Annotated in this window: 50 protein-coding genes and 1 other RNA gene (2 of these 51 cut by a window edge); 14 read left to right on the top strand and 37 right to left on the bottom strand. The window is 43.6% G+C overall.

From position 1 onward, the window contains the following. Nucleotides 1-2,436 carry the 5' portion of a preprotein translocase subunit SecA gene (secA, locus tag L4D20_RS19425; RefSeq protein WP_428803241.1) on the bottom strand. It extends 297 nt beyond the left edge of the window, so the window shows 2,436 of its 2,733 coding nt (coding positions 1-2,436); the start codon lies at nt 2,434-2,436; the stop codon falls past the left edge of the window. A gap of 316 nt (nt 2,437-2,752) precedes the next feature. Between secA and L4D20_RS19420 the strand changes: the two genes are divergently transcribed. Further along, nucleotides 2,753-3,214, top strand: a complete 462-nt coding sequence (locus tag L4D20_RS19420; protein ID WP_428803240.1) for a DUF721 domain-containing protein — start codon at nt 2,753-2,755, stop codon at nt 3,212-3,214. Nucleotides 3,215-3,364: 150 nt separating this feature from the next. Here the strand turns inward: L4D20_RS19420 and lpxC are convergent, their stop codons facing one another. The 16 genes from lpxC to rsmI all read right to left on the bottom strand — a co-directional run bounded on the left by lpxC (nt 3,365) and on the right by rsmI (nt 21,572). Further along, complete coding sequence (lpxC, locus tag L4D20_RS19415) at nt 3,365-4,282, bottom strand: UDP-3-O-acyl-N-acetylglucosamine deacetylase (RefSeq protein WP_428803239.1); 918 nt, start codon at nt 4,280-4,282, stop codon at nt 3,365-3,367. Between the two features lie 98 nt (nt 4,283-4,380). Next, nucleotides 4,381-5,607, bottom strand: a complete 1,227-nt coding sequence (gene ftsZ / locus L4D20_RS19410) for a cell division protein FtsZ (protein WP_428803238.1) — start codon at nt 5,605-5,607, stop codon at nt 4,381-4,383. Between the two features lie 30 nt (nt 5,608-5,637). Beyond that, nucleotides 5,638-6,900: a cell division protein FtsA gene (gene ftsA, locus L4D20_RS19405; RefSeq protein WP_428803237.1), complete on the bottom strand. Its 1,263-nt coding sequence runs from the start codon at nt 6,898-6,900 to the stop codon at nt 5,638-5,640. Further along, nucleotides 6,893-7,675 (bottom strand): cell division protein FtsQ/DivIB, encoded by a 783-nt coding sequence (locus L4D20_RS19400; RefSeq protein WP_428803236.1) that lies wholly within the window; start codon nt 7,673-7,675, stop codon nt 6,893-6,895. Before L4D20_RS19400 ends, ftsA begins: the two co-directional genes overlap by 8 nt. A 235-nt stretch (nt 7,676-7,910) precedes the next feature. Next, nucleotides 7,911-9,365 (bottom strand): UDP-N-acetylmuramate--L-alanine ligase, encoded by a 1,455-nt coding sequence (gene murC, locus L4D20_RS19395; protein WP_428803235.1) that lies wholly within the window; start codon nt 9,363-9,365, stop codon nt 7,911-7,913. A 65-nt stretch (nt 9,366-9,430) separates the two neighbouring features. After that, nucleotides 9,431-10,492: an undecaprenyldiphospho-muramoylpentapeptide beta-N-acetylglucosaminyltransferase gene (murG, locus tag L4D20_RS19390; RefSeq protein ID WP_428803234.1), complete on the bottom strand. Its 1,062-nt coding sequence runs from the start codon at nt 10,490-10,492 to the stop codon at nt 9,431-9,433. Further along, nucleotides 10,479-11,678 carry a cell division protein FtsW gene (ftsW, locus tag L4D20_RS19385; protein ID WP_428803233.1) on the bottom strand — a complete coding sequence of 400 codons (1,200 nt, stop codon included), beginning with the start codon at nt 11,676-11,678 and terminating at the stop codon, nt 10,479-10,481. The genes murG and ftsW overlap by 14 nt, the downstream gene beginning before the upstream one ends. An 18-nt stretch (nt 11,679-11,696) precedes the next feature. Further along, nucleotides 11,697-13,016, bottom strand: a complete 1,320-nt coding sequence (gene murD / locus L4D20_RS19380; RefSeq protein WP_428803232.1) for a UDP-N-acetylmuramoyl-L-alanine--D-glutamate ligase — start codon at nt 13,014-13,016, stop codon at nt 11,697-11,699. A gap of 28 nt (nt 13,017-13,044) precedes the next feature. Continuing rightward, a complete protein-coding gene (gene mraY / locus L4D20_RS19375; RefSeq protein WP_428803231.1) occupies nt 13,045-14,127 on the bottom strand; it encodes a phospho-N-acetylmuramoyl-pentapeptide-transferase in 1,083 nt (360 codons plus the stop codon). Further along, complete coding sequence (gene murF / locus L4D20_RS19370) at nt 14,124-15,491, bottom strand: UDP-N-acetylmuramoyl-tripeptide--D-alanyl-D-alanine ligase (protein ID WP_428803230.1); 1,368 nt, start codon at nt 15,489-15,491, stop codon at nt 14,124-14,126. Before murF ends, mraY begins: the two co-directional genes overlap by 4 nt. Next, entirely contained in the window at nt 15,488-16,975 is a 1,488-nt protein-coding gene (gene murE, locus L4D20_RS19365) for a UDP-N-acetylmuramoyl-L-alanyl-D-glutamate--2,6-diaminopimelate ligase (protein ID WP_428803229.1), read from the bottom strand. Before murE ends, murF begins: the two co-directional genes overlap by 4 nt. A 12-nt stretch (nt 16,976-16,987) precedes the next feature. Next, nucleotides 16,988-18,736: a penicillin-binding transpeptidase domain-containing protein gene (locus L4D20_RS19360; RefSeq protein WP_428803228.1), complete on the bottom strand. Its 1,749-nt coding sequence runs from the start codon at nt 18,734-18,736 to the stop codon at nt 16,988-16,990. Further along, nucleotides 18,733-19,050 (bottom strand): cell division protein FtsL, encoded by a 318-nt coding sequence (ftsL, locus tag L4D20_RS19355; protein ID WP_428803227.1) that lies wholly within the window; start codon nt 19,048-19,050, stop codon nt 18,733-18,735. The genes L4D20_RS19360 and ftsL overlap by 4 nt, the downstream gene beginning before the upstream one ends. Before the next feature lie 5 nt (nt 19,051-19,055). Next, on the bottom strand, nt 19,056-20,006 hold the full coding sequence (gene rsmH, locus L4D20_RS19350; protein WP_428803226.1) for a 16S rRNA (cytosine(1402)-N(4))-methyltransferase RsmH: 951 nt from the start codon (nt 20,004-20,006) through the stop codon (nt 19,056-19,058). Between the two features lie 197 nt (nt 20,007-20,203). Next, nucleotides 20,204-20,596, bottom strand: an RNA gene (rnpB, locus tag L4D20_RS19345) — RNase P RNA component class A. 112 nt (nt 20,597-20,708) lie between these two features. After that, entirely contained in the window at nt 20,709-21,572 is an 864-nt protein-coding gene (rsmI, locus tag L4D20_RS19340; RefSeq protein ID WP_428803225.1) for a 16S rRNA (cytidine(1402)-2'-O)-methyltransferase, read from the bottom strand. 69 nt (nt 21,573-21,641) lie between these two features. Between rsmI and L4D20_RS19335 the strand changes: the two genes are divergently transcribed. From L4D20_RS19335 to L4D20_RS19320, 4 genes are read left to right on the top strand one after another with little or no spacing between them, the layout of a single operon-like run. Then, nucleotides 21,642-23,447: a penicillin-binding protein activator gene (locus tag L4D20_RS19335; protein ID WP_428803224.1), complete on the top strand. Its 1,806-nt coding sequence runs from the start codon at nt 21,642-21,644 to the stop codon at nt 23,445-23,447. Next, the gene (locus L4D20_RS19330; RefSeq protein WP_428803313.1) at nt 23,434-23,802 is read left to right on the top strand and encodes a YraN family protein; all 369 of its coding nucleotides are present in this window, start codon (nt 23,434-23,436) and stop codon (nt 23,800-23,802) included. Before L4D20_RS19335 ends, L4D20_RS19330 begins: the two co-directional genes overlap by 14 nt. Before the next feature lie 3 nt (nt 23,803-23,805). Next, complete coding sequence (locus tag L4D20_RS19325; RefSeq protein WP_428803223.1) at nt 23,806-24,396, top strand: phosphoheptose isomerase; 591 nt, start codon at nt 23,806-23,808, stop codon at nt 24,394-24,396. Between the two features lie 2 nt (nt 24,397-24,398). Continuing rightward, complete coding sequence (locus L4D20_RS19320; RefSeq protein WP_428803222.1) at nt 24,399-24,965, top strand: BON domain-containing protein; 567 nt, start codon at nt 24,399-24,401, stop codon at nt 24,963-24,965. 63 nt (nt 24,966-25,028) lie between these two features. On the opposite strand, the gene sspB is transcribed toward L4D20_RS19320, so the two are convergent. The 8 genes from sspB to zapE form a co-directional block, all read right to left on the bottom strand. Continuing rightward, nucleotides 25,029-25,523, bottom strand: a complete 495-nt coding sequence (gene sspB, locus L4D20_RS19315) for a ClpXP protease specificity-enhancing factor (protein WP_428803221.1) — start codon at nt 25,521-25,523, stop codon at nt 25,029-25,031. A 6-nt stretch (nt 25,524-25,529) separates the two neighbouring features. Then, nucleotides 25,530-26,165, bottom strand: coding sequence for a stringent starvation protein SspA (gene sspA / locus L4D20_RS19310; RefSeq protein WP_248009882.1), 636 nt, complete (start codon nt 26,163-26,165; stop codon nt 25,530-25,532). Nucleotides 26,166-26,256: 91 nt separating this feature from the next. Further along, on the bottom strand, nt 26,257-26,994 hold the full coding sequence (locus L4D20_RS19305) for a cytochrome c1 (protein WP_428803220.1): 738 nt from the start codon (nt 26,992-26,994) through the stop codon (nt 26,257-26,259). Then, a complete protein-coding gene (locus L4D20_RS19300; RefSeq protein ID WP_428803219.1) occupies nt 26,991-28,256 on the bottom strand; it encodes a cytochrome b in 1,266 nt (421 codons plus the stop codon). Before L4D20_RS19300 ends, L4D20_RS19305 begins: the two co-directional genes overlap by 4 nt. Next, entirely contained in the window at nt 28,256-28,849 is a 594-nt protein-coding gene (gene petA, locus L4D20_RS19295; protein WP_428803218.1) for a ubiquinol-cytochrome c reductase iron-sulfur subunit, read from the bottom strand. The genes L4D20_RS19300 and petA overlap by 1 nt, the downstream gene beginning before the upstream one ends. A 333-nt stretch (nt 28,850-29,182) precedes the next feature. After that, nucleotides 29,183-29,575, bottom strand: a complete 393-nt coding sequence (gene rpsI / locus L4D20_RS19290; RefSeq protein WP_248009878.1) for a 30S ribosomal protein S9 — start codon at nt 29,573-29,575, stop codon at nt 29,183-29,185. A gap of 13 nt (nt 29,576-29,588) precedes the next feature. Then, complete coding sequence (rplM, locus tag L4D20_RS19285) at nt 29,589-30,017, bottom strand: 50S ribosomal protein L13 (protein WP_010434689.1); 429 nt, start codon at nt 30,015-30,017, stop codon at nt 29,589-29,591. Nucleotides 30,018-30,264: 247 nt separating this feature from the next. Further along, complete coding sequence (zapE, locus tag L4D20_RS19280; RefSeq protein ID WP_428803217.1) at nt 30,265-31,368, bottom strand: cell division protein ZapE; 1,104 nt, start codon at nt 31,366-31,368, stop codon at nt 30,265-30,267. 144 nt (nt 31,369-31,512) lie between these two features. On the opposite strand from zapE, the gene zapG reads away from it, so the two are divergent. From zapG to degS, 3 genes are all read left to right on the top strand, one after another. Continuing rightward, nucleotides 31,513-31,962, top strand: coding sequence for a Z-ring associated protein ZapG (zapG, locus tag L4D20_RS19275; RefSeq protein WP_428803216.1), 450 nt, complete (start codon nt 31,513-31,515; stop codon nt 31,960-31,962). Nucleotides 31,963-32,091: 129 nt separating this feature from the next. Continuing rightward, complete coding sequence (locus L4D20_RS19270) at nt 32,092-33,459, top strand: Do family serine endopeptidase (RefSeq protein WP_428803215.1); 1,368 nt, start codon at nt 32,092-32,094, stop codon at nt 33,457-33,459. Nucleotides 33,460-33,613: 154 nt separating this feature from the next. Beyond that, the gene (gene degS / locus L4D20_RS19265) at nt 33,614-34,678 is read left to right on the top strand and encodes an outer membrane-stress sensor serine endopeptidase DegS (protein WP_428803214.1); all 1,065 of its coding nucleotides are present in this window, start codon (nt 33,614-33,616) and stop codon (nt 34,676-34,678) included. Between the two features lie 188 nt (nt 34,679-34,866). Here the strand turns inward: degS and parC are convergent, their stop codons facing one another. From parC to nudF, 6 genes are all read right to left on the bottom strand, one after another. Beyond that, the gene (gene parC, locus L4D20_RS19260) at nt 34,867-37,131 is read right to left on the bottom strand and encodes a DNA topoisomerase IV subunit A (RefSeq protein WP_428803213.1); all 2,265 of its coding nucleotides are present in this window, start codon (nt 37,129-37,131) and stop codon (nt 34,867-34,869) included. Between the two features lie 3 nt (nt 37,132-37,134). Continuing rightward, nucleotides 37,135-39,015: a DNA topoisomerase IV subunit B gene (parE, locus tag L4D20_RS19255; protein WP_428803212.1), complete on the bottom strand. Its 1,881-nt coding sequence runs from the start codon at nt 39,013-39,015 to the stop codon at nt 37,135-37,137. A gap of 346 nt (nt 39,016-39,361) precedes the next feature. Then, nucleotides 39,362-39,952, bottom strand: a complete 591-nt coding sequence (yqiA, locus tag L4D20_RS19250) for an esterase YqiA (protein WP_428803211.1) — start codon at nt 39,950-39,952, stop codon at nt 39,362-39,364. A gap of 2 nt (nt 39,953-39,954) precedes the next feature. After that, nucleotides 39,955-40,776: a 3',5'-cyclic-AMP phosphodiesterase gene (gene cpdA / locus L4D20_RS19245; RefSeq protein ID WP_428803210.1), complete on the bottom strand. Its 822-nt coding sequence runs from the start codon at nt 40,774-40,776 to the stop codon at nt 39,955-39,957. A 25-nt stretch (nt 40,777-40,801) separates the two neighbouring features. Continuing rightward, on the bottom strand, nt 40,802-41,236 hold the full coding sequence (locus L4D20_RS19240; protein ID WP_428803209.1) for a DUF1249 family protein: 435 nt from the start codon (nt 41,234-41,236) through the stop codon (nt 40,802-40,804). Then, on the bottom strand, nt 41,236-41,865 hold the full coding sequence (nudF, locus tag L4D20_RS19235; RefSeq protein WP_428803208.1) for an ADP-ribose diphosphatase: 630 nt from the start codon (nt 41,863-41,865) through the stop codon (nt 41,236-41,238). The genes L4D20_RS19240 and nudF overlap by 1 nt, the downstream gene beginning before the upstream one ends. Before the next feature lie 234 nt (nt 41,866-42,099). On the opposite strand from nudF, the gene tolC reads away from it, so the two are divergent. Further along, nucleotides 42,100-43,410, top strand: a complete 1,311-nt coding sequence (gene tolC, locus L4D20_RS19230; protein WP_428803207.1) for an outer membrane channel protein TolC — start codon at nt 42,100-42,102, stop codon at nt 43,408-43,410. A gap of 97 nt (nt 43,411-43,507) precedes the next feature. On the opposite strand, the gene hldE is transcribed toward tolC, so the two are convergent. The 3 genes from hldE to L4D20_RS19215 form a co-directional block, all read right to left on the bottom strand. Next, a complete protein-coding gene (hldE, locus tag L4D20_RS19225; protein WP_428803206.1) occupies nt 43,508-44,938 on the bottom strand; it encodes a bifunctional D-glycero-beta-D-manno-heptose-7-phosphate kinase/D-glycero-beta-D-manno-heptose 1-phosphate adenylyltransferase HldE in 1,431 nt (476 codons plus the stop codon). Between the two features lie 101 nt (nt 44,939-45,039). Beyond that, a complete protein-coding gene (gene glnE / locus L4D20_RS19220; RefSeq protein ID WP_428803205.1) occupies nt 45,040-47,880 on the bottom strand; it encodes a bifunctional [glutamate--ammonia ligase]-adenylyl-L-tyrosine phosphorylase/[glutamate--ammonia-ligase] adenylyltransferase in 2,841 nt (946 codons plus the stop codon). A 140-nt stretch (nt 47,881-48,020) separates the two neighbouring features. Next, complete coding sequence (locus L4D20_RS19215; protein ID WP_428803204.1) at nt 48,021-49,277, bottom strand: methyl-accepting chemotaxis protein; 1,257 nt, start codon at nt 49,275-49,277, stop codon at nt 48,021-48,023. Nucleotides 49,278-49,421: 144 nt separating this feature from the next. Here L4D20_RS19215 and L4D20_RS19210 point away from each other — a divergent pair, with 144 nt between their 5' ends. Then, on the top strand, nt 49,422-50,198 hold the full coding sequence (locus L4D20_RS19210; protein ID WP_428803203.1) for a potassium channel family protein: 777 nt from the start codon (nt 49,422-49,424) through the stop codon (nt 50,196-50,198). A 68-nt stretch (nt 50,199-50,266) separates the two neighbouring features. Here the strand turns inward: L4D20_RS19210 and L4D20_RS19205 are convergent, their stop codons facing one another. Beyond that, nucleotides 50,267-51,784 (bottom strand): CYTH and CHAD domain-containing protein, encoded by a 1,518-nt coding sequence (locus L4D20_RS19205; RefSeq protein WP_428803202.1) that lies wholly within the window; start codon nt 51,782-51,784, stop codon nt 50,267-50,269. 205 nt (nt 51,785-51,989) lie between these two features. On the opposite strand from L4D20_RS19205, the gene L4D20_RS19200 reads away from it, so the two are divergent. From L4D20_RS19200 to L4D20_RS19190, 3 genes are all read left to right on the top strand, one after another. Then, nucleotides 51,990-52,670, top strand: a complete 681-nt coding sequence (locus tag L4D20_RS19200; protein WP_428803201.1) for a TIGR00153 family protein — start codon at nt 51,990-51,992, stop codon at nt 52,668-52,670. Nucleotides 52,671-52,799: 129 nt separating this feature from the next. Continuing rightward, nucleotides 52,800-54,059, top strand: coding sequence for an inorganic phosphate transporter (locus L4D20_RS19195; RefSeq protein WP_428803200.1), 1,260 nt, complete (start codon nt 52,800-52,802; stop codon nt 54,057-54,059). Nucleotides 54,060-54,216: 157 nt separating this feature from the next. Then, nucleotides 54,217-54,828 (top strand): TIGR04211 family SH3 domain-containing protein, encoded by a 612-nt coding sequence (locus tag L4D20_RS19190; protein WP_428803199.1) that lies wholly within the window; start codon nt 54,217-54,219, stop codon nt 54,826-54,828. 117 nt (nt 54,829-54,945) lie between these two features. On the opposite strand, the gene L4D20_RS19185 is transcribed toward L4D20_RS19190, so the two are convergent. Both L4D20_RS19185 and L4D20_RS19180 read right to left on the bottom strand, forming a co-directional pair. After that, nucleotides 54,946-55,812 (bottom strand): general secretion pathway protein GspB, encoded by an 867-nt coding sequence (locus L4D20_RS19185; protein WP_428803198.1) that lies wholly within the window; start codon nt 55,810-55,812, stop codon nt 54,946-54,948. Further along, on the bottom strand, nt 55,812-57,431 hold the full coding sequence (locus tag L4D20_RS19180) for an ExeA family protein (protein WP_428803197.1): 1,620 nt from the start codon (nt 57,429-57,431) through the stop codon (nt 55,812-55,814). Before L4D20_RS19180 ends, L4D20_RS19185 begins: the two co-directional genes overlap by 1 nt. Nucleotides 57,432-57,517: 86 nt before the next feature. On the opposite strand from L4D20_RS19180, the gene L4D20_RS19175 reads away from it, so the two are divergent. After that, nucleotides 57,518-57,671 carry the start of a multifunctional CCA addition/repair protein gene (locus L4D20_RS19175; protein WP_428803196.1) on the top strand. The gene runs 1,058 nt beyond the window's last position, so the window shows 154 of its 1,212 coding nt (coding positions 1-154); its start codon is at nt 57,518-57,520; its stop codon lies off the right edge, out of view.

Here is a 57,671-nt window from a genome sequence, read left to right as displayed (position 1 = left end):
TTCAAATAGCTCAAATGACTCACGTTTATATTCTTGTTTCGGGTTCTTCTGTGCATAGCCACGAAGATGAATACCTTGACGAAGGTGATCCATCGCCGCTAAGTGCTCTTTCCACAATGTATCAAGAGTCTGCAGCATGACTGATTTTTCGAAGTTACGTAGTACAGTTTCACCCACGGCTTCTTCTTTCGATTTGTAAACTTCTACTGCGTGGTTAAGCAATTTTTCGCGTAACGCTTCTTCGTATAACTTATCGTCTTCTTCAAGCCAAGTTTGAATCGACACTTCAATATCGAAGTCTTTCTTCAAACGGTCTTCAAGACCAGGAACATCCCACATATCTTCAAGTGACTGAGGCGCAATATACTCATCAATAACCGAAGTAAGTACATCTGCACGATTTTGCTCAAGCATCTCACTGATATTATCTGCGCTCATTAGCTCATCGCGAAGCTCATAAACCACTTTACGTTGATCGTTGGCAACATCATCATACTCAAGAAGTTGTTTACGAATATCAAAGTTACGGCCTTCAACTTTACGTTGCGCCTTTTCAATCGAACGAGAAAGCATACGACTCTCAATCGCTTCGCCTTCATCCATACCACTTTGAATCAAACCTGCCATACGATCTGAGGTAAAGATACGCAGTAGTGAGTCTTCCATTGATAGGTAGAAACGAGAAGAACCTGCATCACCTTGACGACCAGAACGACCACGTAGCTGGTTATCGATACGGCGAGATTCGTGACGTTCTGTACCAATAATATGCAGACCACCAGAAGCGAGAACTTCATCGTGGATGATTTTCCACTCAGCTTTAATTTGATCGATTTGTTCTTGAGTTGGGTTAGATAACTGCTCAACCTTCGCTTGCCAGCTGCCACCTAAAACAATATCGGTACCACGACCAGCCATGTTCGTTGCGATAGTTACAGCACTTGGTGTACCTGCACTTGCAACAATTTCAGCTTCTTTTTCGTGGAACTTAGCATTTAGAACATTGTGCTTAATTTTAGCTTTGGTTAATGCATTAGAAAGAAGTTCTGACTTCTCAATTGAAACCGTACCAACCAAAGATGGCTGGCCTTGAGCAACGCGTTCTTTAATATCTTCAATGATCGCGTTGAACTTGTCTTCCTCAGTTCGATAAACCACGTCCGGCATATCATTACGAACCATCGGTTTGTTGGTTGGGATAACAACCGTTTCTAAACCATAGATAGACTGGAATTCGAATGCTTCAGTATCAGCTGTACCCGTCATACCCGACAGTTTTTCATACAGACGGAAGAAGTTCTGGAATGTGATCGATGCTAATGTTTGGTTCTCGTTCTGAATCTTCACACCTTCTTTTGCTTCAACAGCTTGGTGTAAACCTTCAGACCAACGGCGACCTGGCATAGTACGGCCAGTGTGTTCATCAACGATAACGACTTCGCCGTCCTCATTCACGATATAGTCGACGTTCTTTTCAAACAGTACATGAGCTCGAAGTGCTGCATTAACGTGGTGAAGTAAACTAATGTTAGTTGGAGAGTAAAGTGTATCCCCTTCTTCCATTAATCCATTTTTCAGCATCAGTTCTTCAACGAATTCCTGACCTGTTTCCGTTAAGTGTACTTGTTTTGACTTTTCATCAAGTGTGTAGTGACCGTCACCGCGGTACTCTTCTGAATCTTCCTGCTCTTGACGTTCAAGGCTCGGAATCAGTGTGTTAATTTTTGCATAAAGCTCAGAGCTATCTTCAGCAGGGCCAGAGATGATCAACGGCGTACGAGCTTCATCAATTAAGATCGAATCCACTTCATCGACAATGGCGAAGAATCGTGAACGTTGCACACGGTCTTCGTTACGAAACGCCATATTATCGCGTAGGTAATCAAAACCAAATTCGTTATTTGTTCCGTAAAGGATATCCGCTAGATAGGCTTCTTTTTTCTCCGGAGGCGGCATATTCGCAACATTGACACCAACAGTCATACCTAGGAATTCAAACAGTGGGCGGTTTGTTTCGGCATCACGCTTTGCAAGGTAATCATTCACAGTGATGACATGGACACCGTTACCTGGAAGAGCATTTAAATACGCAGGAAGCGTTGCAGTTAGTGTTTTACCTTCACCGGTACGCATTTCTGCGATTTGACCATCATTGAGTACCATTCCGCCGATAAGCTGAACATCAAAATGACGCATGCCATAAACACGCTTAGAGGCTTCACGAACCGTTGCAAATGCTTCTGGAAGTAAATTATCTAAAGACTCACCTTTTTCTAGGCGGTCGCGAAACTCAACAGTTTTCGCTTTTAATTCTTCATCAGATAAAGCTTCAAAGCTTGGCTCGTAATTATTGATCTCTTTTACAATCTTTCTTAGGCGACGCAAGGTTCTGTCATTGCGACTACCAATAACCTTTGTCAGTAGCTTAGTTATCATTTGCTATGAATCTCTCTAAATTTAGATCGAATGCGATCTACTCTAAATGCCTTCAGTCTCGACCAGTTTTAAACTAAGGATACTGAGATAAATCATGTATCACTGATATTGTGATGAGACGTTGTAATTTCAAGGCGATAGTTATAATTAGTGCCGATAGTTTAAGGAATTTTATCACTAACGACCAATGGCTGCGTCATTTGTTTGAAGCGCACTTAATTTTTTTTAGAAATAGGTTATCTATTGTGCTCATTTAATCCTATTACCATTTGGCTGGATGCTCTAAAATGGAAATAACACAACGCTTGAGACTGCTATGAGAGATCACAGACCCACCTTAACGCAAGAGCTACTTTCTGAATCTAAATTAAATCAGATACAACAGCATGCAAAAGAGATCTTAACGATCAATCAAGAGCTTCATAAATTCCTTCCTGCCAGTGTGGTAAAACATTGCCGTGCAGCCAACGTGCGTGGCAGTCATTTACTACTTGAAGTTGCGAGTGCTTCAATAAAGATTAAGCTCGATTATGACCGTCTAACGATCTTGAATCGTTTACGTTCAGCCGGATTTGCTCGATTAATTTCTTTGGAAGTAAAAATTAACCCTAGCCTATATAAACAACAACGCAAACAGGACGAAAAGTCAGAAGCGATACAACGAGCGCCACTTTCAGAGAATGCCGCTCAGTCTTTACTTATTGTTGCTGAATCCGCACCACAAAAAATCCGTGAACGTTTAGAGCGTATAGCTCAGCTAGCTAAGAAAACGAATTAGCTTAAGAGGTTGGTCGAGTAACGATTAATTTAAGAATTGAATCGAGGCTATAGGCACAAGATAGGAAAAGAGAAAGCTTCTAGGGCAATGTAGAGAGCTAAAAAAACCAGACTCGATGTCTGGTTTCTTTCGTTTACGCTAAGAGCATTCTTACGCTAGGACCATATTAGGGTCAGCGAATGCAACCGGAGAGCCAGCTTGCTCTTCAAAGGTTGCCCACTCCCAAGCTTCTTGATCCGCTAATACAGCGCGAAGTAATTGGTTGTTCAACCCATGACCTGATTTATAAGCACGGAATTCACCAATAATGGCATGACCGCACATGTATAAGTCACCGATCGCATCCAACACTTTATGCGTTACGAATTCATTCGCAAAACGTAGACCTTCTTCATTAAGGATACGATATTCATCAAGTACGATAGCACAATCAAAGCTACCACCTAGACAAAGGTTCTGCGATTGTAGGTATTCGATATCTCTCATGAAACCGAATGTACGTGCGCGAGAGATCTCTTTAATGAAGCCTTGAGATGAAAAATCGAATTGCAGTCTCTGCTCATCAATTTCAATCGCAGGGTGATCAAACTCAATTTCAAAATCCATGCGAAAGCCGTTATAAGGAACAAATTCTGCCCACTTATCACCGTCTTCAAAACGCACAGGTTTTTTAATACGAATAAAACGCTTAGGAGAGTTTAACGTCTCGATACCAGCTTGTTGCAGTAAGAATACGAATGGGCTTGCGCTACCATCCATAATCGGAATTTCAGGAGCATCAACTTCAATAATAACGTTATCAATACCCATTCCAGCAAGAGCGGCATTTAAGTGCTCTACCGTTGAAATTCTTACGCCATCTTCATTAACCAAAGCGGTACAAAGCATGGTGTCTCTAACTGATTCAGGATCAGCTGGAAAATCAACAGGAGGATTAACGTCAGTGCGTCGATAAACAACACCGGTATTAGCAGCAGCAGGGCGAAGAGTAAGCGTGACTTTACGACCAGAGTGGAGACCCACACCAGTTGTTTTCACTATCTCTTTCAAAGTACGTTGTCTAATCATCTACTACCCTTAATAATCGCGCTACATATCACGGCCTGCTGTTATGCAGACCGTGCATGCTAACATAATTTTGAACGCTGTCAAATTACGTACAGTTATTAATCAGCCTGACGACGTAAAAATGCTGGGATATCTAAATACGCATTTTCTTTCTCTGTCTTAGGCGCTGTTGCTGCCTGACCAGAGCTTGACGTTGTCGGCGTCGCTGTTGGCTGCGTGGCAACCTGAGGTTTTTCCTGCAAAGGCTGTGCCGGCTTTTCCTCTGTTTTAGCAATTGGCTGCTGTGTTGGCGCTACTTGCTGCTGTGGCTGAGCTACAGGAGCTACTTTCGCTTTACCGCCCGCTACCAATGTAATATCTGGTTTTTTCTCAGTACCAATACCCGTCGCTACAACCGTTACTCGAATTTCATCGGTCATATCTGGATCTAGTGAAGTACCAATAACCACTGTTGCGTTATCTGATGCGAATGCTTTAACAGTATTACCTACTGTTTCAAATTCATCCAGTCGCATATCCAAACCAGCAGTAATATTAACAAGTACGCCACGAGCGCCAGCTAAATCAATATCTTCTAGTAGTGGACTAGAGATCGCTGTTTCAGCAGCTTCTTCAGCACGGTCTTCACCTTTAGAGATACCGCTGCCCATCATAGCGTGACCCATTTCCGACATCACCGTTCTTACATCGGCGAAATCGACGTTGATCATACCAGGGCGAGTAATTAGCTCTGCAATACCTTGAACAGCATTCTTAAGTACGTTATTCGCACTTCCAAATGCTTCTAGCAAAGTAACGCCACGGCCAAGTACTTTGAGTAGCTTTTCGTTAGGGATTGTAATTAGAGAGTCAACTGACTTCGATAATTCTTCAATACCCTGCTCAGCAAACGCTAAACGCTTTTTGCCTTCAAAGCTAAATGGCTTAGTCACAACTGCAACCGTCAAAATGCCCAGCTCTTTTGCAACTTCTGCAATAACAGGTGCTGCACCAGTACCAGTACCACCGCCCATACCTGCGGCTATAAATACCATATCGGCACCAGTGAGAACTTCTTTAATTCTTTCTCGATCTTCTAAAGCAGCATCACGGCCAACTTGAGGGTTTGCACCAGCACCAAGACCTTTAGTGATATCGCCGCCAATCTGAATAACGCTATTCACACTCGTTTTACGCAATGCTTGTGCATCGGTATTTACGCTGATGAATTCCACACCTTCGATGGATTCACGTACCATGTGCTCAACAGCATTACCACCACCGCCACCAACTCCAACGACTTTAATTACAGCATCGTCAGACATTTCCATCATCGGTTCAAACATTTGTTATCTCCGTTTTTCCTGTTATTCAGGTTAAAACTCTTTTTGTATCCAATTACGTAAACGACCAACTAAACTCGACATTGATTGGCGCTTAGGTTCGCTATACTCAATGTCATCATTTATTTGGCTATCTTTAGCGTAATGAAGTAAACCAACAGCCGTTGAATGATACGGCTCTTTTACATAATCTGTTAAGCCACTAACTTCTAATGGCTTACCAACGCGAACTTGATTGCGGAATACACGCTCCGCACACTCTACCAATCCTTCAATCTGTGCTGCACCTCCAGTGAGGACAACACCAGCGGCAAGGTGATGTTTAATGCCATCTTCTCGCAACTTAGTTTGAACGGTATCAATAGTTTGGTTAACGAGCCCCATAAGCTCAGTGTAGCGAGGCTCAATCACTTCAGACAATGTTTGTCTTTGTAAACTGCGAGACGGGCGCCCACCAACACTTGGTACGTTAACTGTATCATCTTTACTTACGAGCTCACTGAGCGCGCAACCATATTTTACTTTAATTTCTTCAGCATCACTGACTGGCGTACCAAAAGCAAATGCGATATCACTCGTCACGGCGTTACCAGCGTACGAGAACACTTCGGTATGGCGCAGTGCACCACCGGTCCAAATGGATACATCCATTGTACCAGCACCAATATCGACAACACACACGCCAAGCTCTCGCTCATCTTCAGTAATTACTGCGTTACTTGAGGCTAACCCTGAGTAAACCAGTTGTTCGACAATTAGGCCACAACGCTCTACTGCTTTAACTAAATTCTTAGCCATATCATTATGGCTAGAGATAAGGTGCACGCTAACTTCCATACGTACCCCTGACAATCCAAGTGGGTTTTTAATCCCTTCTTGATAATCAATCGTAAACTCTTGAGGGATAACGTGAAGGATACGCAGTTCGTCCCCTATTTTAATCGATTTTGCCGTATGAATAGCACGGTCCATATCTTCTTGAGTAACTTCCTCTTCAGATATTGTTCCCATCCCTTTTTCAATACGACTAGCAATGTGACGGCCAGACAACGATAAAAATACGTTTTTGATTTGGCACTCGGCCATCAACTCAGCCTGATCGACTGCTCGTTGTACTGACTTAACCACAGACTCTAAATCGTTAACGCCACCTTTATCCATACCACGAGATGGGCTTGTACCCGCTCCAATGATATTGATTTGACCATCAGGTAGCACTTCACCGACAAGTGCCGATATGCTTGCTGTACCTATATCCAGACCAACAATTAAATTGTCATCAACAGCCTTAGTCATCCGTACTCTCTTGTTCTAAACCTGGTTCAGGGAACCACCCAACGGCAGCTCCAGTATCATATCTAAGGTCGATGTAGCTGACTCGCTCAGCGTCGTTTCCTAAATTCTTATACAGAGAAATAAAACGAGCGATACGTTCGTCCAGTGACTCTTTACCTAACTCTAAACGCATACCGTTATCTAGAATTATTTGCCAAGCTCTTCTGTCATTCAAAACTAATGATCGAATATTTAGATCTAGAGCTTGAAATAACGGTGAAATCTCACGCCAGATAGCCAAAACGTGTTGGCTACTATCAATTGGCCCATAGAGTTTGACTCTATCGCCTCTTAATTGACCAATGTCACCATTAAATACGTTACCTTTAGCATTAAGCAAAGTATCGCCATTCCAAATAGCTTCAGCTTGATGCTCAGTCAAAAAGACTTTGATCGTATCAGGCCACTGTTTACGAATGGATACTTGAGACACCCAAGGAATAGATTGTACCGTCTCTTGCAGTGATTCAATATCTTGGGACATAAATGTACCAATATGATCGAGCCTGGCAAAAGACTGCTGAACATCCCGTGTTGTCACGTACTCCATATCACCTTGCAGTACTATTTTTGAAAGTGGTAAGCGTTGATCATCCCACATCCAAGACAGCGTTGAATAAAGTAATGTGCCAATTAACAACAAAACCGCAAGTAAGAACACACTGCCTACAGCGTGTTGCTGGACGACTGGTAGATGCCTTACACGACGACCTTCACTTAAAGCACTTTTAATCAAAGCCCGTAGTCCTTAGCTTGGCTAGCAAACTGTCCCTTTGTTACTTAACGCATATTCTGCTGAGCATTGATTTGCATAGCTCTATTTTATGTATAACGCTAAAGGTAAAGCATTCACTTTAACCTTGAGATTATACTGAGCTAACAAAAAGTATCAAATACAGAATTCGATAATTAAGAGTCTGATATATGTAAACTTAATCATAACTCTTAAATTTCATCATTCTTATCGCTAATTACTTCATCTTATTGATATTTAGCTCGAGAGTAGCAAGTTGTTTCGCTACTTTGCCAACATCTCCGGCACCTTGAGTTAGTACCAAGTCACCATCTTGTAAAACATTAGCTAAAACAGAGGGTAATGACTCAATATCAGCCACAAAAATTGGATCTATCTTTCCTCTGCTGCGAATAGTGCGACATAACGCTCGACCATCAGCACCGGCGATTGGTTGTTCGCCAGCAGAGTAAACATCTAGCATCAACAATACATCCACTTGATCAAGCACATTTGCAAAATCATCATACAAGTCTCGTGTTCGAGAATAACGATGCGGTTGGAATACCATCACTAAACGCTTGTCTTCCCAGCCACTTCTTGCCGCTTGAATGGTTACATCCACTTCTGTTGGGTGATGTCCATAATCATCCACAAGCATTGCTTTACCTCGGCCAGTATCAAACTCACCAAGGTGCTCAAATCGACGGCCAGTTCCTTCAGTACCGATCATGGCAGACAAAATCGCTTCATCACTGATGTCATCTTCTGTCGCGACAGCAATCGCGGCGGACGCGTTCAGTGCGTTGTGTTTTCCAGGAATGTTCAATGTAATGTCTAAGTTAGCTTTACCCTGACGAACCACGGTAAACATACCCTGCTGTCCGTTTTGACGGTAGTTTTCAAGGCGTACATCAGCATCTTCTGAGAAACCGTATGTGATCACTTGGCGACTAATACGAGGAATTAACTCTCTTACCACTGGATCATCAATACACACTATAGCTTGGCCGTAGAACGGCAAGTTATGTAAAAAATCAATGAATGTCTGCTTAAGTACTTCGAAGTCACCACCATAGGTATCCATATGATCGGCTTCGATATTGGTTACGATACTGACCATAGGTTGCAAATGTAAGAATGAAGCATCACTCTCATCGGCTTCTGCAATCAAAATTCGACTTGAACCTAAACGTGCATTGGTACCGACACTTTTAACTAATCCACCATTAACAAAGGTTGGATCAAGCCCTGCTTCTGAATAAATTTGAGTCACTAACGCTGTCGTAGTGGTTTTTCCGTGAGTCCCCGCGACAGCAATGCCATGACGGAAACGCATCAGCTCTGCGAGCATCTCAGCGCGTCGAACAATAGGAATTCTTAATTCACGTGCCGCGACAATTTCTGGGTTCGCTTCATTAATCGCAGTAGAAACCACGACCACACTTGCATGCTCAACATTGCTCTCCTGATGACCAATGTAAACCGTTGCACCTTTTGAAGATAGACGTTCAGTTACTGGATTTTGAGAAAGATCAGAGCCAGTAATTTGGTATCCTTCATTTAACAATACTTCTGCGATGCCGCTCATGCCTGCGCCGCCAATACCAATGAAGTGAATGCTTTTAACACGGCGCATTTCTGGCACCATCGCTCTAATTTGAGCGAGATCTTGTGTATGTTTAATCGTCATAATTCTGTCTCGTTATTTGCTTAGAACAACTATCTACTGTCAAGGTAGCGGTTTACTTTAAGGCGCTACTTGCTGATCGCGATAATGGCATCGGCGACGGTCTTGTCGGCCTCAAGCTTAGCTGCATCTCGTGCATCACTTGCCATCTGTAACAGTTGTTCTCTATCTAATTCTTTAATCATGTCGGTAAGTTTCTCGACACTTAACTCCGGCTGCTCAATCATCTTCGCTGCGCCACACTCTACTAGATGGTCAGCATTCAACGCTTGCTGCCTATCTTTATGCATGAATGGAATAAAAATAGCCCCGACACCTGCTGCAGCCAATTCAGACACCGTTAATGCGCCAGAACGACAAACGACCAAATCAGCCCATTGATACGCATGCGAAACATCATCTATGAACTCAACGGCTTCAAACTGTTTAACACCGTTCTGCTGATACAAACCTTCGACTTCTGTCTGGTTATTTTTCCCAGCCTGATGACGAATCTGATATTGCTCACCTAACTGCGCCATGACAGGAGGCAGTGTATGGTTAAGGATTCGAGCGCCTTGGCTGCCACCCATAACCAGTATGCGTATAGGCCCACTTCGATCCGCTAATCTCTCTTTCGGCGAGATAATTGCAGCAACATCTTCTCGTACAGGGTTGCCCACAACTTCAGCATTAGGAAACGCTCCGGGGAACGCCTGGAATACCTTTTTAGCAATTTTAGATAGCCATTGATTGGTTAATCCAGCCACGGCATTTTGCTCATGAAGAATAACGGGAACACCACTCAGCCAAGCGGCAATACCACCAGGACCGCTAACATAACCGCCCATGCCTAATACCGCATCAGGTTGCCAAGCTTTAATGTAACGTCTTGCTTGAGCAATCGCACCTATGATCTGAAAAGGAGCTTGTAGCAGCCCGAGTATTTTCTGGCCGCGGATCCCTTTCACTTTAATGAAATCAATCTCAATACCGTGTTTTGGAACAAGATCTGCTTCCATACGGTCAGCGGTACCGAGCCAACGGATTTCCCAGCCTTGTTGTTGAAGTTTTTTAGCCACTGCTAATCCAGGGAACACATGTCCCCCGGTTCCACCGGCCATTACCAATAATCTTTTATTCTTTTTCATCGTTATCTATTTCTAAAATTGATTGCGGTTTTGACTTGATCCGACATTCATAATCTATTCTGAGTAAGATCGATACAGCAACAGTCATAATAATAAGACTCGAACCACCGTAACTAATCAATGGGAGCGTCAAGCCCTTAGTAGGAACGATTCCCGACGCAGCTCCGACATTGACTAAGGTTTGAAACGCGAACCAGATACCAATACCAAATGCCAAATAGCCACCAAATAGCTCTTGATTATCAAATGCTTTTTTACCGATAAACAGGGCTTTTAGAACTAAGCTAAAGATCAGCATCAGAACCAATACCACGCCAATAAACCCAAGCTCTTCCGCTAGCACAGCAAAAACGAAATCGGTATGCGCTTCTGGCAAATATTCTAATTTTTGAATCGAATTGCCAAGTCCTTGACCAAACCACTCGCCGCGACCAAATGCCATCAATGATTGAGTCAGCTGATAGCCACTGCCAAATGGATCTTCCCACGGGTCGAGAAAAGAGGTCACACGCCTCATTCGATACGGTTCAGCAACGATCAAAGCAATAACGGCCATAACCCCTGCTACCATCAATGCAAGAAACTGAGTCAGCTTCGCTCCGGCAATAAATAGCATACCAAACAAGGTAACCAGCATAACGATAACGGTACCCAGATCGGGTTGACCTAAAAGCAATACAGCCAAAGCTGCAAATACCATGATGGGCTTCATAAAGCCGCCAAAAAAGGTCTCTCGAACTTCGGCCTGTTTCCTCACTAAGTAGCCCGCCATAAAGATAAACAGCGATAATTTAGCAAGCTCTGCTGGCTGAAGGTTAAATAGCCCTAAAGGGATCCAGCGCGACGCCCCATTGACTGACTTACCAATCAAAAGAACGATAATAAGTAAAAAGAATGAGATACCTAAGAGCACTGAGCTATATTGCAGCCATTTTTTAAGCGGAATCTGGAGAACCACAGCTGAAGTACACAGAGCCAATAGTAAAAAAACAGCGTGGCGAAACATAAAGTGGAAAGGTTGATCCGTTAAGCGTGAACTAATAGGAAAAGAAGCCGAGGTCACGATAACGAGACCCGTTAACATCAAGCCAAGCGATATCCATACCAGTTGTCTATCAAACAACGGCTTTGAAGCCCGATGAGAAAACCACTGATGGACATTAGATAAAATACGCGTTACTTGCATACTTTTCCTTAAACCTGTTTATGCATACTTTAATGCCAACTCGGTGAAAGCATCACCTCTCGCCATAAAATTCGGGTACTGATCAAAACTGGCACAGGCAGGGGAAAGCATCACCATATCACCACGCTCTAATTTTGGTAAAACCTCGGTAATAATGTCACTCATTGATTCATATTTTTTCGCCGATGCATGCAGAGGCATGAAAGCATCCGAATCAGCACCATAGCAGCACAACTCTAGTTTCAACGGTTGCAACACAGGTACTAGTTCTGAAAAATCAGCCCCTTTTCCATCTCCACCAACAAGCAAATAAAGAGTACCTTGGCAGTGAAGGCCAGATAAAGCCGCTATTGTACTAGCCACGTTGGTCGCTTTTGAATCATTGACCCATTTGACCCCTTTATTATCAGCGACTAACTGGCATCGATGAGTCAGGCCGCTGTAAGATTTCAGTGCAGAAAGACCCTGTGTAAAATCTATATCAGCTTGAGATAACAAAGCGAGAACAACTAAAGCATTAGCCACATTATGTCGGCCAACTAGCGTTAGCTCTTCGGTCGCAATGACAGGCTTGCCTTTAGCGAACAGATATTCTGTATCTAGATATTCACCTAAACAAAAGTCACTTTTATCATCAAGACCGAATGTAATTAAAGAGTTAACGGCGGCATCAGGATAAGTCAGTTTATCCTGATGATTAACTATGCAGTGCTCAGAATTGTCAAAAATACGTAGCTTGGCGTCTCGATAATCATGCATACCCTCGTAGCGATCCATGTGATCTTCAGAGAGATTCAAAAATGCAGCAGCTGATAGATTGAGGCTTGATGTGGTTTCCAATTGAAAACTAGAAAGCTCAAGAATGTAGAGATCGGCATCTTGCTGAAGTAGATCCAATGCAGGCACACCGATATTACCGCCCACTCCCACCTTTAGACCAGATGCTTTAGCAACCACACCAGAGAGATCGGTAACGGTACTTTTACCATTTGAACCAGTAATGGCAATAACGGGCTTATTCACCTTCCAAGCAAACAGCTCAATATCACCAACGATCTTTATTCCAGCCTGCGCAACTTGTTTAAGCTCAGGGGTGGCCAGTGCAATACCTGGATTAACAACAACTAGATCCGCCTCTAGCAACCATTCAAGATTCCAACTACCTTGATGTAATTGAATCTCGTGGGAAAGCTTGTCTGCACCTGGTGGTGCGGAACGTGTATCAATCACTTTAATTGAAAAAGGCTTTGATATATTCAGTAAATGGTTAACGACTGAGAGCCCGGTGATACCAAGCCCTACTACGACAACATTTTCAACTTTATCCCACGGATTCATTGGCTATCCATAATAATTCTGCAACGGGTTAACGTACTTTTAGTGTCGCAAGTCCAACTAACACTAACACAATAGAGATGATCCAAAAGCGAACGATAACTCGCGGTTCAGGCCAGCCTTTGAGTTCATAGTGGTGATGAATCGGTGCCATGCGGAAAATACGCTGACCACGTAATTTATAAGAACCAACTTGTAGAATCACTGACAATGTTTCGATAACAAAAACACCGCCCATGATCACCAGTACAAACTCTTGGCGAACAAGCACAGCAATAGTTCCAAGTGCGCCGCCTAATGCTAGTGAGCCAACATCGCCCATAAATACTTGCGCAGGGTAAGTGTTAAACCATAGAAAGCCTAACCCTGCCCCAACAATTGCCGTACAGACAATAACAAGCTCAGAGGCGAGTGGGATATGAGGAATATGTAGGTAGTTGGCAAAGTTAACATTACCCGTTGCCCAAGCGATCGCAGCAAAACCAGCAGCAACCAACACTGTTGGCATAATCGCTAAACCATCAAGGCCATCGGTAAGGTTAACTGCGTTACTGGTTCCCACAATAACAAAGTAAGTCAGTACGATGTAGAACAAGCCCAACTGCGGCATGACTTCTTTAAAGAAAGGCACTACAAGTTGAGTTGCCGCGGTATCTTTACCATGCCAGTACAGCGCAAACGCAACAACAAGAGCAATCGCTGACTGCCAAAAATACTTCCAACGAGCAATCAAGCCATCGGTATTCTTACGTACTACCTTGCGGTAATCATCAACAAACCCAACGGCACCATAGCCTCCGAGTACACCAATAACAGCCCAAACATAGGGGTTAGATAAATCAGCCCACAATAGTACCGTTATAATAATGGCAGCTAGAATCATGATGCCGCCCATTGTCGGGGTACCACGTTTGCTAAAGTGAGACTCAGGGCCGTCGTTACGAACAACTTGGCCGATTTGTAGCATCTGCAAGCGCTTAATTAATCTCGGTCCCATCCACAATGAGAGGGCCAAAGCCGTTAAAATACTAACAATCGCTCGAAATGAAAGGTATTCAAACAAACGAAAAAAAGACACGTATGGCTGAAATAGTTCTGCAAGCCAAATAATCATGAATGGTTCTCCTTCAAAGCAGCTACAATTTTGCTCATCCCCGCACTATTTGCCCCTTTGACTAATAGTGTGTGGTGCTGTTTATTATGCTGTTCTAATTGCTGCTCAATGTATGTATTCATACGTTCATGTGTTTCAAAATGATGGCCATGGCAAAGCTCGCTAATAACTTTGGCATCGTCACCATACGTTAAAACGTATTCGAAATTAAATCGGGCTGCATATTCACCGACTTGGCGATGAAGTGCAAGGCTTTCGCCGCCTAACTCCGCCATATTACCTAAAATTAACCAACGCTGACTTTGGAAGCTAGATAACAAGTCTACTGCCGCGTTCATAGCAGGCACACTAGCGTTATAGCTGTCGTCAATTAAACGAATAGAAGACGATAGCTCAATTGCTTCTACACGGCCTTTTACTTCCATTAAATGCGTTAAGCCATGTTTGATATCTTCTAACTCAATTCCACACTCAATGGCGAGTGCCGCAGCAGCCAGTGCATTTGAAATATTGTGACGACCAATAATACTCAGTTGAACAGTTATACTTCCTAGCGGCGTTTGCATCAAAAATTGTGCACTGCCTAGTTCATTTATTGAGATGTCAGAAGCGAAAAGGTCGGCTTTTGTATCATTTACCGAAAAAGAAACGATCTTTTTATCAGCAAGAACCTCACTCCAACGATCGCCGCCGTGACTATCAAGGTTCATTACTGCTACACCGTTTTCAGGCAGTCCTTGATAAATTTCACCCTTCGCAATTTTTACACCATCAATAGAACCGAACCCTTCCAAATGGGCCGCTGCTACGTTGTTAACTAGCGCAATGTCAGGCTTTACTAATGCAGTGGTATACGCAATTTCACCTATGTGATTCGCGCCTAATTCGATAACGGCATAGTCATCACTAGGTTCCGAGCGAAGCAATGTTAACGGCGCACCAATCTCATTGTTAAAGTTCCCTGCGGTGTAGGTCACTTTCCCCTGTGCCGACAAAATACTGGCCAACATCTCTTTAACGGTAGTTTTTCCACAACTTCCCGTTATCGCTACTGTAGGGATATCGCATTGCTTGTGAATCCATGCGCCAAGTTGGCCTAATGCCAGTTTTGTATCTCTAACGACAAGTTGCGCTACACCATTATCAACATCACATGGTCGACTGACTAACAGAGCTTTAGCGCCATTATCAACAGCTTGTTGAACAAAATCATGAGCATCAAAGCGCTCGCCAATCAAGGCGATAAACAGTGTATTTGATTCTATCTTTCTCGTATCCGTCGATACTTGAGTAATAGTGTAATCGGAACCAATTAGCTGAGCATCAAGTACCTTAGCGAGCTGAGATAAAGAGACAGAGATCATAGTGTGATACCTAACAATTTTTGTGCTGATTCTCTATCTGAGTAATGTACGGTTTCAGTTGCCATCACTTGATAATCTTCATGGCCTTTACCGGCTAATAAAATAATATCTTGGTTACTCGCGTTTGATAAAGCGTAATCCAATGCGTTAAAACGACTATGCTCAACACGCACCTTCTCAGGTGCATTTAACCCAGCCAACATATCAGCAACGATTAATTGCGGTGATTCACTGCGTGGATTGTCATCGGTTAGTATCACCTCATCAGCGTGAGTCTCAGCAATTTTAGCCATCATTGGTCTCTTACCAATATCTCTATCCCCGCCACAACCGAAGATAGCCCATAACTTGCCAGAGCAATGAACCTTGAGTGCTAATAACGCTTTCTCTAAAGCGTCAGGCGTGTGAGCGTAATCGACCACTACCTTTGCTTGCTGAACGTTCTTGAACAGCTCCATTCGCCCAAGTACTGGCGTGATCTGAGGGGCCGTATCAATCAGGCTTTGTTTATCAAAGCCTAAGCTCAATAAGGTAGTCAATGCTAACAACAGATTGCTTGCATTAAATTCACCAATGAGAGGCGAAGTAAAACTGCCATCACCAAATTGTCCGGAAAATGTCAGTGTTATTCCCGCTTCACTGTATTGAACATCAGTTGCATACACATAACCTTGTTCGTTTGCATTTGGCATTAAGGAAACACCAATAGCATTGGGTAGGTCTTTACACCAACTAGCGCCAACAGGATCATCAATATTAATCACAGCGGTTTCACAATGATGCTTGGTAAACAGTGCTTTTTTGGCTTCACCGTACTCGTGCATTGTGCCGTGATAATCCAAATGATCTCGGCTTAGGTTGGTGAACACGCCAACTGAAAATGGTAATGCGCTCACTCGCCCTTGGACTAATCCATGGGAAGATATTTCAAGCGCCGCGTAATCCGCTCCATCTAGAGCTAATTGGCTAAGTGTTTGCTGGATTTCAATCGCACTGCCTGTGGTATTAAGCGCGGGCTTTAAGTTGTCTAAGAAACCATTACCGGTTGTCCCCATCACCGCGGCTGATTTATTTAATAAACCTATCCACTGAGCGATAAGCTGAGTAATGGTTGTTTTACCGTTTGTTCCGGTAACACCGATTAAAGTATTTGGCTTCTCGGAGTACAAACGACCAGCAAGCGGAGATAGATAAATATCAAGCTCATTCAAATAAATAACAGGTACACCTAACTTGTGACAGGTAAAGCCATGAGGGAACTGGTCGCAAGCCTGAGCGACGATCGATGAAGCGCCTTGTGCAATAGCTGAGTCAATGTACTTTCGCCCATCCACTTGATGCCCTTTTACGGCTACAAAGGTATCACCTGTTGAAACCTTACGGCTATCTAGCTCGAGATGAGTCACAGGGAGAAGAGCAACAACCTGATCGGATAACTCAACCCAAGGTAACAAAAGCTGACCAAGTGTAATTTCAGAACTCATGCTATTTATCTCTTATTTAATGACTTTTAATTGGTTTTCGTCGGGTGCGACGTTCAATATCTGTAGTGCGCCTTTCATGATCTCAGCAAAGACAGGGCCAGCAACTGAACCACCGTAATAGTTATCACCCTGAGGCTCATTGACCACAACAACTAACGCTAATCTTGGGTCGCTCGCAGGGGCAACGCCTGCCGTATAGGCAAAATACTCATCACCATAACCACCAGCAACGGCTTTACGAGAGGTCCCCGTTTTAGCTGCAATTCTGTACCCAGGAACGGCTGCGCGAGTCGCGGTACCACCAGGTTGAGTTACTGTTTCTAGCATTTCCAGTACAAGACGAGCGTTTTCATCATCAATCACTTGTCTAGAAAGATCTTGCTGATTGTTCTCAATAATATGGATTGGTTGATACTCACCATAGTTGCCTAGCGTGGCGTAAGCGTGCGCTAACTGCAAAGGTGTAATCGTTAATCCATAACCAAATGATAGCGTCGCAATTTCATGCTTTGACCAGCGACGTCGGTTGGGGAATATACCCGCAGTTTCACCAACTAAGTTAAGACCCGATGTTTCACCAAAACCGACTGAGCTATACATTCCTAGTAGCGCTTCAAGAGGCATATCTAAAGCAAGGGTAGCAACACCAATGTTACTCGATTTTTTCAGTATTGTGGTGAGATCGGCTTTGCCAACTTTAGAGGTATCAACCACTCGGCTACCACCAATACGCATCACACCATTACCCGTATCGATAACGGTATTCTTATCCGCAGTGCCATTTTCAAGTGCTGCTAATACCACAAACGGTTTAACCGTAGATCCCGGTTCAAACGCATCGGTAATAACGCGGTTTCGCATTTTAAATGATTGTAAATCAGAACGATTATTCGGATTGTAAGAAGGCGCATTGACCATTGACAGTACTGCGCCACTTTTTACATCAAGTAGAATCGCAGAACCCGATGTTGCTCTTGTGTCCGCCACAGCCTGCTTAATCGCTCTAAATGAGATGGCTTGTAGCCGCTGATCAATAGTCAGAGCAAGAGGCTCGCCTTCCTCTTGTTTTTCAAGTGATATATTCTCAACCACTCGACCATAGCGGTCTTTACGAATAATTCGCTTACCGGCTTCACCTGTTAGCCATTTATCATAGCTTCTTTCAACACCCTCTAAGCCATGACCATCAATACCGGTCACACCGACTAAGTGAGCACTAACTTCTCCAGCTGGATAATAGCGTCTAGATTCAGACTTCAGACCAACACCAGTTAGCTTTAGCTCTCGGATATAGTTCGCCATGGCCGGGCTTACCTGTCTTTGAAGATAGATAAATCGGCGCTTTTCATTACTGCGAATTTTTTCAACTAACCCTTTACGATCAAGCCCCAAAACGTCGGCAAGTGCATACCATCGGTCAAGATCATCAAGTCCACTTTTCTTGAAGATAGCAACAGGATCGGCCCAAACAGCTTCAACCGGAACACTCACCGCAAGTGGTTCATCATTTCGGTCTGAAATAATCCCTCGGGCAGAATGAATGGTTTTGGCTCTGACGGTACGCATATCGCCTTGACGGATGAGATTGTCAGGTTCAATGACTTGAATGTAACCGATACGAGCAACAAGAATCGCAAAGCACGCAAACACACAACAGATCAACAAATAGAAACGCCAACGAATCAGCAGAGGAGCATCCGCTTTAGGTTTCGGTTTGGTTTTGTTGCTTTTAGGTATGGCTGAGGCTTTTTTGCTTTTCATTGCAGGTTAATAATCACTTCTTTGTCTGCGTCAGGGCGACGCATCTCGAGCTCTTTCTTTGCCATAGCCTGAACTCGACTATGCTCAGCAAGTGCTGTCTCTTCCAAAATAAGATTTCGCCATTCATTGGCTAGCTGATCTCGATTAAGCAGCATGGTGTTTTTTTCAGAAATTGCTTGTCGAGAGTGGTGAGTAATAAACACCACTCCCATCGCACTAGTAAAGATCAAAATTAGCATCAGTAACGGCAACCGACCGACTGTAAACAGGTCAGTTACGATGACTTTAGCTAAGTTTGGTGCGCGATCACTCATGCAATCTACAGTTTTTCAGCAATACGTAATACAGAACTACGAGAACGAGGGTTTTGATCGACCTCACCTTCACTTGGCTTATTCGCTTTACCAATCGGCTTTAAATCAGGTGAGCCTAACTCACTAATCTGAGCTTCAGTGAGTGGAATACCGTGAGGAACTTGCGGTCCTTTACTCTCTTTACGAATAAAACGCTTAACCATGCGGTCTTCTAACGAGTGAAAGCTAATCACAGACAAGCGACCTTGCGGTGCTAGAATGCTTGCAGCACCTTTGAGTGCCGTATCAATCTCTTCTAGTTCACTGTTGATGTAGATTCGAAAAGCTTGGAATGCACGCGTTGCAGGGTGCTTCTTCTCTTTGAAGCTTTTAGGCGCAGCTTCTGAAATTAACTTGGCCAACTGACCGGTGCGTGTCAACGGCTCTTTTTCTTCATCATCGCGATGAGCCACGATTGCTTTTGCAATTCGACGTGCGTGTTTATCTTCACCGAACTCGCGGATAACCCAGGTAATGTCATCTAAATCAGCGCCTAGTATCCATTCAGATACAGAAATTCCGCTGGTTGGATCCATGCGCATATCCAATGGACCATCTTTCATAAAGCTAAAGCCACGTTCAGCGTCATCCAACTGAGGCGATGAGACGCCTAGATCAAGTAATACGCCGTCTACTTTACCCACTAAGTTGTAACGCTCAGCGTATTCTGCCATTCCAGAGAAAGGGCCGTGGATAATAGTAAAGCGGGGGTCATCAATTTTTTGCGCTTCAGCGATCGCCTGTGGATCTCGGTCAATACTGAACAAGCGACCATTCTCTCCCAACTGAGACAAGATCGTTCGACTGTGGCCACCACGGCCAAATGTCCCATCTATATAGGTACCATCGGGCTTAATGGCTAATCCATCAATCGATTCGTGGAGTAAAACAGAAATATGTTGGAATGATTCAGTCATGTTGGTCTCATCAAGCTTGGGCTGAAGGCGATAACACTAAAAACAGATAAACATCAGTGTACTGATTTCACGAGCTATCGCTACTGTTTGCGCAAAACATCACGTGATATTGCGCTAAGTTTAGTGGTAACAGAATAATTTTCGTCAATATAAAGCAAAAAACCCATCATAACTCTACGTTATGATGGGCTTCGAATTGGTGGAGTTGACACATACGCCGGGTTCTGTCTCCGCTTGCGCGGCGGTAACCATTCGTCTAGGCCTGCAATCGCTCACAGGCTCAAGCAATCTACCCGCCCCCATACGCGAGCAGCGCAATGTGAGGGCCTATTTGATCTTGCTCCGGGTGGAGTTTACCTTGCTACGCACTGTTGCCAGACGCACGGTGCGCTCTTACCGCACCCTTTCAGCCTTACCTGTACCTCTTCCGAAGAAATGAGGCCATCGGCGGTCTTCTCTCTGCTGCACTTGTCGTTAGCTCACGCTACCCAGGCGTTACCTGGCACCCTGCTCTAAGGAGCCCGGACGTTCCTCCCCTTCATCAGTCTCCCGAAGGACATCAATGAAGCAGCGATTACCCAGTCAACTCCGAGGCGGATTGTATAGATAAGCGCAGAGCGTGTCTAGAGTGAAGTAAGCTTAAACGCCATTAGGGTTAAACAGTCCGTTCAATCGCTCAAGAAACAGCCAATAAAGACCAGTTTAATCTAGGTTTTCAAGACCCCATTTATAAAGCGCGTTTTTCTTTAAGTTGTAAATTTCAGCCGTCATTGCTGCTGCCTTTTTAAGAGGTAACTCTTTGGTCAAAATCGTCAACGTTCTCGTGACTTCTTCTGCAATAGTATCGTCAGCAATTTCACGATAACCGTGGATCAACAGTACCATTTCACCACGACGTTGATTTTCATCACTGCTCACCCACTCAATAAGCTCGCCCAAAGGCAGTTTTTTAATGGTTTCAAAAGTCTTGGTGATCTCTCGAGCCAATACCACTTCACGATTTGGACCCAATATATCGAGCATGTCAGCCAGAGAGTCTAAGATACGATGTGGTGATTCGTAGAAAATACAGGTTCGCTCTGCCTTAGCAATTTCTAAGAACTTATCTTTGCGGCCTTTACTCTTCGGCGGCAAAAAGCCTTCAAAACTAAAGCGGTCAGACGGAAGACCCGAAGCACTTAAAGCGGTAATAACGGCGCAAGCACCTGGCAGAGGAACAACTCTTACACCTGCTTGACGACATTTATTAACTAAATGGTATCCTGGATCACTAATTAACGGGGTTCCAGCATCAGAAACTAATGCAATGGACTGCCCTTCACATAATCTATCAACTAAGACTTGAGCTTTTTGCTGTTCATTGTGATCATGCAAGGGGAACGTTTTGGTTTTAATATTGAAGTGAGCAAGTAAACGACCCGTATGGCGAGTATCTTCAGCGGCAATCACATCGACAGTGGATAATATATCGATGGCACGCTGGGTAATATCACCCAAATTGCCTATTGGAGTCGGAACAATATAGAGAGTTGGGATCTCTGCTGGCAATGTTTTGTTGTCTGTCATTTGTTTACCATCACTTCAACGATTAATATAGAGATAATTTTACACATACAAGTATAAGAATGCATGGCTATGAAGAACCATAAGAGAATCAGTGTACCACGCTTACTCACCCCTGTTGCACTCGCAATCGTGTTGTCAGCGTGTTCGTCTAAACCTTCAGCACCTACCTATGTTGATATTTTGCTCGACCCTGTCCAATCTGCACAGAACTACCTAATGCAGGCGGACAGTTCACAAGGCCAGATTCAAAATGATTGGTTAATCATGGCATTTAAAGCTGCGATTGAAAGTAATGACTTGGAATTGGCAGACCGTCTATCAAAACGAATCGTTAAACAACCTCTGACTCAATTGCAGCAATCAGAGTGGCAGCTCTCAAGAGCTGAATCATTAGGCCTTCAAGGTGAGTATCATCAGGCTTTATCCCGACTCAATTTCCAATCAGATTGGTCCCTACCAGATGAGCAATGGATCGATTACTACCAGCTAAGGTCAGAGCTATACACCAATCAATCGAGATTCTTTGAAGCCAGTAAAGAGCTTGTTCAACTCACTGAGTATCAAGACGAAGTCGAGCAACATAACACTGCTGATTTGATTTGGAGTAATTTAGAACGCTATGAATCCGATCAAATGGCACTGCTCAGCTCTTCAACGGATGAAGCCGTTATTGATGGGTGGGTGCAATTAAGCGTTTACATGAAAACGCTCTCAACCGATATTCCGATGCTAAAAAATAGCCTGGCTAACTGGCTAGAAGAGAATCCCAATCACCCTGCAAGTCTTTATACACCAAAGGCGATTCAGGATATTTTGGATCTAGAAATAGCCAAACCAACCAATACCGCTATTTTACTGCCGCTATCAGGCAAGTTTGGTAAGCAAGCTCAGCTTATTCGCGATGGCTTTATTATGGCAATGATGAACGACAGTGATCGCGATGAAGAAGCGACCTTAACCATTATTGATACTAACAAAACATCAAAAGATGAACTTGAAACGATCTTGGTTGAGAAAAATATCGATTTTGTTGTTGGTCCATTGACCAAGGATAATGTCGAGCAACTTGAAGAGATCCAAGCAAATCTGGCGTATCACATCCCAACGCTCGCACTTAACATTCCAGAGCACCTAGAAGTAGGGACGGGAACTTGTTACTTAGCGCTTTCCCCTGAGCAAGAAGTCGCTCAAGCCGCTAAATACCTTCACCAGCAAGGTTATCAATACCCACTAGTCCTTGCGCCTCAAGGTAAGCTTGGTCAGCGAGTAAGTGAAGCCTTCAGAGCTGAGTGGGAAAAACTCAACGACAATAAAGTTGCCGTGAATTTATTTGGTGATAAAAGACAGCTTCAACGTAATATCAATTCCGTGTTTGGGCTTCAGCAGAGCCAGCAACATATTGCTCAAATAGAAGCACTGATGGATATTCCTTTAGAGAGCCAACCGCGCAGCCGTCGTGATATCGATGCTGTCTACATTGTTGCTAACAGTTCAGAGTTAACGCTGATTAAGCCCTTTATTGAAGTCGCGATCAACCCAGACACTAAGCCGCCAGAGCTATTTTCAAACTCTCGCAGTAATAGTGGCAATAAACAATACGAAGATCTAACAGGGATCACCTACAGCGACATTCCTCTGCTGTTGCAAAACGACAGTGCTTTAAATGCGCAAATGGAACAGTTATGGCCACGTGATTCAAACGCTGAACGCCGACTTCAAGCATTAGGTATCGATGCCTATCATATGATGGAACAGCTACCTCAAATGAAGATCGTTCCAGATCATAGCTATCAAGGACAGACAGGTCTATTGAGTATCGATGGAAATTGTATCGTTCAAAGAGAGATTAGCTGGGCGGAATATGGGGCTCTTTAGCCGAAGAGATAAAGGTCAACATTATGAGACCGTCGCTAAAGTTTATTTAGAAGGTTGCGGTCTTATTCTTATTGAGAGAAACTTTACAGCTCGATGTGGCGAAATTGATCTCATCATGTACGATGGTAGCTGCGTCGTTTTTGTTGAAGTTCGCTATCGAGAGAACAAGCACTATGGTCATGCAGCGGAGACGATTTCTTCGCACAAAGTGGCTAAACTATTAAAAACGGCTAACTATTGGCTTTTGAAAAAAGGCCGCTCAGTTGAGCAAACCGATCTCCGTTTTGATGTTATTGCTATCCACCAGCAAGGAAAGCAAATCGAATGGATAAAAAATGCAATTACTCAAGGATAATCAATGCTAGACAGCATTAAAGACAGCTTCACTGAAAGCATTCAAATTCAAATTGCAGCAGCCGAAGCTCTCCCGGATGCTATAACTCATGCCGCGCAAGCGATGGTGGCGAGCCTGCTAAACGGCAATAAAATTCTTTGCTGCGGTAATGGAGGCTCTTCCTCAAATGCTCAGCAGTTTGTCTCCTGCTTTCTAAATCGATTTGAAACAGAGCGCCCTAGCCTGCCAGCAATGGCCTTGACGGCTGACAATACCACCATGACTGCTGTTGCTAATGACTACCATTATCAAGAAATCTTTTCAAAGCAGGTACGTGCGTTTGGGCAAGCCGGTGATATTTTATTAGCCATTTCGACCAGCGGTAACAGCAAGAACATCATTAAAGCGATGGAAGCTGCGGTGACTCGAGATATGACAATTATTGCATTTACCGGTAAAGATGGTGGTGAAATGGCAGGGTTGCTGGGTGAACATGATGTCGAAATTCGCATCCCTTCTCACAGAACGCCAAGAATTCATGAAGTACATATGGTTACTCTTCACTGTTTATGTGATCTTGTTGACCAAGTATTATTTCCAGCGCACGAAGAGTAGCAATGAGAGCACCACACTATTTAGTCATCATTTTGACCATGCTTTCCCTTACGGGCTGTGCAGGGCTTTCAAGCCCCGGCAGTACACAAGATTCAGTAATCGCAGATTCTAGAACCACTAAAGATAAGTGGAATGACAGCAATATAGAATTTGAAGTTGCCGGTCTTGGAAATAAATCCCCATTTCGAGGGGAAGTACGTATAACAGCAAGTTCATACAATGGAACGGTAGTACTGATTGGTCAAGCGAAAACACAGAACCAACTGGATAGCTTTATCGAGCAAGCTCAAAAGATTAAAGGGGTTGATACGATACACAATCAAATCCGAATTAAAGAGCCATTGTCGGTTACAGCCATGAGCAGTGATGGTTGGATCACGACCAAGGTCAAATCGGCACTGTTAACAAAATCAGAGTTAAGCGGTGTCACAGTGAAAGTCATCACTGAAGATAAAGAAGTCTTCTTGCTAGGGTACGTATCTCAAGAACACGCTGATATTGCTACTGAGGTGGCGCGTAACATTTCAGGCGTAAAACAGGTGGTTCGAGCCTTTCAATATGGTGATTGAAGCCAAACACCCTGATAAACAGTAATTTTAGATAATAAAAAAGCAGCTATTAAGCTGCTTTTTTTATTTAACTACTCGTAAACTAGGGCGACCTTTCGGTTTGGGCGGCTCGTCTAAGGGCGTATCACCTTCTGACACTTCAACAGTTGTCTCATCTTCAGAAACAGAAGTTAAGCTGCTAACGGGTGCCTCTTCCTCTACATCACTGATTTGTGATTCAGAGTCAAGGTAAGCCTCTTCAGGGTCGAACATCGTTCCTGCCCCATTCTCTCTCGCGTAAATTGCTTGTACCGCGTAAAGAGGGGCAATAACAGAATGAGGACGACCACTAAAACGAGCGCTAAAAGTAATGGCGTCGTTTCCTAGCTCTAAGTTCCCCACCGCTCTAGGCGCTATATTCAAAATGATTTGGCCATCTTGAATAAACTCTTGAGGAACTCTAACACCCGGCATAGTTGCATCAACAACTAAGTGAGGTGTTAAATCATTATCCACTAGCCACTCATAAAATGCTCTGAGCATATATGGGCGGCGTGGAGTCATTTTCTCAATATCCATCAATAACTATCGGCTTAAACGCATCTCACGCTCAGCTTCAGTTAGAGAAGCTAAGAAAGAGTCACGTTCAAATACTCGGCTCATGTAAATTTTAAGCTCTTTTGAACCAGGGCCAACAAGATCAATACCAAGTTGAGGTAGGCGCCATAATAGCGGTGCTAAGTAGCAGTCAATCAAGCTAAACTCTTCGCTCATGAAGTACTCGTACTCTGCAAATACAGGAGCAAGAGTGAGTAAATCGTTACGAAGCTTGTTGCGAGCATTTTCTGCTTCTTCAGCGTTACCTTTCACTACTTTTTCAGCTAGTGAATACCAGTTACGCTCAATACGGTAGATCATCAGACGACTATTACCACGAGCTACTGGATAAACAGGCATCAGTGGTGGGTGAGGAAAACGCTCATCGAGGTATTCCATAATGATTTTTGAGTCGTACAGTGCAAGTTCACGATCGATTAGCGTTGGTACGGATTTGTACGGGTTAAGTTCGATAAGCTCGTTAGGCAAATTAGCTTCATCAACGAGTTCGATCTCAACACTTACGCCTTTCTCAGCCAGGACAATACGAACCTGATGGCTATACATATCAGATGCACTTGAAAACAATGTCATCACAGAACGTTTATTGGCAGCTACAGCCATGGAGCCCTCCAGCATACTTACAGATACAAAAAATAATGGAGGCTTAGCCTCCATTGTACATAATAAAAATCAGCGTGCGATTATAGCATATTTAGTGCACATCACGCCAATACTCTTTCTTAAGCAACACTATAAAGATAGTTAAGATAACTAAGAAAGCCATGACCCACCAACCTAAAGCTTGACGCTCTAATTTTACCGGGTCACCCGAGTATTCTAAGAAGTTCACTAAATCACGAACCGCTGAATCATACTCTTCATTGTTTAGCTCACCAGAACCGTCAGTTTCGATTCCAACAATCACCTGTTTCTCTTTGCCATCTACAATCTTAGTTTCGTAAATCGCGCGAGGAATACCTTGCAGTTCTTCAAGAACGTGCGGCATACCGACACTAGGGAAAACAGTGTTATTGACACCGAATGGACGGCTTGGATCTGCGTAGAATGAACGAAGATACGTATAAAGCCAGTCAGTACCGCGAACTCGAGCTACTAATGTTAGATCTGGTGGTGGTCCACCGAACCATTTAGCAGCAGAATCTTGAGGAATTGCACTCACCATTAGATCGCCAATTTTTGCCTCTGGGTCAAAAACAAGGTTTTCCATCATGAGATCAAGAGGGATATCAAGGTCCTTCGCAACTCGTTCGTAACGCTGATACTGCGTTGCATGACAAGCAAAACAGTAGTTCATGAATAACTTCGCGCCATTTTGCAAAGACGCCTTATCAGACATGTCGTTGTTTGCTTTGTCTAAAGGAACCTTTGCGCCCGCTGCCATCACCATCGCAGGTAACATCGCAAATAAAATTACAATCCACTTCTTCATTTGAATTTCACCCTAGTTGGTAACGGTTTCGTAGCCTCATTCTTACTGTAGAACCACAGAAGTACGAAGAACATGAAATAACCTAAGCTAAAGATTTGAGCCATTAATGTATATGTTGCAGTGGCTGGAAGCGCACCCAATACACCTAGCGCAATGAAGCTGATAGTGAACTGAATAATATTAATCAGATGTAGCTTACTACGGTAACGGTAAGAACGTACTTTACAGCGATCAAACCAAGGTAGAAGGAACAACACCACAATAGACGCACCCATCGCGACGACACCCAGAAGCTTATCTGGAACAGCACGAAGAATTGCGTAGAACGGCGTGAAGTACCATACCGGAGCAATGTGCTCTGGAGTCTTCAGTGGGTTTGCTGCTTCAAAGTTAGGTGGCTCAAGGAAATAACCGCCCATCTCTGGATTAAAGAACAGCACGTAACAAAATAGGAATAAGAAACCGGCAACGCCCACTAAGTCTTTAACCGTTCCATAAGGGTGGAATGGAATACAATCAATAATGTCGTATTTCTTAGAGTAATTATCGTGGAATTTAAACTGTGTCTTATAGTCATCACCCATAGAGCCTTTAGGTAATTTAGTCTCAATACCGTCAGGGTTGTTAGAGCCAACTTCATGTAGCGCTAGAACGTGAAGAACAATAAGAAGCAACAAAACAATAGGTAGTGCGATAACGTGAAGCGCGAAGAAACGGTTTAACGTTGCTCCGGAAATAACATAGTCACCACGAATCCATAGTGTTAGGTCATCACCTATAACGGGAATAGCCCCAAATAGCGAGATGATTACCTGTGCTCCCCAGTAAGACATTTGTCCCCAAGGTAGCAAGTAGCCCATAAAGGCTTCAGCCATAAGCACTAGGAAGATCAGCATGCCAAATAGCCACAGTAGCTCACGAGGCTTTTGGTAAGAACCGTAAATCAACCCACGGAACATGTGCAGATAAATCACAACAAAGAACGCAGACGCGCCTGTAGAGTGCATATAACGTAGTAGCCAACCATATTCCACATCACGCATGATGTATTCAACGGAAGCGAATGCCCCTTCACCAGAAGGAACGTAGTTCATTGTTAGCCAGATTCCCGTAAGGATTTGGTTAACTAAAACCAACATAGCCAGTGAACCGAAAAAGTACCAAAAGTTGAACGTTTTTGGCATTGGATATTCAGATAGATGCTTTTTATAAGAATCCATCACTGGTAGACGTTTTTCTACCCAATCAAGTAGCGCTTGCATTATGCCTCCCCTGTGTCATCAACACCGATCATAATTTTGGTTTCGCTCATATACATATGTTGCGGTACAACTAAGTTGAGCGGCGCTGGAACTCCTTGGAATACACGTCCAGCCATATCGAACTTAGAGCCGTGACAAGGACAGAAGAAACCAGACTTAACGCCCTGAACCTGCTCGCTAAAGCTATCAGGTAGGTACGTAGGCGAACAACCTAAGTGAGTACAAATACCCACTGCAACAAAATACTCTGGCTTAATCGAACGATAAGCATTTTGGGCATATACAGGCTGCTGTTCTTCACCAGAGCTAGGATCGCGTAATTGACCATCTAGAGCTTTAAGCCCATCGACGACTGATTGAGCACGACGAACAACCCATACAGGTTTACCTCGCCACTCAACACGAACCATCTGACCTTCTTCGAGTTTACCTATATCGACTTCTACTGGTGCACCAGCAGCTTTCGCTTTCTCACTTGGGTTCCAAGATTTAATAAAAGGAACGGCGACCGCTGCTGCTCCCAAACCACCAACAACCGCAGTTGAGGCAGTTAAGAAACGTCTACGACCGTTATTTAAAGGCGCGTTGCTCATCCAAACATTCTCCCATTTGCTCCCTTTGGATAGTAGATATTCCGCTTACAGAGCATGGCTAACAAAGTAAAATTTTAATTATATTTATTTGATTGCAAATGATAATTAAAACCCTACTTTTTGACAAGATAAAGCTACCTTTTTGTAACATTCAAAGGGGAAAGCCTATCCTAGGTCACAAAAGAGACTGAATTAAAAGGGAAAGGGATCGAGGGGGATAAATAGGAAGAATTTTCAGATGTTAAAAAAACAAAAAGCCCGGCATATAGCCAGGCTTTTGAACCACAATTCCAGTACTGAAACTGGAGCATGTATTTTTCTGTAAAAGAAAAATTAACGCTTAGAGAATTGAGGTTTACGACGTGCTTTACGTAGACCAACTTTCTTACGTTCAACGCAACGAGCGTCACGAGTAACGTAACCAGCTGCACGTAGCGCAGGACGTAGAGACTCATCGTATTCCATTAGCGCGCGAGTGATACCGTGACGGATAGCACCTGCTTGACCAGAAATACCACCACCTTTAACAGTGATGTATAGGTCTAATTTCTCAGTTAGTTCAACTAGCTCAAGAGGTTGTTTAACAACCATACGAGAAGTTTCACGACCGAAGTAAACATCAAGGCTACGCTTGTTGATTACGATCTCACCGCTGCCTGGTTTGATGAAAACACGAGCTGCTGAGCTTTTGCGACGACCAGTGCCGTAGTATTGATTCTCTGCCATTGTCTTAATCCCCTTAGATGTCTAGTACTTGTGGCTGTTGAGCAACATGGTTGTGCTCAGTACCAGCGTATACTTTAAGCTTACGGTACATTGCGCGGCCTAGTGGACCACGTGGCAACATACCTTTAACTGCTAGTTCAAGAACCATTTCTGGTTTCTTAGCAATTAGCTTTTCAAAAGTGATTGTTTTAAGACCACCAGGGAACTCAGAGTGACGGTAGTAAACCTTACCCTTAGCTTTGTTACCAGTTACAGCAACTTTCTCAGCGTTAACAACGATGATGTAATCACCAGTGTCTACGTGAGGAGTGTATTCTGCTTTGTGCTTGCCGCGTAGGCGAGAAGCGATTTCACTTGCTAGACGGCCAAGAGTTTTGCCTTCAGCGTCTACAACATACCAGTCGCGTTTTACAGTTTCTGGTTTAGCAACGAAAGTTTTCATGCTAATAATTACCTATTTAAAAAAATTTACACTTAAGGAATACTTACGTATTCCCACTGTCTAAGAGTTACCATTCATCACCCCTTCGAGTGTTGGAAAACTCTTGGCGTAACGTGATTTTACTCATCGTTAGAGGCCCGCAGTAACGGTAGGTCGCAGGATTATAGAGAAGAGCGAAGAAAAAATCACCTCTTTTTGAATAAAATCACGATTTTTTTTGGCGCGCTCGTACCGCTCAAATAATCAACTAGCTTAGATGCTCTTTCGCCAAGTAATCATGACTTTGCATTTCAATCAATCTTGACTGACAACGTTTAAATTCAAATTCGAGAAATTCGCCATTATATAGACTCTCAAGTGCCACCTCTGCTGAGATAATCAATTTTACGTTTCTCTCATAAAACTCATCTACCAAAGCAATGAACCGTCTCGCGGCATCATCAAGACTCGCAACCATCAATTCGACATCGGCAAGCAGTACAGTGTGATAGATTTTGGAGATCTCGATGTAATCGTTTTGACTACGGGCACTTTTACAAAGCTGCTCAAAGGTTGCGTGTAACACGCCATCACTTGCCTCTATCACATCAATGATTCGGTGATTCACATCGATACTCGTCTGGATTGGTTTATCTTCACCAACAAGCTGAGCGTAATAGCGATATAAATTTTTGTTCGCCACTTCATCAAGTGGATAGTGATAAATCTCAGCTTGCTCTAATGTTCTCAAACGGTAGTCCACACCACTATCAACGTTCATCACCGTACAGTGCTTCTGAATCAAATTAATCGCAGGGATGAACCTTGCTCGTTGCAATCCATTTCGATAGAGATCGTGAGGTGGAATATTAGAGGTCGCAACCAGGATAACTTGTCGCTCAAATAGCGCTTGAAATAGAGTGCCCAAAATCATCGCATCAGTAATATCGGAAACAAAAAACTCATCAAAACAGATGATGTCTGTTTCTTGTTTAAATTTATCCGCGACGATTTCCAAAGGATCTGCCACCTCTCCTAGTGCTTTCAATTCGTCATGGACACGGTACATAAAACGATGGAAATGAACGCGCATTTTTTTTTCACTCGGCAATGAATCAAAAAATGAATCCATTAAATAGGTTTTACCTCGACCGACTCCCCCCCAAAAGTACAGTCCATCAGGTACCTCAGCCGACTTAGCCTTTTTGCCAATCAGTTTTTGCCAACGAGTAAGTGAAACCTTGGGGGTATTGATATATTCAACAATCTGATGATGAAGATTATCCAGTGCCTCAACCGCTTCAGATTGCGCATCATCCCTTTGAAAACCATGCTCTTTTATATCTTTCTCATACTTCTGTTTTGGTGTCATATCAAAATCGCTTACTACAAATTAACCCTGCAAAATAATTGCATTTCTCTTTATCGAGCCTTCAGCTCATAGTAACATGCCAATTATACATGTGTAAGCAAGTGGTAACGAGCATGTTAATTTCTCAGTCAATAAGGAGCTATTATGCCTTGGATTTACGCCGTTGTAGGCTTATTAATTGGTACTGTATTAGGAGTTATTTTCGGTCGCTTCACGACGCCTGAATATAAAAAACAAAAGTCTGTGCAAAAAGACTTAGACACCGCAAAGTTCGCTCTTGAGCAGCAGAAGCAAGAACTGACTGACTATTTCGCACAAAGTGCCGAGATGCTCGATACGCTAGGAAAAGATTACACCAAGCTTTATCAACATATGGCAAAAACCTCAGCCGAGCTACTACCGAACCAGCCTGAGCAAGACAATCCTTTTACCAAACAGATTACCCTTCAAGCCGATGAAGAATCGACGGTAGAAACAATCAATACAGCGGATCAGGCACCAAAAGATTACGCTAAAGGTCCAACCGGGCTGTTTACAGATAAAGAGAAAGAGATCATTCATTCAGAAGAAGTCGTTACAGCTAAAGCTTCTTAATCTTGTGAATTAATTTTGAATGGGAACTAAGTAAAGGTTTTTGAGTCATAACTCAGACTAGTGTCTTTTGTCATTTCAACGCCAACCAATGCATTGAAAGTAAGATCTTAATCTAATTGGAGTTATCAGATGAAAAAACCTTTGCTTTTATTAACGTCCCTCACCCTCAGCTTAAGTTCAATCATCATCCCTGCATCTGCTACTGCCGCTTTACCTGTCTTAGTCAATGATCAAGCTCTACCTAGCCTAGCACCTATGCTCGACACGGTGACTCCCGCTGTAGTGAGCATTGCCGTTGAAGGCACACAAGTTTCTCGGCAACAACTTCCAGAACAATTTCGCTTCTTCTTTGGTCCTGACTTTCCAACTGACCAAGTACAAGAAAGACCTTTCAGAGGGCTTGGTTCCGGCGTTATTATCGACGCAGAGCAAGGGCATATTGTTACCAACTACCACGTCATTAACGGCGCCGAAAAAATTCGGGTGAAGTTGAAAGATGGACGAGAATATGACGCAGAGCTCGTTGGTGGTGATCAAATGTCCGACATTGCACTTCTCAAGCTAGAAGAAGCAAAGAACCTTACTCAAATTCAATTAGCTGATTCTGACAAATTGCGAGTCGGTGATTTTGCGGTTGCCATTGGTAACCCATTTGGCTTGGGGCAAACCGTCACCTCTGGAATCGTATCCGCTTTAGGTCGAAGTGGGCTTAACCTAGAAAACTTTGAAAACTTTATTCAAACCGATGCCGCGATTAATAGCGGTAATTCCGGTGGCGCTCTGGTTAATCTAAACGGTGAGCTAATTGGTATCAATACCGCTATTCTTGGACCAAATGGCGGCAACGTCGGCATTGGTTTTGCGATTCCTGCCAATATGATGAAAAACCTGACAGGGCAAATACTCGATTTTGGCGAAGTGAAACGCGGCATGCTTGGTGTCCAAGGTGGAGAGATCACCTCTGAACTCGCAGAAGCCCTAGGCTATGAATCAAGTAAAGGCGCGTTTGTTAGTCAAGTCATCCCTAATAGTGCAGCCGATGATGCAGGCTTACTTGCGGGTGACATTATCACCACTATCAATGGTAAAAAAATCGATACCTTTAGTGAACTTCGCGCTAAAGTCGCCACTCTAGGAGCGGGAAAACAACTTACTTTAGGCGTCGTTCGTGATGGGAAAACCATGGATTTTGATGTGACCCTTGGTGAGCAAACGACCAGTAAAACTGCCGCTGATAAATTGCATGCCGGTTTATCCGGTGCGGAACTAACCAACACAACAGACAATGATGTCATTGAAGGTATTAAAGTATCCAATATTGAAGAAGGCTCCTCTGCCGCAGCGTATCAACTTCAAGCTGGAGACATCATTATCGGGGTGAACCGTAAACGAGTTAAGAACATCGCAGACCTCAGGGCGATTATCGATCAAAAACCGGGGGTTTTAGCGCTTAACATTCAGCGTGGTGATCGAACTATTTATCTCGTTGTCAGATAACTGATTTAAAAATCAGCCATTAAAAATGTTAAAAGGCGACACCAATAAAGGTGTCGCCTTTTTGTTATTTATCAATCTAATGCTATGCTTCGACAGCGCACGCGGTAAAAACACGTTTGATTTTTAGGGTTATTATTCTATTTCTGAGGAAAGTATGCTGAGGTTCATGTTACGTTCGGTTATTTTAGGTTTGGCAACAGCACTCATTTTATTACTTGCTATCCCATCGTTACGCCCAAACCTTTTGCCACAAGTTATTCCTTCGGTAACGGATAGCTTTACCTCTCCGCAATTATCATTTAATGACGCGGTTCGAAAAGCAGCACCCGCTGTCGTTAATATTTACAGCCGAAAATACACTGAAGATAATCGCACTAAGCTTTCCACTCAGGGCCTTGGATCAGGGGTAATAGTCAGTGAGAAAGGCTACATTATTACCAACTACCACGTTATTGCCCAAGCAGATCAAATCATCGTAGCTCTTCAAGACGGGCGTGTCGCAGCCGCACAACTGGTTGGAAAAGACCGCCGCACCGATATCGCTATCTTACAGATTGAAGGTACTAATCTGCCTATCATTCCGCAAAACCCAAATTACGCAGCAAAGGTGGGGGATGTCGTTCTTGCAATAGGCAACCCATATAACCTGGGTCAAACGACTACCTTTGGCATCATCTCAGCAACAGGCCGATCTTCTATCAGCGCAGATGGACGCCAAGCATTCATTCAAACCGATGCTGCTATCAATCAAGGTAACTCTGGTGGCGCACTAGTCAACAGTCAGGGTGAACTTGTTGGCATCAACACCGCTTCTTTCCAACAGGCGACTGATTTAGAAACCTACGGCATCTCATTTGCGATTCCTTATACCCTTGCAAATAAAATTATGAATAAAATCATTGCTGATGGTCGAGTGATTCGTGGCTATATTGGTATTGATGGTCAAGATATAAACTCAGTTACCTCTCGATTACTAGGAAATGAACACTTAGGTGGCATTGTGGTGTTAGGCGTTGACCCTAATGGTCCTGGCGCTAAAGCTGGCTTTGTCGCTCAAGACATTATTCTCAAAATTGATGGGCACAAGGTTAATGGACGTCAAAGTGTCATGGATATCGTTACAGACCTTCGCCCAGGTACAGAAGTTGAAGTACTGATATTGAGAAAAGGCGAAGAGCTTACTTTGCCAGTGACCATTGCTGAAGACTCTCGCGAATAGGCATTTTCGAAATCGCTTTAATTTTGAATGCCTTGCTCTAGCTGCGTCTTAAAGGTGAACCGTTTTAGAAGCTGGTGGCTCTAAAAGTAAGTTACTCTAGAAAGTAATAACTTAATAATTAATTTTCCCCAAAAACAATGAAGCCCCTAACATTAGGAGCTTCATTTTTATTACTTTAACAATTGGTCTTAGCTCTCTTCTGCCGAATTGGCTTCAAGCTCAATCCGAGTAACACGCTGTAACCCTCGTGGCAATAAGCTACCTCGACGGCCACGTTCACCACGGAAGTTATCAAGATCAGCAGGCTTAAGACCTAGCTTACGCTTGCCTGCATAAATCGTTAGCGAAGCTCCCTGAGGTAAAGCGATAAGGTGTGAGACAAACTCTTCACGCTCTTTCGCTTTAGCTGCTGGAATGTTGATGATCTTATTCCCTTTACCCTTACCAAGTTGTGGTAGATCTTTAATAGGGAATAACAACATTCGACCTTGATTGGTAATCGCCAATATCTCATCAGAATCGAGATCGCCTACCGTGTCCGGTGGCATCACTTCAGAGTTCTGAGGCAAGTTAACTAACGCCTTACCGCTCTTATTCTTAGACAGGAGGTCACTGCCTTTACAGACGAAACCGTAACCTGCATCTGAGCCCACTAACCAAAGTTGCTCTTCTTCACCCATGATAACCTGACGCATCGAGCTACCCACACTGATATTTAATCGGCCAGTGATCGGTTCGCCTTGGCTACGAGCAGAAGGAAGAGAGTGCGACTCAAGTGAGTAACTGCGGCCATCACTTGCAAAGAACACCGCTTGCTGACTGCTCTTACCGCGAGCATGAGCTAAGTAGTTATCACCCGATTTATAGTTCAGTGTTTCGGCATCCACTTCATGCCCTTTCGCATGACGAATCCAACCTTTTTCAGAAAGAACAACCGTAATGGGCTCACTCGGAATAAGGTCACGTTCGGTCAGCGCTTTCGCTTCTGCACGTTCAATAAGAGGAGAACGACGATCATCGCCGTACTTATCAGCATCTGCCTGAATTTCTTTTTTGATTAGCGTACTTAGACGACGCTCAGAGCCAAGCAGCTTCTCAAGTTTATCACGCTCTTTTTCTAGCTCATCTTGTTCACCACGGATCTTAAACTCTTCTAATTTAGCTAAATTACGAAGTTTAATATCCAGAATGGCATCAGCTTGCGTTTCAGAAATATTGAAGCGACTCATCAATACTGGACGTGGTTCGTCTTCAGTACGAATGATTTCTATCACTTCATCAATGTTGAGATACGCAACTAACAAACCCTCTAAGATGTGCAGGCGAGCAAGGACTTTGTCTAAGCGATGTTGAAGACGACGACGAACCGTAGTTCGGCGGAATTCAATCCACTCATTTAGGATTTGTACTAATCCTTTAACTTGTGGTCGCTCATCCAAGCCAATCATGTTTAAGTTAACGCGGAAGTTTTTCTCAAGATCAGTCGAAGCGAACAAGTGATTCATTAACTGATCGCAATCGATACGATTAGAACGAGGAACAATGACAATGCGAGTTGGGTTTTCATGATCCGATTCATCACGAAGATCATCAACCATTGGCAATTTCTTCGCACGCATTTGAGCGGCAATTTGCTCTAATAACTTAGCACCCGATACCTGATGAGGCAGCGCCATAATTACAATATCATTGCCTTCTTTGTGCCAGACTGCGCGCATTTTGATGCTGCCGCGTCCAGTGCGATAAATCTTTTCAATATCAGCTTTAGGTGAAATAATTTCAGCTTCAGTTGGGTAATCCGGCCCTTGAACAAAGCCCATGACATCGCTTAGCTCTGCCTTGGGGTTATCCAACAGATGGATTGCAGCATTGGCGACTTCACGCACGTTATGTGGTGGAATATCCGTTGCCATACCTACCGCGATACCCGTAATACCGTTCAGTAATATATGAGGCAGACGCGCAGGCAGCATTTGTGGCTCTTTCATCGTGCCATCAAAGTTTGGCTGCCATTCAACTGTGCCTTGACCTAGCTCACCAAGCAGTACTTCTGCGAATTTAGACAGTTTTGCTTCGGTATAACGCATTGCAGCGAATGATTTAGGATCATCGGGCGCACCCCAGTTACCTTGGCCATCAACTAACGGATAGCGATATGAGAATGGCTGAGCCATCAATACCATCGCTTCGTAACAAGCAGAGTCACCGTGAGGATGATACTTACCTAATACATCACCAACAGTACGCGCTGATTTTTTATATTTTGATGATGCTGAGAGACCAAGCTCTGACATTGCATAAATAATACGTCGTTGAACCGGCTTTAGGCCATCACCAATGTATGGCAAGGCACGATCCATAATGACGTACATAGAGTAATTTAGATAAGCGTCTTCGGTGAACTTGCGCATTGGCAACTGTTCTACGCCATCATAAGTAATTTCAGTGGACATTGATTAAACCTCTGCCATATCGCCGTTAGCTTGTAACCATGAGCGGCGATCATCAGCACGCTTCTTACCTAGCAACATATCCATCATTTCCATGGTCGCTTCACTATCATCAATAGTGAGCTGAACCAATCGACGAGTATTCGGATCCATTGTCGTTTCGCGCAGCTGAAGGGGGTTCATCTCACCCAGACCTTTAAATCGCTGTACGTTAATCTTGGCTTTCTTCTTGCTCAGTCGCTCAAGTACGCCTTCTTTTTCATCTTCATCGAGGGCGTAAAAAACCTCTTTGCCGCAATCAATACGGAAAAGTGGCGGCATAGCAACATAGATATGGCCAGCTTCTACTAACGCACGGAAGTGACGAGTAAAGAGCGCACAAAGAAGGGTCGCGATGTGCAGACCATCCGAGTCCGCATCGGCAAGGATACAGACTTTGCCATAACGCAAGCTTTCAAGATTATCGCTGTCAGGGTCGATACCCAGTGCAACCGAGATATCGTGAACTTCTTGAGACGCCAATACTTGATCTGCCGAGACTTCCCAAGTGTTAAGGATTTTACCACGCAGTGGCATAACCGCTTGAAACTCACGATCACGAGCTTGCTTAGCAGAGCCTCCCGCAGAGTCCCCTTCGACGAAGAAGATTTCAGTACGGCTTAAATCTTGCGCTGAACAATCGGTAAGCTTGCCCGGTAGAGCCGGACCTGATGCGACTTTCTTACGCACCACTTTTTTGCTTGCACGCATACGACGATGCGCATTAGCAATACAGACCTCAGCAAGCTGTTCCGCGAGTTGTGGTTTTTCGTTTAACCACAGGCTAAAGGCGTCTTTAACCACACCAGAAACAAAGGCTGCGGTTTGACGAGAAGAGAGGCGCTCTTTTGTTTGCCCTGCAAATTGTGGATCTTGAATCTTAACGGACAGAACGTAAGAACAGCGTTCAAAGACATCATCACCTGTTAGCTTAACGCCACGCGGAAGCAGATTACGGAACTCACAGAACTCGCGCATTGCATCGAGTAAGCCTTGGCGCAAACCATTAACGTGCGTACCGCCTTGTGCGGTCGGGATCAAGTTAACGTAGCTTTCGGTGATCATATCACCGCCTTCTGGCTGCCAGATTATGGCCCAGTTCGCAGCTTCTGTTTCTGCTGAAAACTCACCCGTAAACGGTGCTTCTGGGATAACTGTGTATCCTTTCACGCCTTCTGCTAAGTAATCTTTTAAGCCATCTTCATAGAACCACTTATGATCATTGCCATTGACCTTGTCACTAAACGTGATCTCAAGACCAGGGCAAAGAACCGCTTTGGCTCGTAGGTTATTGATGAGTCGAGTAACAGAGAAGTTGCCAGAGTCGAAATAACTAACGTCAGGCCAGAAATGAACACTGGTGCCTTTATTGCGACGGCCACACGTGCCTGTCACTGTCAGTTCTTCAACTTTATTACCGTGTTCAAACGCCATTTCATAGACTTGGCCATCTCGGCGCACGGTTACTTCAACGCGTTTAGATAATGCGTTAACAACCGAGATACCCACACCGTGCAGACCACCAGAGAACTGGTAGTTTTTGTTCGAGAATTTACCACCAGCGTGCAGCTTACAAAAAATAAGCTCAACGCCTGAGATTTTCTCTTCAGGGTGAATATCAACAGGCATACCACGACCATCATCAATTACTTCTAATGATTGATCGGCATGAAGAATTACTTGTACCTTTGAGGCATGTCCGGCTAGCGCTTCATCGACACTGTTGTCGATAACTTCTTGACCTAAGTGGTTAGGTCTCGCTGTATCCGTATACATCCCTGGTCGGCGACGTACTGGTTCTAAACCATTGAGTACCTCAATGGCCCCAGCATTATATTGTTCAGTCATAATACGGAATATACTTAGTAGATAATTAAGTCATTATATTGCTGTTGGTATAGAGAGACTGTTAACACTTCTTGCGAATATGGCATCAATAGAGACCAAAGCGCAGTAATCGTACTAAAAGTGACAAATTTGCTGAAACAATCAGCGTTCACAACAACAAAAGTATAGGTAGAACATAGTCTGGAAGTGGCTCTCTTATGTCAAGAGAGATAGGTAAGTAACAGGTAAAATTATGACTCCTCCCTCAGTGGGCGAAGGAAATACCTAAATTACTAACCTTTGAATTGATCACGCTAATCTTCCAATCAATAAACGTGACAGAGCAGTCTGTAACAGCTTAAATCGCCTATAACGCGAGAAACTTTACAATTTCAGCAGGGTATCGTTCAAAATTAATAAAGCTGTGGTCACCACCTTGCTCTACCGTCTGCTTAGATAAGCTAAACCTTTCTACAGCTTGACGATAATCTAGAACTTCATCTTCTGTTTGCTGCAATAGCCAAAAATCTTCAGGATGCTTAATAGACTCAACATCTAGCGACTTTAACTGCTCAATGTGAATAGGCTCTAAGGTGTACTCTTGCCCCGTATAGGGATTAACTTGCTCACCTAAATAATCGACCAATAACTCATAAGGCTTAACTGCTGGGTTCACCAAAACAGCTTTAAAGCCAAACTTTGCATTGAGCCAAGTCGATAAGTATCCACCAAGAGAGCTGCCAACCAGTGCTATTTGGTACTCAGAGTGATGTTTCTCGATTAATTCTAGTAAGCAGTTAGCCGCTTCATCTGGAAAACAAGGAAGTTGCGGAGTAAGAAGTTTGATATCAGGACGCTGTGATAAACAGTACTCGTTCATCACGTTCGCTTTATGTGACTGCGGTGAGCTGTTAAATCCGTGAATATACAGCAATAATGGTTTTTTCGTTTGCGCCACTATTAATAGCCGCCCGCAGTAAAATCAGGTAGAAAACTATCATTAGGTAAACGCTGAACCTTTGTCACAAGCTGACCATCAGCATGAAGGTCTAGCTCTCTCCAACCAGGAGAGCATCGGTCTAAAGCGAAGTCATCTGAATTAGGTTTAAACTGGATGCAGGTTGACGGTGTTGCAATCACACGTACACCATTCACTTCTTTATCCATATCTTGATGAACATGACCACACAGTATCGCCTTAACATTCTGGTGCTTATCGAGGATCTGCCACAGTTGTTCACTGTCTTTTAAGGTGTGCTGATCAAGCCATGCACTGCCCACTAATATCGGGTGATGGTGCAGTAAAACCAAAGTATGTCGATTCGGATTTTCACTGAGCTTCTGATCTAACAAGTTTAGCTGTCTATCACTTAAGCGGCCATGGGGTTTTCCAACCACTTGTGAGTCAAGCATGATAACTTGCCAGTGTTCACCAATAAAAGAGTGCTCGATATGCTCTATTTGTACTGAAGGGAAAACGGTTCCCATATTAGGCTTGTAGTCATGATTGCCCGGCAACCAATAACAAGGCTGCTTCAACGGAGCGATACCGTTTGCAAAGTGTTGATAAGATTCAACACTGTGATCTTGAGAAATATCACCAGTTGCCAATATCGCTTCAAATTTCACAGCAGACTGCTTAACCATAGCCACAACAGCTTGGAAACTTTCTAGTGTATTTACGCTCAGAAGGCTACCGTCTACGGGAGCAAACAAATGAGTATCTGTGATTTGTAACAGCTTAATCGGTGTAGACTCAGCTGTGCTTGACGACAATTTCAAAATCAAAACCTGAACATTTACGTGACTATTGACGAATATTAATTGGAGCTTGGCTAATGCCGTGTTTTAGACAAAATGTCAGCCAGTCTCCTAAAAAACGGTTAATTTGTGCTTTTTCATCTTTCTGCATCATTCTAGCGTTTGGGTAGTCGTAGCGTGCTTTAACTCGCCCAAAATGTTCGCTAGAAAAGACTTCTGCCACACGAGCATCGTGATACAGCCTGACAGACATTTTAGGTAATGGAAATATTGGAACGTCATCACTCTGACAGACCTCCACTAAAGTTGTGTACTTTGTGACCTCGCACACTTGCAATTGGTACGTCATGGCACCGGCTTTATAACAGCGAATATCGCCAACCTTTGCGTCAAAAGGCAGCAACGCGTTTAGTTTGGCGTAATTAGTTTCATAAACGCGCATTAGCTCGGCTAGATCGACATGGTAAACTTTGTTTTCCATCACAATCGCCACTTAGAGACAACTTCACGGTGATTAAGCTCTAACCATTGCAGTGCAATAATAGAAGCACCATTTTCAAATTGCCCTGACTTGACCCTTTGATAAGCAACCTTACGTGACATGACATGGACACGAATATCTTCGCCTTCATAATCAAGCCCGTGGATACCAGAAGCTTTTGACGCATCGACTTCACCAATATACACATCTAGCTTTTCAGAGCAGCCACCAGAAGAGGGATAAAAAGAGGTGATTTTTTCAATCTGATTAATCTCAATCCCTGCTTCTTCGACCATTTCTCGACGCGCAACATCTTCAGCGGTTTCACCTGGGTCAATAATGCCGGCCACAATTTCTAATTGCCAAGGCGATTGATGCTCAAGAGCACCTACTCTTATCTGCTCAATGATGACAACTTGATCGGTAATGGGATCATAAGGCAATACCGCAACGGCGTGCCCACGCTCAAACATTTCTCGCTCGATCGGCTCACTCCAACCGCCATCAAACAGACGATGGCTAAATTGATACTTAATCATCTTAAAAAAACCGCTAAAAAGGGTTTTCTTCGACATAACTTTTACGTCTTGACGAGTAAAGTCGATCAATGGCTTGTTCGAGTGTTGCATCCGAGCACCTCTTACTTAGTTTTCTGTATTTTACCTAGAGTTGACCCTAAGCACCAAGGATAGATCTAAAATATTTGTATAATTTTTACAAATTTATTTAAGTAATAAATTCCAATTATCCAGATACCTGTCAGCAATGTGTAAAAATATGCAAAATTTCGGGTAAATTACCATCACTTTAGGGTAAACTTTCGCTTGATTACCCTCTTTATATTTTAGGCAGGAATAGGAATAATGAAAAAACTGCTTCCCGTATTCATCGGTGCTGCACTAAGCAGCCTGAGTACCTCTGCATTAGCGGACACTTTTGCTGATATCTACAATCATGCAAAAGATAATGATCCGCAACTTTTAAGTGCTGCTGCACAACGTGATGCTGCTTTTGAAGCTGTGACTTCTAGTCGTAGTAGCTTACTACCACAAATCAACCTAACAGCTGGTTACAACATCAACCGTAGCAACCAAGACGGTCGAGACAGTGACAAGCTCACCGCTGGTGTTAACTTTTCTCAAGAGCTTTACAATCGCTCTAGCTGGGTAACACTTGATACAGCTGAGAAAACCGCTCGCCGCGCTGACTCTTCTTACGCTGCTGAGCAGCAAGGTTTGATCCTTCGTGTTGCCTCTTCTTACTTTGAAGTACTACGCGCTCAAGATAACCTTGAATTTGTTCGTGCTGAAAAAGCAGCTGTTGGTCGTCAACTAGAGCAAACCAAGCAACGTTTTGAAGTGGGTCTTTCTGCTATTACTGATGTACATGATGCGCAAGCTCAGTACGATGGCGTTCTAGCAAACGAAGTTCTTGCTGAAAATAGCTTAGTAAACAGCTACGAGAACCTGCGCGAAATTACAGGTCGTGAACATTCGAACTTAAACGTACTGGATACTAAACGCTTTGCTGCTAGCAAAACGGCGTCACCAGTAAACGTTCTTGTGGAAGAAGCGGAAGAGAAGAACTTAAGCCTACTGACTGCCCGTATCTCTCAAGATGTTGCAAGGGATAATATCTCGCTAGCAAGTTCTGGTCACCTACCTTCAATCACTTTAGATGGTGGCTACAATTACGGTAATGATTCAAGCGATGATTATGCTCCTAGCTACAGCAGTAACAACGACTTTAACATTGGTGTGAACCTTTCTGTTCCTCTTTATACCGGTGGTAATGTAACTTCTCAAACGAAACAAGCTGAGTTTGCTTATGTAGCAGCGAGCCAAGATTTAGAAGCGACTTATCGTAGTGTTGTTAAAAATGTTCGTGCTTACAACAACAACATCACAGCCTCTATTGGTGCACTACGTGCTTACGAGCAAACAGTCGTTTCGACTAGCTCTGCACTAGAAGCGACAGAAGCAGGTTTTGATGTTGGTACTCGTACTATTGTTGACGTACTAGACTCAACTCGTCGTTTATACGATGCAAACAGAAATTTATCTGATGCTCGTTATAACTACATCATCAGTGTTCTTCAGCTACGCCAAGCTGTTGGTACATTGAGTGAGCAAGATGTTATTGATGTTGATGCTGGCCTTAAACCTGCTAGCTAATATCAAGCAATAGCTTTTAGATACAAAAAACCGCTGGTTTAAAAGTCAGCGGTTTTTTTATACCTGCCTATTGAATGCAAATGAGAGAATAAAGGGCTTAGCCTCGTCCACCTTTAATCGCATCAATAATTTCAGTCGTCGAGCAACCATCTTCAAAGTTCAGCACTTTGACTTGACCACCTGCGGCAATGACTTCTTTACCACCAGCAATGTCTTCTATTTTGTAATCACCACCTTTAACCAGCAAGCTTGGCAATACTTCAGAGATTAATCGTTGTGGTGTATCTTCCTCAAACGGAACAACCCAATCGACCGCACCTAATCCAGCAAGCACAGCCATACGACGATCAGTGGGATTAACTGGTCGGCCTGGGCCTTTCAATCGCTTAACGGAATCATCGGTATTTACGGCAACAATCAGACGGTCGCCCAGTTTAGCGGCATGGTTTAGATAAGAGACATGCCCTGCGTGTAGAATATCAAAGCAGCCATTGGTCATAACAACGGTCTCACCTTTGGCTCTTGCTGCTTTGACTGCTTCAATCAGAGCTGGCTCCAAAATCACACCAAAGTCAGTATCTTGGCTGCCGTGAATCGCTTCGGCTAATTCTATCGTAGATAACGTAGACGTTCCTAGCTTACCAACAACTACACCAGCTGCAGCATTAGCAAGCGCACACGCTTCATCTAGAGGCTTACCTGCGGCAACTGACGCAGCGAGTACAGAAATAACCGTATCACCTGCACCCGTCACATCATAAACTTCTTGTGCTTGAGTCGGCAGATGAAAAGGTTCTGCGTCTCGACGAAGTAAGGTCATACCGTGTTCACTACGGGTAACAAGAAGCGCTTCAAAATCATATTGTTCAATCAGAGCCAAGCCTTTTTCGACTAACTCTTCATCAGACTTAACAGTGCCAACCACTTGTTCAAACTCAGACATGTTTGGAGTTAGTAGTGTTGCACCGCGGTAACGCTCAAAATCAGCACCTTTCGGGTCAATAAAGACGGGAACATTAGCTGCGCGTGCTTTTTGAATAAACTGCTGCACGTGTTCCAGTGCACCTTTGGCATAGTCAGACAAAATCACCGAACGAGATTTAGGTAACGCCTGTTCCATTCTTGATAAAATAAGCTCTGGATCAGTGTTTTCAAACTTGTCTTCAAAATCAAGTCGGATCAACTGTTGTCCACGACTTAGAACACGCAATTTCGTAATGGTTGGATAGCTTGGTAGCGATACAAAGTCGCACGTCACTTTCAATGCAGAAAGTGTTTCAGTTAATACCTTAGCTGGCTCATCTATGCCAGTTAGGCCGATGATATGCGCATGCCCACCTAGTGAGGCAATATTCATAGCAACGTTAGCAGCGCCGCCTGGGCGTTCTTCATTGTTTTCTACTTTCACCACAGGAACGGGCGCTTCTGGTGAAATACGCCCGGTAGGACCATACCAATAACGATCAAGCATCACATCACCGATGATAAGAACGCCTGAATCATTGTAATCAGGTAGGATTGGTTTCATTGTGGATCTCCAAAATTCGTAACTGAGCCGAGTGTAGCACAAGCTTTTTTATCGCTAAACTCTCGGTTTGTATTTGTTCTGTTTATCTATTTACCGACCCGCTATTCGAGCCACTGCTTCCAGACTTGTGTGACTAATGCTCGTTCATTAATGAACTTATCTTCTGCCACGTCTGAATCTAAGTTGAGTAAATTGCGGTGGTGAATTTGATCACGCATTTCGGTATAAGCGTGTATCAAGCCCAACGCCTGCCCCTCATCCATCACACCCTGCGCTATCATCGACTCAAACAGCCGAATATTGTCAGACCAACGTGAAAGCTTTGGGTTGTCATGGCTGTAATTTAATACAAGATACTGAGCTAGAAACTCAACATCAGTAATTCCGCCAGGATCTTGTTTTAGCATGAATCGCCCTGCTTTCTTGCCTCCGAGGTGATCTCGCATCTTCACACGCATATCAGTCACTTGTTTTTTCAGTGTTTGCTGATCACGATCAAGACATAACACCTCTTTTCGAGTTTTTGCAAAAGCTTGCTGAAGTGGCGCATCACCGTAGATCATTCGCGCTCTAACCAGAGCTTGATGCTCCCATGTCCAAGCGTCTTTATGCTGATATTCATCAAAAGCATCGGTTGGACTTACCAGTAACCCAGATGCTCCCGATGGTCGTAAACGCGTGTCCGCTTCATACAGAATTCCCGACGCGGTGCGAATAGAGAAAATATGAATAATACGCTGAGCCAAACGAAGGTAAAACTGCCTGCCATCGATCTCTTTTTTACCATCGGTATAAACATTTACCGGACAGTCATGCATAAAAACAATATCAAGATCGGAATTGTAGCCAAGCTCCCAGCCGCCTACTTTGCCATAACCAATGACGGCGAACCCTTTACCATCTCGATCATTAACGTGGGTTGGAACGCCATATTTTTCTGCCATTTGCTGCCAAGCTTGATTAATTACCGCGGCAACAATAGCTTCAGCAAGATAGGTTAAGTGATCACTCACTTCTGTCACGGGCAGAGCGCCAGCAATATCACCTGCCGCGATGCGTAAAATGCAGATCTGTTTAAACTGACGCAGCGCTTCAATCTGCTGCTCCATATCATCTTCAGGAATACGGGCCAAATAATCTCTTAGTTCAGTTTGGTAAGAATCTAGTGGGATCGGTTTGTAGAGTTGCTGAGGGTCGATCAACTCATCCAATAGAATTGGATAACGACCTAACTGCTCTGAAATCATAGGGCTCGCGGTACATAAGCGAACCAGTTGTGTTAGAGCTGCAGGGTGCTCATCAAGAAGCTCTAAATAGGTCGTTCGCGTAACAATTTTGTGTAATAGATGAAGGACGCGAGAAAGGCCAAACTGCGCATCTTTATGATTAAATAGAGTAGAGAACACTTTGGGCATTAAGCGATTAAGCACCTCTCGACCACGTGGACCTAATGTCTTTTTAGCTAAATCCTGTTTGTATTGAAAGATGGTCTTGGCAAGCTTTTCCGCTTCCTGCGAAGCTAAATCACCAAGCAGTATACTTTCGACGACATCTTGCTCTGCCGCCATATCCCACATTTCGTGAAAATGTGGCGCAGCGGTATCACACTGATCGTCTTCTACCCCAATCAGCTCTTCAAAAACGGCGTGTACGTTTGCCATGTGAGTTGAGATATCAGAGGCCAACGCCTCATAGCTATCAAAGCCCATTGCTGTCGCTAACTTTAACTGTTCAAGATCAGTATCAGGTAGAGTTTGCGTCTGCTTATCTGCCATGGCCTGAATTAGATTCTCTGTTCGGCGTAGAAATAGATATGCCGTTGATAAATCGCTCACTTCTTTTTTATCAAGTAACGTCAGCTCTTTAATTGCCGCTAATGTTTCTAATAGTCCACGTCCACGCAAACTGGGCTCACGACCACCACGAATAAGCTGAAACACTTGCGCTATAAACTCTATTTCACGAATTCCGCCCGCACCCAATTTAATATTATTGCTCAACCCACGTCGTCTTACTTCACTACTGATCATCGACTTCATACGGCGCAATGACTGAATGGCACTGAAGTCGATGTAGCGACGAAAAACAAACGGACGAAGCATGCTGCGCAGCTCTTGGTATTCAGGGTACATCTCACTGCCCATCACACGCGCTTTGATCATCGCGTAACGTTCCCAATCTCGCCCTTGCTCTTGGTAGTAATCTTCCAGTGCCGCGTAACTCATCACCAATGGACCACTTTCCCCGAATGGTCTAAGACGCATATCTACGCGATAACAAAAGCCATCAAAAGTATGTTGATCAAGCGCTTTAATAATACGTTGACCTAAACGAGTAAAGAATTGAGCATTCGCGATACTACGTCTCGCACCTTGAGTATCGCCATTTTCTGGATAGGTAAAAATCAAATCAATATCAGAAGAGAAGTTCAGCTCCCCACCACCGAGCTTACCCATGCCAATGATCAGCATAGGTTGCGCAACACCTTCACTGTTACAAGGCGTTCCCCACTCCTGGCAACAGGTTTGATACTGCCATTGATAGGTTTCAAAAATCATCGCCTCAGCTAATTCTGATAAATGCAGTAAGCTCTCTTCAAGTGACCACGAAGCTAGAAAATCACGCCACGCGATATAGCTCATCTCTCGGTTTCGAAACTGTCTAAGCACTCGATGTCCCGCAGCCTCATCGCTACATTGATCAAGCAGTGTCTTTAATCGTTCACGATAACTGGAGTAACGAGAATTCTCTTCAAGCATTATTGGTAGAGCTTGAATCAGCCCTTCATCTCGCTGCAGTGCTTCAGTAATAAATTGACTGAGCCCAGCTATCACCTTTAACTCATCAAGACGTGTCTGAGGCCATAATTCAAAAGTTGTATTTGTCATTAATGTCTCAAAAGCGGAGTCGGAAGTGGGAATTAGTTGATCAGGCAATGACATGAGGTTTCCTTGTACTGGACTGAGGGAGTTATCTTGAGAGTTCTGGAGAAATAAAAGTTACAGGCACTGTTATATCAAACTTAAGCCATAAAAAAACGCTCACTATACATAGCGAGCGTTTTTATCGTCAGAACGTGAGTTTAGACTTTGAAAGAGGTAATTTTCTTATCAAGCTCTTCTGCATTATTTTGCATGATTTCAGAGGTTTCAAGCAGTTCGCCAATAACAACAACCGAAGCTTCTACCAATTCACGGACATTGGTCAGGTTCTGGTCCATCTCTCCTGCAACACTGCTTTGCTGGCCAGCCGCTGTTGCAATTTGGAAGTTCATATCATTGATTTGAGTAACCTGACTAACAATGCCGTCTAATTCAGTGCCCGCGTTAGTAACAAGCTCTACGCCTTCAGCTGCTTCAACAACACTTTTTTCCATCAATTCAACCGCAGAAGTCGCGCTGCTTTGTAGTTGACTGATCATCTCTTGAATCTCAACCGTTGCATTCTGAGTCCTCTGAGCCAGATTACGAACTTCATCCGCAACAACAGCAAAGCCTCGACCTGCTTCTCCAGCACGTGCCGCTTCAATCGCAGCATTAAGTGCTAGTAAGTTAGTCTGCTCTGAAATTCCTTGGATTGTTCCGACAACGCTACCGATAGAGTCAACACTATCTTCAACCTGATTAACAGCCTCAGCAGAGGCACTGATATCTTGCGATAGAACGCTCATCTTCGTTACGCTATCCTGAACAAAGCGTTGCCCAGTCTGCGCTTGAGTTGACGCACTCTCAGTCAGAGATGACGCACTTTGCGCGTGATCCGCAACCGTTTGAACCGTTGAGCTCATTTCACTCATTGCTGTGGCTAGTTGATCAATCTCACTGAACTCTTCTTGTGTTGACTCTTTGGTCTCAGACATGCTCAGCGTCATGACTTCCGTCAGTGTCGATAGCTCTTGAGAAGACTCTACCTGTGTTTTGATCATATCCTGCAATTGGCGACGCGTGACTTCGAGTTCACGGGCAACATCACCGTACTCATCTTTACAGTCCATAGCGATCTCAACTGAAAGATCTTTATTCGCCATCTGCTTGATTGAGTCATTTAAGTACTGCGTTTGACGTAACATGATTCGTGCCGCAGCAAGAAGTACAATTACAAAAAAGGCGATCATGATAACGGTTTGCCAAACAACCTGAACTAAATACGCTTCATAATGCTGCTGAGCAACGGCTGCGCTTTCTGTTGCGACTAACAACGCATCATAAAACGTGCTCGCATCCCACAGTTGCTTGGTCACAATTAAAATTGTGCTCAACACCATGAGTATAATCATCTTCGGAACTAAACGAGTATTGGTAATTACTCGTTCCCATGGTTTGAATACCATCCTAGCCATTGTCCATTCTCCGCAATTGTTATCTATAACTTTTCATTACGTCGCACCCAATAATTTATCGAATCGCTTATAGACTGATGTATATTGAGTGAACTGATTTAACTAATGCCTATGCACTAGTCACTAATTTATTTCGAGCCTCGTATGAATAAAGATGATATCAAAAACGATACTAGACCAATGAGCTTATTATCACTGATCCTGTCGTTTATGGCGTTATTTGTGATCTCTGGCTTATTGTTTATGCCATTAAATCCTGAAACTCGTCAGGTACTTATCGGCATAGACTTTGTTATCTGTAGCATTTTCATGTTGCAACTTACGATTGATTTGATCCGAGCCGCAAACAAGATGCAATACATGAAAAAACACTGGATTGACTTTCTTGCTAGCCTGCCAATGATTGAGCCACTTAGATATGCTCGCATCTTCTCTATTCTTCGCATCATTCTTATTTTCCGATCTGGGCAGCATATTTTTAGTCAGATTTTTTCTAATCGACGAGAGACCACGCTCGCCTCAATTCTGCTACTACTGGTTTTCTTATTGACGGTCGGGTCAAGCATGATGCTGTTTATCGAAGGAAAGAATCCTGGAGGAAATATTAAGGATGGTGGGGATGCATTGTGGTGGGCTTTGGTGACTATTTCTACTGTTGGATATGGCGATCACTACCCAGTGACGGCTAATGGAAAAATACTCGGTTCAGCTTTAATCGTGTGTGGTGTGGGGATTTTTGGTGCTATTTCAGGCTTAATTACTTCCATGATTACCTCGCCAACAGAAAAACAGGCGCAGAAGCAAGAGAATAAAGTACAGCTACTTGAAGAGATTGTCTCTCAGCAGCAAGTCATTATTGAACGATTAGAAAGGCTTGAAAAGCAAAGTTCGCCACCAAACAATGAAGCAGAAAGTAAGTGATAAAACAAAAAATAGAGCATCTAGGTGCTCTATTTTTTTATCTGTTTTCAGTAAAGAGTATTCACTGTTTAATGTTGCCAATACGGCTCAGCTTCAATACCAATGATGCGGGTTTGCTCCATGGCATGCAAAATAGAGGTTTCTTGACGATCTAACCAACGTTGAAGCTGTTCTTTTTCTTCCGCCTCTAGTTTCTCGACTAACACCTCTAATGGCTTAAGCATTAATAAGTCGTCAATGCCCTGCATTAGATCAGCCCATGGCAAGCGAAAGCTAGTACGCTCATCCACATCATAAAGGCTCGCAAACCCAACCCCCGTATAAAGATTACGCATCAGACGATATTGCTGTTCTATATACTCTTGGCTCGTTAATGTCCGCTCCGGGGGAAAAGCTTCGATCAGTTCGGCCCAAGTTCGGTCTAGCTGTCGCACAGAAAATGAATTAATAGCGTGTGACATTTGTTCACGCGCCTTATCATCTAGGAACGGCTGCCAGCCACGACTTAGAATCCAACGGCTCAAATCAAGAAGAATGCCAGTATAACGAGCAGACGAAAGCAGTGACAGTATCTCATCACGATTAGGGAGTGAATCTTGAACCACTTTAAGTTCGGCGACTAAGAACTTTCGTGCCTCTAGTTTTCTTAACGCATGACCTTTATCTTCCAATAAATCCGCCAAATAATCATATTGGTTCAACCAATCTAACTCTTGCTCAAGCCACTTCAATTCTTGACGCAAGATAGCACTTGCTCTGCGTGGAACGATGCCACCGTAAATGGTGAGTGTTTGACGGATAAAGCTGATTGAGTGACGAATCTCATGCAGAGATTGAATAGACTCTCGCTCTGAATAAATTTGTTCGTGGTAATGCCAATGCGATAGTGCGTGCTCTAAGGTGTTAACAAAGCAAGATTCAACGCTGTCGCTTTGCTTGGTATTCACTAAAGAAAGCGGTTTGACCTTATCGCCCTCATAACCTTGCGCCAGTCGATAGCCTTTTGCCGCTTTGCTCAAGTTACCTAAACGCATACCGCCATATTCACTAAATTGACGAGCAAGTGTAAACAGCGCATCGGTTTGCCCGGATTTCAGCTCAAATTCAACTTCACAAATTGGATCGCGCTTATCCCCAGAAACGACTTCGCCTAAATCAAACGCAACTTCAACTTGGCTTCCATCCGCCATACCAATAAGCCACTGTTCGCGAGTAAAGTTAGTGGCAAATAGTGGAATAAGTTGTTCTTGTAAGGTTTGAATATCTCGCGCTTGTGGCCAGATATCTTCAGGATGAAGTGAAAGCTTGGGAGTATTGCAGGTATGCTCGGCATTATACTCTGGTCGTTGATGCAGCCCAGCAACAACACGCCCAGCGGTTTTTACGGTTTGAATAAATACATCATCAAAACGTCGAATTCGCAAGCCTGTATCGTGCTGACGTAACCAGTTATCAGGCGTGTCAAAATACGTGTTTCCCAACTCACGGCTACTGTGCTGAAGGATTTTCATTTCTGAGATTTTTTCACGCAAAATTGCTGAAAATTCAGGTAAAACAAAAAACTTCAGTTCTATCTCGGTTTCCATAACTGTACCTTTCAAAGCAGATAGCAACAGGATATGACCAATCTCTTTACTCAGCAAGAAAGAAATATCACCTCAATGATGATCTAAAACAGTTTTCATGAATGATTTAATGGGGTAACATGCGCGCCTTTATAGCCATCGTTCAACATTTCACCACGAAATGGTGTATGTTCTTTTTAGGTTATATTTAACAGGTTGAATGGCCATGCCAGTAAATACAATAATGGGGTTATTTGCAAAGTCCCCTATTAAGCCTTTGCAGCGCCACGTAGTGTGCGTTAATGAATGTTGCTCTCATCTCGTAAACTTTTTTGAAGTTTCTTCAAAAGGTGACTGGGAAAAAGCAGCCGAAATTCGTGCTCAAATTTCTCACCTAGAGAAAGAAGCCGATGTGCTAAAGCGCGAAATTCGTCTTAAACTTCCTCGCGGTTTGTTTATGCCTGTCGATCGTACCGACATGCTTGAGCTTTTGACTCAACAAGACAAACTTGCCAACCTAGCCAAAGACATCTCAGGCCGTGTTTATGGTCGTCGTTTGGTTATCCCAGAAACACTTCAAGAGAACTTCATTGTTTACGTGAAGCGCTGTCTCGATGCTGCCGATCAAGCTCAAAAAGTTATTAATGAGTTAGACGAGCTTCTCGAAACAGGCTTTAAAGGCCGTGAAGTAACGCTTGTTGCTGAAATGATTAATCAACTAGACCTTATTGAAGACGATACTGATGCAATTCAAATTCAGCTTCGTCAGCAATTAATGGCGGTTGAATCCGAATATAACCCTATTGACGTTATGTTCTTATACAAAATCCTTGAGTGGGTCGGTGGCATTGCAGATCAAGCACAGCGTGTAGGTGCGCGTCTTGAAGTAATGCTTTCTCGCTCTTAAATCACAAGTAACCCGATAACGAAGAGTTCGAATTAAACGCGACAGATTAGGCGATGAGTATTTTTCTCGCTGATGGGTTTGCCGCGCCTAAATTTTGCTCCGCTTGTTATCAAACAACTAGGTATTACGATGGATATCATTGCTAACCACGGCACGCTCCTGATAATTATTGCTGCGGCTTTTGGTCTATTAATGGCTATTGGTATTGGTGCAAATGACGTTGCGAACGCAATGGGCACCTCAGTAGGTTCCAAAGCACTAACAGTTAAACAAGCAATCATCATTGCGATGATTTTTGAATTTGCAGGGGCATACCTTGCCGGTGGTGAAGTAACCGATACAATAAAAAGTGGCGTTATCGACACAAATCTTTTTATTCATCAACCTGATGTACTGATCTTCGGTATGCTGTCCGCGCTATTAGCGGCTGGTACATGGCTATTACTTGCGTCCTACATGGGCTGGCCAGTATCTACAACTCACTCTATCATTGGTGCAATCATCGGCTTTGCATGTGTATCTGTTGGTACTGAAGCGGTTGATTGGAGTTCGGTGCAAGGTATTGTCGGGAGTTGGTTAATTACGCCCGTTATCTCAGGCCTCTTTGCTTATATGATATTTATCAGTGCCCAGCGTCTGATTTTTGATACCGAGAACCCGCTATTTAATGCTAAACGATTTGTTCCTATCTACATGTTCATTACAACAATGGTCATTGCACTGGTTACAATCAAGAAAGGCCTTAAGCACGTAGGCTTACACCTTACTAACGGTGAAGCTTGGTTATGGTCAGCGGCTTTCTCAACAGTCATCATGGTGGGTGGTTACCTCTATATTCAGAAGAAATTTGCCAACCGCGAAGACGACCATGGTTTTGCAGGCGTAGAAGGCGTCTTTACTGTCCTTATGGTTATCACAGCGTGTGCAATGGCATTTGCCCACGGCTCAAATGATGTAGCTAACGCAATCGGTCCTTTGTCAGCAGTTGTCTCAACCGTTGAAAACCTTGGTGAAATTGCAGGTAAAACGGCTATTGCATGGTGGATTCTTCCTTTAGGTGGTATCGGTATTGTTATCGGTCTTGCAACCCTTGGTCGCCGAGTAATGGCTACAGTGGGTACAGGCATCACTGAGCTAACACCAAGCCGTGGTTTCGCAGCGCAACTAGCAACAGCTTGTACAGTTGTTCTGGCATCCGGTACTGGTCTACCCATTTCTACAACACAAACTCTAGTTGGTGCGGTATTAGGTGTAGGCTTTGCTCGTGGTATTGGCGCTCTAAACTTAGGTGTTGTACGTAATATCGTTGCTTCTTGGGTTGTGACACTGCCAGCTGGTGCGCTACTTTCTGTTGTGTTCTTCTATGCAATTCAAGCAATGTTTATTTAAAGTTTAAGTTTGTAGTTTGTAAGCGTAACGTCATTATTGACTCAAACGCACAGAAAGGGAGGCTCTGCCTCCCTTCTTTGTTGCATGGTCTTGAGAAAATTCATACTATCTGTCCAATAGAAATATTTACACAATCAAGATTGTTAAAGGATTTACTGTGAAGAAACTGATTTGCATGGTTTTGGTCTCTCTTATGGCCATTCCAGCAGCTTTTGCTCAAGACCGCTATATCGCGGATAAACTATTTACTTACATGCACTCAGGCCCCAATAATCAGTTCCGTATTATTGGCAGTATTGACGCTGGTGATAAAATTAAACTTCTCACGACGAATAAAGAGACTGGTTACAGCCAAATTCTAGATTCAAAAGGTCGTAAGGGTTGGGTTGAGACTCGTCTTGTTACTCGTCAAGAAAGCATGGCTGTACGCCTACCTAAACTTGAGAAAGAGCTAACAACCGTTAAATCTCAACTGGCGAATGCTCGTGGTAACGCAGACAGTGAAAAAGCGGGTCTTATAGACTCTCTTGATGTTCGTAACCAACAAATTGCAGAGTTAGAGCAAAACTATAGTGACATCAGTCAACAGCTCACGTCATCTCAAACAGAGGTTCGTGAACTACGTGCTCGCTTAGATACTCAAAAAGAAGATTTACTGCTGAAGTACTTTATGTACGGTGGTGGTGTTGCAGGTGGTGGTCTACTGTTCGGACTATTGCTTCCTCACGTCATGCCGCGTCGTAAAAAGTCACCAAACGGTTGGGCTTAATTGACGCCAATACAGACGGTTTATAAATAGATCGTCTGTCTTAAACAGAATAAGGTCACTGATGTGACCTTTTTTAATGCCTTGAATCTAGGGTATGTTGATCTTTCTCAGTTAAATTTAGCCTTTCCAATCATACAAGGCGGGCACTTCAATAAGCTGACCTTGGTACTCTATCGTGCAGTACCGCTGTTCTATAGCGACTAGCGTCACATCACTGCTCACTCTGTCCCCTTCAACAAATTCACTTCCATTAATCTTCACCCAACGCTTGTCTGTTCGGCTAGAGTAGACGTGGGTTTGGAAGTTCATTGCTGGAAGTGATCCAACAAAGTCAGCACCACGTTGAGAGAGCTTTATGGCATTACCAGTTACATTCGCTTCCATAGCATTTTGCAGTGATTCTGATGGACTATTAGAGTTTTGATCAGTCACATTCAAAGAGCTATCACTGTTTGAAAAGGCTGACTGCACACGCTGGGCAAGCTCAGGCGAAAATTGACTTAAATCTAATTGAGACAAATTATCAATAACAGGCTCTTCAGCAGTGTTAAGGTTTGAAGCATCAACGCTCGGTTTAACCGCTACAGCCGTTACAGGCTGCGATACATTTTGCTCATCCCCTACTACATAGGCCACCTCTGACATTGCAGTTATACTTGCTGGTTCCACTCTTACTTGAGTCGTTTTCAAGTCACTCTTATCAAGGTAAGGTAACGCCAGAAAAGTGCTTTCAACTTCAATGATTTCAGGTTCAGCGTTAACCACGATAGAAGAGCTAACTTGGTGCTGTTGATAGCGTTGGTACGTATCATAACTAAGCCAAGAAACGGTGAGTATCACAGGTGCAGTAAAGGCCATTGCAATAATCATTCGTGATGCTTTGGGCGCAGTACTAGCCGATTGATTTATTGTTACTGTAGACACGGCGTCGTAGCGCTGATGCTCTTGCTCGGAAGCCTTGAGTGCTTTCAATATTTCAGACATTAATTAGCCTCACTTAATGTATCTAATTTGGGCATATTATCTTGAGTAAGAAGCGCTAATGTTTTTAGTGTATCTCGACCTGCAATGCCATCGACTGACATCCCTTGCCAACGCTGGAACAGTTTTACTTTTCGCTCTAGCTGTTCATCAAAGTGTCTAGATTGGCTTGCCGCCTCTCCAATAAGGTCAGATAGCTTGCTATCCAGTTGATATACCTGCTCTCCAGACATGCCTTTTTTAAGTACTTGTTGAAATTTTGACTGCCAAATATAGTGGTATTCACCAGTCCAAAGAGATTCAAGCCACTGGCTATCGAACCGCACTCTTTGACCATTAAAAATCAATTCAACTTTACCGTTGTTATTGGCTCTATACAGCACTGCATAATTCATTTGATTATCAATATCCAAATGCATCACTACAGGCATGTTGAGCTTAAGAACATCTTCCCAACTCCCTTGAGCTTGTTCACACCGAAACAACTGAGAAGGACTCGATTCACGTTCACATAATCTATCGAGAACCGTCGCTCGGTAGCCCCAGGCTTGGTACAAGTCACCAATACTTTCTTCTAAACTGCTGGATTGCTTTAGCTGATTTTTAAGCTCAGGAGAAAGTACTTCTTGAGTTATTGAGTCAGGCACAACCACACTAACCTCTGGCTCCAACGTACTTTCAATGCTTTGTTCTATCCAACTAGAGCTGCCTAAGTAAATGGCGACGGATACAGCAACGCCCAATGACAGACTACCAATGACAGGCCAAAAATTAGATGCTGGCGCTGATTTTGGTGCCAAGACAAACGATGTTTGAAATTGCATCACTTCATGGCAAGCGCTTTGAATGAGTGATTTGTTTAGCTGCTTAATACCGGATTGATACGCTGACTTTAATACGGCATCGCAAACTAGATTTATTAACCTTGGGATCCCTTGCGTTTGAACGGCAATGTACTTTAATCCGTTTGCAGGAAAAAGGCGGCAATCACCGCCTGCGGTTTCAAGGCGGAACTGAATATATTTCGCCCCTTCTTCAACCGTTAAAGGCAGTAAATGATAACGACCCGTTATTCGTTGTGCTAATTGACGCAGTTGCGGCATCTTTAGTTTATCTTGCAGTTCCGGCTGACCAATTAACAAAACTTTAAGTAGCTTCTGACTGTCGGTTTCCAGATTGGTTAGTAGCCGTAACTGCTCTAATACGTCAGCAGCTAAATGCTGAGCTTCATCGATAACCAACAATGTTTGTATGCCATTGGCATGGTTAGCTAGCAAAAACTGATATAACGCCTGACTGAGCTGCTTTAGTGTCGCTCCATCTGGGTAGCTGACAGAAAACTCATCGCAAATGGCTTCGAGAAGTTCAATATCGGAAAAGGTCGGATTTAAGATAAGCCCAGCTTGGGTAGATTCACCCAAGTTAGCCAGCATCGCTTTGGCTACGGTCGTTTTACCAGTACCCACCTCGCCCGTTAACATCGCAAAACCGCCACCTTCACCTAAGCCGGCCTCTAAGTGTTGTATCGCTTCTTTGTGGCGTTGGCTCAAAAATAGATAACGAGAATTGGGCACAATGGAAAATGGTGGCTCACTAAAAGCAAAAAAATCCTGATACATCATTCTCGTCTCTATAATTTAATTGATAAGAAAAGTACCATTACTAACATTGAACGCCAATGGCAAACGACAAAATTCAAGGATTTAAGGTGCAAGTATACTTAGTAGGCGGTGCAGTTCGCGATCAATTACTCAAACTCGACGTCTATGACAAAGACTGGGTTGTAGTTGGTAGCACACCCAAAGAAATGCTCGCTAAGGGTTTTAGCGCGGTAGGAAAAGACTTCCCTGTATTCATTCACC

This window comes from Vibrio kyushuensis (assembly GCF_050337325.1).
GTDB classification, from domain to species: Bacteria; Pseudomonadota; Gammaproteobacteria; order Enterobacterales; family Vibrionaceae; genus Vibrio; species Vibrio kyushuensis.
Note: the sequence above shows the minus strand (reverse complement) of the source record. Positions and strands in the feature narration are given on the sequence as shown.

Bases quoted from the DNA above. Each gene is read 5' to 3' on its own strand.
- L4D20_RS19420 (WP_428803240.1), top strand. From the start codon at position 2,753: ATGAGAGATCACAGACCCACCTTAACGCAAGAGCTACTTTCTGAATCT.
- lpxC (WP_428803239.1), bottom strand. From the start codon at position 4,282: ATGATTAGACAACGTACTTTGAAAGAGATAGTGAAAACAACTGGTGTG.
- ftsZ (WP_428803238.1), bottom strand. From the start codon at position 5,607: ATGTTTGAACCGATGATGGAAATGTCTGACGATGCTGTAATTAAAGTC.
- ftsA (WP_428803237.1), bottom strand. From the start codon at position 6,900: ATGACTAAGGCTGTTGATGACAATTTAATTGTTGGTCTGGATATAGGT.
- murC (WP_428803235.1), bottom strand. From the start codon at position 9,365: ATGACGATTAAACATACACAAGATCTCGCTCAAATTAGAGCGATGGTG.
- murG (WP_428803234.1), bottom strand. From the start codon at position 10,492: ATGAAAAAGAATAAAAGATTATTGGTAATGGCCGGTGGAACCGGGGGA.
- ftsW (WP_428803233.1), bottom strand. From the start codon at position 11,678: ATGCAAGTAACGCGTATTTTATCTAATGTCCATCAGTGGTTTTCTCAT.
- murD (WP_428803232.1), bottom strand. From the start codon at position 13,016: ATGAATCCGTGGGATAAAGTTGAAAATGTTGTCGTAGTAGGGCTTGGT.
- mraY (WP_428803231.1), bottom strand. From the start codon at position 14,127: ATGATTATTTGGCTTGCAGAACTATTTCAGCCATACGTGTCTTTTTTT.
- murF (WP_428803230.1), bottom strand. From the start codon at position 15,491: ATGATCTCTGTCTCTTTATCTCAGCTCGCTAAGGTACTTGATGCTCAG.
- murE (WP_428803229.1), bottom strand. From the start codon at position 16,975: ATGAGTTCTGAAATTACACTTGGTCAGCTTTTGTTACCTTGGGTTGAG.
- L4D20_RS19360 (WP_428803228.1), bottom strand. From the start codon at position 18,736: ATGAAAAGCAAAAAAGCCTCAGCCATACCTAAAAGCAACAAAACCAAA.
- ftsL (WP_428803227.1), bottom strand. From the start codon at position 19,050: ATGAGTGATCGCGCACCAAACTTAGCTAAAGTCATCGTAACTGACCTG.
- rsmH (WP_428803226.1), bottom strand. From the start codon at position 20,006: ATGACTGAATCATTCCAACATATTTCTGTTTTACTCCACGAATCGATT.
- rsmI (WP_428803225.1), bottom strand. From the start codon at position 21,572: ATGACAGACAACAAAACATTGCCAGCAGAGATCCCAACTCTCTATATT.
- L4D20_RS19335 (WP_428803224.1), top strand. From the start codon at position 21,642: ATGAAGAACCATAAGAGAATCAGTGTACCACGCTTACTCACCCCTGTT.
- L4D20_RS19330 (WP_428803313.1), top strand. From the start codon at position 23,434: ATGGGGCTCTTTAGCCGAAGAGATAAAGGTCAACATTATGAGACCGTC.
- L4D20_RS19325 (WP_428803223.1), top strand. From the start codon at position 23,806: ATGCTAGACAGCATTAAAGACAGCTTCACTGAAAGCATTCAAATTCAA.
- L4D20_RS19320 (WP_428803222.1), top strand. From the start codon at position 24,399: ATGAGAGCACCACACTATTTAGTCATCATTTTGACCATGCTTTCCCTT.
- sspB (WP_428803221.1), bottom strand. From the start codon at position 25,523: ATGGATATTGAGAAAATGACTCCACGCCGCCCATATATGCTCAGAGCA.
- sspA (WP_248009882.1), bottom strand. From the start codon at position 26,165: ATGGCTGTAGCTGCCAATAAACGTTCTGTGATGACATTGTTTTCAAGT.
- L4D20_RS19305 (WP_428803220.1), bottom strand. From the start codon at position 26,994: ATGAAGAAGTGGATTGTAATTTTATTTGCGATGTTACCTGCGATGGTG.
- L4D20_RS19300 (WP_428803219.1), bottom strand. From the start codon at position 28,256: ATGCAAGCGCTACTTGATTGGGTAGAAAAACGTCTACCAGTGATGGAT.
- petA (WP_428803218.1), bottom strand. From the start codon at position 28,849: ATGAGCAACGCGCCTTTAAATAACGGTCGTAGACGTTTCTTAACTGCC.
- rpsI (WP_248009878.1), bottom strand. From the start codon at position 29,575: ATGGCAGAGAATCAATACTACGGCACTGGTCGTCGCAAAAGCTCAGCA.
- rplM (WP_010434689.1), bottom strand. From the start codon at position 30,017: ATGAAAACTTTCGTTGCTAAACCAGAAACTGTAAAACGCGACTGGTAT.
- zapE (WP_428803217.1), bottom strand. From the start codon at position 31,368: ATGACACCAAAACAGAAGTATGAGAAAGATATAAAAGAGCATGGTTTT.
- zapG (WP_428803216.1), top strand. From the start codon at position 31,513: ATGCCTTGGATTTACGCCGTTGTAGGCTTATTAATTGGTACTGTATTA.
- L4D20_RS19270 (WP_428803215.1), top strand. From the start codon at position 32,092: ATGAAAAAACCTTTGCTTTTATTAACGTCCCTCACCCTCAGCTTAAGT.
- degS (WP_428803214.1), top strand. From the start codon at position 33,614: ATGCTGAGGTTCATGTTACGTTCGGTTATTTTAGGTTTGGCAACAGCA.
- parC (WP_428803213.1), bottom strand. From the start codon at position 37,131: ATGTCCACTGAAATTACTTATGATGGCGTAGAACAGTTGCCAATGCGC.
- parE (WP_428803212.1), bottom strand. From the start codon at position 39,015: ATGACTGAACAATATAATGCTGGGGCCATTGAGGTACTCAATGGTTTA.
- L4D20_RS19240 (WP_428803209.1), bottom strand. From the start codon at position 41,236: ATGGAAAACAAAGTTTACCATGTCGATCTAGCCGAGCTAATGCGCGTT.
- nudF (WP_428803208.1), bottom strand. From the start codon at position 41,865: ATGCAACACTCGAACAAGCCATTGATCGACTTTACTCGTCAAGACGTA.
- tolC (WP_428803207.1), top strand. From the start codon at position 42,100: ATGAAAAAACTGCTTCCCGTATTCATCGGTGCTGCACTAAGCAGCCTG.
- hldE (WP_428803206.1), bottom strand. From the start codon at position 44,938: ATGAAACCAATCCTACCTGATTACAATGATTCAGGCGTTCTTATCATC.
- glnE (WP_428803205.1), bottom strand. From the start codon at position 47,880: ATGTCATTGCCTGATCAACTAATTCCCACTTCCGACTCCGCTTTTGAG.
- L4D20_RS19215 (WP_428803204.1), bottom strand. From the start codon at position 49,277: ATGGCTAGGATGGTATTCAAACCATGGGAACGAGTAATTACCAATACT.
- L4D20_RS19210 (WP_428803203.1), top strand. From the start codon at position 49,422: ATGAATAAAGATGATATCAAAAACGATACTAGACCAATGAGCTTATTA.
- L4D20_RS19205 (WP_428803202.1), bottom strand. From the start codon at position 51,784: ATGGAAACCGAGATAGAACTGAAGTTTTTTGTTTTACCTGAATTTTCA.
- L4D20_RS19200 (WP_428803201.1), top strand. From the start codon at position 51,990: ATGCCAGTAAATACAATAATGGGGTTATTTGCAAAGTCCCCTATTAAG.
- L4D20_RS19195 (WP_428803200.1), top strand. From the start codon at position 52,800: ATGGATATCATTGCTAACCACGGCACGCTCCTGATAATTATTGCTGCG.
- L4D20_RS19185 (WP_428803198.1), bottom strand. From the start codon at position 55,812: ATGTCTGAAATATTGAAAGCACTCAAGGCTTCCGAGCAAGAGCATCAG.
- L4D20_RS19180 (WP_428803197.1), bottom strand. From the start codon at position 57,431: ATGATGTATCAGGATTTTTTTGCTTTTAGTGAGCCACCATTTTCCATT.